The sequence below is a fragment of the Xanthomonas rydalmerensis genome, assembly GCF_033170385.1.
GTDB classification, from domain to species: domain Bacteria; phylum Pseudomonadota; class Gammaproteobacteria; order Xanthomonadales; family Xanthomonadaceae; genus Xanthomonas_A; species Xanthomonas_A rydalmerensis.
In genome coordinates, this window is sequence record NZ_CP126170.1 from 3,163,519 (window position 1) to 3,221,189 (window position 57,671).

A 57,671-nucleotide genomic window follows, 5' to 3' on the forward strand; every position below is an offset into this window, starting at 1 on the left:
GCGGGTCTTCCTGGGTGAACTCCGGGTAGCCACCGAGCTTGTGTCCGCCCCGGCTCAGCGCATCGAACAGCGCATCGTCCACCGCATCCTGCGCCACCGCGTGGCGGCTGGCGTACGCAGCGGCAATCTCCTCCAGCGGCGTTCCCAGCACCTGCTCGAACCGCACATCGCTGCTGCCGATGGTTTCCTCACCCGCGTCGAACTGCATCGCCCGCGGCCGCGCCGGATCGAACGGCAGCGTGTCGGCGGCCGGCAACGGCACCTGCACCTGCCGCGCCGAGGCTTCCAACCGCGGCCAGTACACCACGCGGAAATTGCGTTGCACGCTCAGCGCGTCCAGGTCGCTGCGCGCGTCGCCGAAGTTGGCGCCATAGAAATCGTCGCCGCCGATGAAGAACTGCAGCATGCCCTGGCGTGGGTAGCCGGGCAGCGGCGGCACGCGCGCCAGATCGATCTGCGCCAGCAGCGCCAGCGGCTGGCCATCGGCCGCGTGCGGATAGGGCTTGTCGCCGGTCCAGTAGGGGCGCCCGCCGACCTTGCTGACCAGGCGATCGTCCTGCGCCATCGGCTGCAAATGCAGCTGCAGCATCGGCCGACGCGTGGCCTGCAGGCGCGCCTGGTACGGGGCCAACGCCTGTGCCGCCAGCTGCTCCGCATCGGCAGGGGAGGCAGAGGCGGCGGTGGCGGTCGTCGGCGTGTGGCTGCGCTGCGCGCGCAGCGCCCACCAGCCGCCACCCAGCAGCAGCAACACCAGCAGCACAGCCAGTCCCAGCCCGATCGCCGCCGACACGGCGACGGCATGCGAAGTCTTCATCGTCGTGCATTCCCTTGGACGAAGCGCCACTGTAGCAAGGCCACCGCAACCGCACACGCGCAGGACGCTGCGTTCACGGGCGCGGGTGTCGGCTAATGCGAGAATCCAGGCTTCGTCGAGGATCATACGGCCATGGCTACCCGCAACCGCATGCCTCCGTGGCATGAAACCTTCACCCTGCCCAGTGGGCGCGAATTGTTGATCCGGCCGATCCGGCCGGAAGACAGCGCGCCGCTGCAGGGCGCCTTCGGCCTGCTCGGGCCAACCGAGATCCGCGAGCGCTTCCTGCATTCGATGCAGGAGTTGACCGAGGAAATGGCGCAACGGCTCACCCACCCCAATCCGAAATCGGAACTGATCCTGGTCGCGGCCGAGCCGTTGCCGCCGGGCGAGGCCGTGGTCGGCGCGGTGGCGCGCGCGGCGATCAACCCCGGCACCCGCGAGGCGCAGTACGCGATCCTGGTCAGCAGCTTCGTCTCCGGCCAGGGCCTGGGCCGGCAGTTGATGCGCAAGCTGGTCAAGTGGGCGCGCCGCAAGTACCTGGACCGGCTCTACGGCGACGTGCTCGAACGCAACGTGCCGATGCTGCAACTGGCCGAGTCGCTGGGCTTCCAGCGCATGCCGCATCCGGACAATCCGGATCTGGTGCGGGTGGTGCTGGAACTGGGCAGCTGAAAGCTCGGGACCCGGGACCCGGGACCCGGAAAAGCCAGAGCTCCGCAGGCAGCTTTAGTTCCTGCTCTTCCGGGTCCCGGGTCCCGACCTTGCTAAACTAGTTCGTCCATGCCGCCCCTCTCCTTCCCCGTTCCGCCGCTGCCCAGATCCGGCCAGCTCCGCGCGCACTGGCGCGCTCCCGCGTCCTCCACCGCATTGGCCTGGCACATCGCCTGCGCCGCGGCCGCGCATCGCGGTCCGTTGCTGGTGGTCGCCCGCGACAACCAGAGCGCGCATCAGCTCGAAGCCGACCTGCACAGCCTGATCGGCGACGATCCCGGCCTGCCGGTGGTGCCGTTCCCGGATTGGGAAACCCTGCCCTACGACCAGTTCAGTCCGCACCCGGACATCGTCAGCCAGCGCCTGGCGGCGCTGCACCGGCTGCCGACATTGACCCAGGGCATCGTGGTGGTGCCGGTGCAGACGCTGATGCAGCGGGTGGCGCCACTGCGCTACATCGTCGGCGGCAGTTTCGACCTGCGCGTGGGCCAGCGCCTGGACCTGGATGCGGAGAAGCGGCGACTGGAAAGTGCCGGCTACCGCAACGTGCCGCAGGTGATGGACCCGGGCGATTTCGCCGTGCGCGGCGGCCTGCTCGACGTGTACCCGATGGGCACCGAGGCGCCGCTGCGGATCGAGCTGCTGGACGAGGACATCGACTCGATCCGCGCCTTCGATCCCGAATCGCAGCGCTCGCTGGACCATGTGCAGGCGGTGCACATGCTGCCCGGACGCGAGGTGCCGATGGACGACGTCAGCGTGGAGCGGGTGTTGACCGCGCTGCGCGAGCGCTTCGACGTCGACACCCGGCGCAGTGCGCTGTACCAGGACCTGAAGGCCGGCCTGGCGCCGTCGGGCATCGAGTACTACCTGCCGCTGTTCTTCCAGGACAGCCGCGGCAGCAGCGCGCGCGAGACCACCGCTACCTTGTTCGATTATCTGGGCGAGCACGTGTTGCCGCTGATCGCGCCGGGCGTGGGCGCCGCCGCCGATGCGTTCTGGGCGCAGACCCAGGCCCGCTACGAGCAGCGCCGCCACGACGTGGAGCGCCCGCTGCTGGCCCCGGAAGAGCTGTACCAGGCACCCGACGTGTTGCGCGAACGCCTCAACGGGTTGCCGCGTATCGACGTGTGGGCCGCCGACCATCCGCGCATCGACGAGGCGCAGGCGCTGGGCGACCAGCCGCTGCCGCCGCTGCCGGTGGCGGCCAAGGACGCTGCGCCGGGTGCGGCGCTGAAGAGTTTTCTCGACCACTATCCGGGCCGGGTGCTGATCGCCGCCGATTCGCCCGGCCGGCGCGAGGCGCTGCTGGAAGTGTTGGCCGCCGCGGAGTTGAAGCCCGAGGTGCTGCCGAACTTCTCGGCATTCCTCCCTTCTCCCACCGGGAGAAGGTGGCGCGAAGCGCCGGATGAGGGTACGGCGCGCGCGCGGTCGGGAACGAAGAAGGCGGGTTCTTCGGCAACGTCCACGGCTGCGCAGACGAACTCCACTAGCGGTCGTACCCTCACCCCAACCCCTCTCCCGGAGGGAGAGGGGCTTTCTGCTGCACGTTTCGCCATTGCCGTTGCGCCGCTGGACGACGGCTTTGCGCTGGAGGCGCCGCGCATTGCGGTGCTGACCGAGCGCCAGTTGTTCCCCGAGCGCGCCAGCCAGCCGCGGCGCAGCCGCCGGGTCGGGCGCGAGCCCGAAGCGATCATCCGCGACCTGGGCGAGCTGTCCGAGGGCGCGCCGATCGTGCACGAAGATCATGGCGTCGGCCGCTACCGCGGGCTGATCGTGCTCGATGCCGGCGGCATGCCCGGCGAGTTCCTGGAAATCGAATACGCCAAGGGCGACCGCCTGTACGTGCCGGTCGCGCAGTTGCACCTGATCAGCCGCTACTCCGGCGCCTCGGCCGAAACCGCGCCGCTGCATTCGCTAGGTGGCGAGCAATGGACCAAGGCCAAGCGCAAGGCCGCCGAGAAGGTGCGCGACGTCGCAGCCGAACTTCTGGAGATCCAGGCGCGCCGCCAGGCCCGTGCCGGGCTGGCGCTGCAGGTGGACCGCGCGATGTACGAGCCGTTCGCCGCCGGCTTCCCGTTCGAGGAAACCCCCGACCAGTTGGCCGCGATCGACGCCACCCTGCGCGACCTGGCCAGCAGCCAGCCGATGGACCGCGTGGTCTGCGGCGACGTCGGCTTCGGCAAGACCGAGGTCGCGGTGCGCGCGGCCTTCGCCGCGGCCAGCGCCGGCAAGCAGGTGGCGGTGCTGGTGCCGACCACGCTGCTGGCCGAACAGCACTACCGCAACTTCCGCGACCGCTTCGCCGACTATCCGCTCAGGGTCGAGGTGCTGTCGCGCTTCAAGAGCAGCAAGGAGATCAAGGCCGAACTGGAGAAGGTCGCCAGCGGCGGCATCGACGTGATCGTCGGCACCCATCGCCTGCTGCAGCCGGACGTGAAGTTCAAGGACCTGGGCCTGGTCATCGTCGACGAGGAGCAGCGCTTCGGCGTGCGCCAGAAGGAAGCGCTGAAGGCGCTGCGCGCCAACGTGCATCTGCTGACCCTGACCGCCACGCCGATCCCGCGCACCTTGAACATGGCCATGGCCGGCCTGCGCGACCTGTCGATCATCGCCACCCCGCCGCCGAACCGGCTGGCGGTGCAGACCTTCGTCACCCAGTGGGACAACGCGCTGCTGCGCGAAGCCTTCCAGCGCGAACTGGCGCGCGGCGGCCAGCTGTACTTCCTGCACAACGACGTGGAGAGCATCGGCCGCATGCAGCGTGAACTGAGCGAGCTGGTGCCGGAGGCGCGCATCGGCATCGCCCACGGGCAGATGCCCGAGCGCGAGCTGGAAAAGGTGATGCTGGATTTCCAGAAGCAGCGCTTCAACGTGCTGCTGTCGACCACGATCATCGAATCGGGCATCGACATCCCCAACGCAAACACCATCGTCATCAACCGCGCCGACCGCTTCGGGCTGGCGCAGTTGCACCAGTTGCGCGGCCGCGTCGGCCGCTCGCACCACCGCGCCTATGCCTATCTGCTGGTGCCGGACCGGCGCAGCATCACCCCCGATGCGCAGAAGCGCCTGGACGCCATCGCCTCGATGGACGAACTGGGTGCCGGCTTCACCCTGGCCACGCACGACCTGGAGATCCGCGGTGCCGGCGAACTGCTCGGCGAGGACCAGAGCGGGCAGATGGCCGAGGTCGGCTTCAGCCTGTACACCGAACTGCTGGAACGCGCGGTGCGCAGCATCCGCCAGGGCAAGCTGCCGGACCTGGACGCCGGCGAGGAAGCGCGCGGTGCCGAGGTGGAACTGCATGTGCCTGCGCTGATCCCCGACGATTACCTGCCCGACGTGCACACGCGCCTGACCCTGTACAAGCGCATTTCCAGCGCCCGCGACAGCGACGGTTTGCGCGAACTGCAGGTGGAGATGATCGACCGCTTCGGCCTGCTGCCGGATCCGGTGAAGCACCTGTTCGCGATCGCCGAGCTGAAGCTGCAGGCCAACGCGCTGGGCATCCGCAAGCTGGAACTGGGCGAACACGGCGGGCGCCTGGTGTTCGAGGCCAAGCCCAACGTGGATCCGATGACCATCATCCAGATGATCCAGAAGCAGCCCAAGCTGTACGCGATGGATGGCCCGGACAAGCTGAAGCTCAAGCTGCCGCTGCCGGAAGCGGCCGATCGCTTCAACGCCGCGCGCGGCCTGCTGACCGCGCTGTCGCCACGCTGAGCGACGCGGGCAATCCTGCCCGCGTCTGCGCGCACGCCACCGTGGGCTTATGTCCACGGTCGCCCACTCGTCCCGTCCTGACAAGCCGCCGCCACACGCGGTGGCGTAAGGCGCGCGCCTACCCTCGCTGACCACCCCACGCAACCGGGTCTTCATGTGAAGACGGCCGTTGCGCCTGCGTGTCGCGCAGCTTTTTGACGCCTTCACACGCTGCCGCGATTGGCACGGCACGTGCAACGACTTGGGAACCTGCCCCAATCGGCACGGTTATGGGATGCGCGTCCTGGCATGGATCTGAACCACTCAGGCCCGTGTCCGGCATGCGAGACAAATGCGTCACTCAACCTAAATATTTCCTGACCGCGCCGATATCGCTGGTACCGAAGCCTACACATGCCCTTCACGGCGTGCCGCCGGCTTTCCATTTGCCCTACTGCCGGAGACCCGCCATGCGTTCGACGCCCCCCGATGAACAGGATTCGCCGCTGCAGTTGAGCGTGGACGGCGACATGACCATCCGCCGCGCGGCCGAACTGAAGCCGCTGCTGCTGCCCGCGCTGGAGCATCCCGGCGGCCTACGCCTGCAGTTGCAGGCGGTGGCCGACATCGACGCCACCGGCGTGCAGTTGCTGCTGGCCACCCAGGCCGCGCTGCGCGCCCTGGGGCGACCCTTGCAGCTGGAGGGCTGCAGCAAGGCGGTCGGCGACGCGCTGGACCTGCTCGGCCTGGGCGACGCGTTCGAGCGCGTCGGCGACGACACTCTTCACTAATCGGCAGCACGACATGAACATGGATCAATTGCTGCAGACCTTCATCGCCGAGAGCCGCGACCTGCTCGAGGACATGGAACGCAATCTGCTGGAAGCCGAGCGCGGCGAAGCCGGTCCCGACGCGGTCAACGCGATCTTCCGGGGCGCCCACACCATCAAGGGCTCCGGCGGCCTGTTCGACCTGGCGCAGCTGGTCGGCTTCACCCACGTGGTGGAGAGCGTGCTGGACCTGGTGCGCGAGCACGCCGTCGCGCTGGATTCGGACTTGATCCAATTGATGCTGGCCTGCTGCGACCACATCCGCGCGCTGGTGGAAGCCGCCGCCGGCGCCGAGGCCGACGAAGCCACGCTGGCCGCCGAGGGCGCGCCGCTGCTGGAACGGCTGCAGACCTACCTGCAACCTGCCGCTGCGCCGGCCGCCACGACGGGCGCCGCCACGGCAACGCCGGCAGTGCCGGCCGCGCCCGCGCATACCGGCTACTGGCGGATCTCGCTGCAGCTGTTCGCCGATGCGCTGCGCTTCGGCAATTCGCCGCTGCACCTGATCCGCTGCCTGCGCAGCCTGGGCACGCTGGAAGCGGTGCGCACCCACCACGAGCGCGTGCCGGCGCTGCCGGAGCTGGATCCGGAGGCCTGCTACCTGGGCTTCGACATCCTGTTGCGCAGCGACGCGCAGCAGGCCGCGATCGAGGACATCTTCGAATTCGTGCGCGACGACTGCGACCTGCAGGTGCTGGCGGTGGAGCCGAACGGCGATGCCGCCAACCTGGATCTGCCGCTGCTGGTGGCCGAAGCCGGCAGCCAGGCCAGCGCCGACGATTTCGCCGGATTCGAGAGCGCCAGCGCCCCGGTGGAGGCGCCAGTTGCGGCCGCAGCGGCCATGGCCGGCGCGCCGGCCGCGGCAGCGCCCACCGCTGCCAGCGCCGGCACGGCCAAGGCCGCGGGCGCACGCGGCGAAGGCGGCTCGATCCGCGTCGACGCCGACAAGCTCGACCGCATGATCGACCTGGTCGGCGAATTGATCATCGCCGTCGCCAGCACCGGCGCCAACGCGCAGCGCACCGGCGATGCGCAGTTGCTGGAATCCACCTCGATCCTCGCCGGGCTGGTCGAGGAAGTGCGCGAAAGCGCGCTGCAACTGCGCATGGTCAAGATCGGCGGCACCTTCAGCCGCTTCCACCGCGTGGTCCACGACGTCGCCCGCGAACTGGGCAAGGACATCGTGCTGGTGGTCAACGGCGAGGACACCGAGCTGGACAAGTCGGTGGTGGAGAAGATCGCCGATCCGCTGACCCACCTGGTGCGCAACGCCATGGACCACGGCATCGAACCGGCCGAGGTGCGCCAGGCGCGCGGCAAGCCGGTGCGCGGCACGGTGCGGCTCAACGCCTTCCACGATTCCGGCAGCATCGTCATCCAGATCAGCGACGACGGCGGCGGCCTCAACCGCGACCGCATCCTGGCCAAGGCGCTGGAACGCGGCCTGATCGAACCCGGCCGTCTGCTCTCCGACCGCGAAGTGTTCGCGCTGATCTTCGAGCCGGGCTTCTCCACCGCCGAAAAGGTCACCAACCTGTCCGGCCGCGGCGTCGGCATGGACGTGGTCAAGCGCAACATCGCCGCGCTGCGCGGCAGCGTGGACATCAGCAGCCAGCAGGACGTCGGCACCACCATCTCGGTGCGGCTGCCGCTGACCCTGGCAATCATCAACGGCTTCCAGGTCGGGGTCGGCAAGTCGGTGTTCGTGGTGCCGCTGGACGTGGTCGAGGAATGCGTGGAGTTCGCGCCGAACTACCAGAGCGAGTACATCGACCTGCGCGGCAACGTACTGCCCTACGTGCGCCTGCGTTCGCTGTTCGCCATCGCCGGCGCGCCGCCGGCGCGCGAGAGCATCGTGGTGATCCGCCAGGGCGCGCAGCGTTTCGGCCTGGTGGTCGACACCCTGCTCGGCGAGTGGCAGACCGTGATCAAGCCGCTCTCCAAGGTCTTCGCCCAGGTCAAGGGCATCAGCGGCTCCAGCATCCTCGGCAGCGGCGGAGTCGCGCTGATCCTGGACGTGCCGTCGCTGCTCGGTCAGTTGCAACCCGGCACCGAATCGCTGGCGGCCTGAGCCGCCGCCATGCCCGCCATCATCCCTCTGCCGTACCCTCTTTCAGGAATCGCAGTCATGTCCCAGAACCGGACGCGCCTTATCACACTACCGACGGCCGCCATCGCCGCCGTCGTCCTGCCCGCCGCCGCGGCCGTCGCAGCGGTGGCGCTGCCGCTGAGCGGCGCCCTTGCATGGACCCTGATCGCCGTGGCCACGCTGGTCGCCGCCGCGCTGCTTGGCCGCGGCGTACGCGCGGCACAGCACGCAGCCGCCGCCGCGCAGCGCGAACTGGAGCTGGCCCGCACCGGCCTGCAGGCGCTGGCGCAGGGCGAACTGGACCGCGTGGACGCGGTGGCCGGCGGCAGCGAGATCGGCCAGGCCCTGCTCGCCGCGCGACAGCCGCTGCGGCAACTGCAGGCCGACATCGCCCACATGACCAGCGCGCACGCCGCCGGCGACTGCGACGTGATGCTGGATGCGGCGCAGGCCAGCGGCGCCTACCGGACCGTGGCCGGCGACCTCAACCAACTGGTCGGCGCCCACATCGGCGTGTGCAAGCAGGCGATCGACTGCGTGGGCGAATTCGGCCGCGGCAACTTCGCCGCGCCGCTGGCCGCGTTCCCGGGCAAGAAGGCCTACATCAACGACACCATCGAGCAGGTGCGGCGCAACATGCTCGGCCTGATCGCCGAGATGCGCCGCGTCTCCGAGCAGCACGAAGCCGGCGAGATCGACGCCAGCATCGACAGCGCGCACTTCCAGGGCGACTTCCGCAGCATGGCCGACGGCATCAACGGCATGGTCGGCAGCCACATCGCGGTGAAGAAACAGGCGTTGGGCGTGGTCGCCGAGTTCGGCCGCGGCAATTTCGACGCGGGCATGCCGCAGCTGCCCGGCAAGAAGGCCTTCATCAACGAGACCCTCGAGCAGGTGCGCGGCAACTTCAAGCGCCTGATCGGCGAGATCGCGCGCATGTCCGAGGAGCACGACCGGGGCGAGATCGACGTGCAGATCGACTGCGCGCACCTGGACGGACAGTTCTGCGCCATCGGCAAGGCCATCAACCGCATGGTCGCCGCGCACATCGCGGTCAAGAAGCAGGCGCTGGGCGTGGTCGCCGAGTTCGGCCGCGGCAACTTCGACGCGCCGATGCCGCAACTGCCCGGCAAGAAGGCGTTCATCAACGAGATCATCGAGCAGACCCGCGGCAATCTGCGCAGCGTCGGCGACGTGATCAAGGTGATGGGCGCGATGGCCGAGGGCGATCTCAGCCGCCAGGTGCAGGGGCACTACGAGGGCGCCTTCGCCGACATGCAGCGCTATGTCAACGCCACCATCGACAAGCTCACCGGCATCGTCAACGAGGTCAACGGCAACGCCGTCACCCTGGCCAGCGCCGCCGAGGAACTGTCGGCGACCGCGCAGTCGCTGAGTCAGGCGGCCAGCGAACAGGCCGCCGGCGTGGAGGAGACCAGCGCCTCGCTGGAGCAGATGACCGGCTCGATCGCGCAGAACGCGGAAAACGCCAAGATCACCGACGGCATGGCCAGCAAGGCCTCGCGCGAGGCCGCCGAGAGCGGCGAGGCGGTGCGTGCCACCGTCTCCGCGATGAAGGAGATCGCACGCAAGATCAGCATCATCGACGACATCGCCTACCAGACCAACCTGCTGGCGCTGAACGCGGCGATCGAAGCGGCGCGTGCCGGCGAACACGGCAAGGGTTTCGCCGTGGTCGCCGCGGAAGTGCGCAAGCTGGCCGAACGCAGCCAAGTGGCGGCGCAGGAGATCGGCCAGGTCGCCGGCACCAGCGTGAACCTGGCCGAGACCACCGGGCGCCTGCTCGGCGAGATGGAGCCGTCGATCCGTCGCACCTCCGACCTGGTGCAGGAAATCACCGCCGCCTCCGAGGAACAGAGCACCGGCGTGGGCCAGATCAACGCCGCGGTGGTTCAGCTCAGCCAGACAACACAGCAATCTGCTGCCAACGCTGAAGAATTGGCCGCCACGGCCGAAGAAATGAGTAGCCAGGCCGAACAGTTGCAAACGCTCATGAGTTTCTTCACCACCGGCACCACCACCACTGCGGCGCAGGCCTCGCAACCGCGACGTCTGCCGACGCCGATGCAGCGCGCGCCCCGCTCGCGCAGCTTCGGCGGCCCCGCTGCCACGGCCCAGGCCGCACGTTTGGAAGAAGCCGCGTTCGTCTCGTTCTGACCCTCTCCGCACCGGCCGGCAGGCCGATGCATCTCTACTCCGCACAAGGTACTTCGGCATGTCCAACTCCCTTTCGCTGTCCTCCAAGCTGTGGACCGGTTCGGCCATCGCCGTCGCGCTGCCCTTGGCCGCCGCCGCGTGCGGGTTCGCCCTCGGCCTGCCCGCCGGCCAGACCCTGGCGCTGAGCATCGGCGCCACGGTGCTCGCCGCTGCGGTGCTGGCCTATATCGTCCATGCCATTACCCGCTCGCTGCGCATCGCCACCACTACCCTGGCGCGTTTTGCCAACGGCAATTTCGAGGTGGTGATGCCGACCGTACGCAACGATCAGGCCTGCGAGATCTTGCTGGCGCTGCGCCAGGTGCAGACCGGCGTGCGCCAGATCAACGACGAGATCGTGCGCATGTCGCGCGAGCACGACGCCGGCGACATCGACGTGGTGATCGAGAGCCACCGCTTCGACGGCGAGTTCAGGATCATCGCCGAGGGCATCAACCGCATGGTCGGCGACCACATCGCTACCAAGAAGAAGGCGCTGGGCTGCGTGGCCGAGTTCGGCCGCGGCAACTTCGATGCGCCGCTGGAGACGTTCCCGGGCAAGAAGATCTTCATCAACGAGATCGTCGAGCAGGTGCGTCGCAACATGCAGGGGCTGATCGCGCAGATGAAGCACATGTCCGCGCAGCACGATGCCGGCGACATCGACGTGGTGATCGAGAGCCACCGCTTCGAAGGCGACTTCCGCAGCATGGCCGACGGCATCAACCGCATGGTCGGCGACCACATCGCCACCAAGAAGAAGGCGATGACCTGCATCGCCGAATTCGGTCGCGGCAATTTCGACGCGCCGCTGGAAACCTTCCCGGGCAAGAAGGTGTTCATCAGCGACACCGTCGAACAGGTGCGTGCCAACCTGCGCGCGCTGATCCGCGACACCAGCCTGCTCGTCGACGCGGCCGCGGCCGGACGCCTGGACGTGCGTGCCGATGGTAGCCTGCACCAAGGCGACTTCCGTCGCATCGTCGACGGCGTCAACCTGACCCTGGACACCGTGATCGGTCCGCTGAACGAGGCCGGCGCCGTGCTCAAGGCGATCGAAGCCGGCGACCTGACCCGCGTGGCGGACGTGCAGGGCCAGGGCCAGTTGAAGGAACTGTGCGACAGCGTCAATGCCACCGTCGCGCGCCTGGCGCAGGTGGTCAGCGAGGTCAACATCAACGCCGACGCCCTGGCCAGCGCCTCCGAGCAGGTGAGCGCCACCGCGCAGTCGCTGAGCCAGGCGGCCAGCGAGCAGGCCGCTGGCGTGGAAGAGACCAGCGCCTCGCTGGAGCAGATGACCGCCTCCATCGCGCAGAACACCGAGAACGCCAAGGTCACCGACAGCATGGCCGCCAAGGCCGCCCGCGAAGCCAACGAAGGCGGCGACGCGGTGCGCTCGACCGTGACCGCGATGAAGCAGATCGCGCAGAAGATCGGCATCATCGACGACATCGCCTACCAGACCAACCTGCTGGCGCTGAACGCGGCGATCGAGGCCGCGCGTGCCGGCGAGCACGGCAAGGGTTTCGCCGTGGTCGCCGCGGAAGTGCGCAAGCTGGCCGAACGCAGCCAGGTGGCGGCGCAGGAGATCGGCCAGGTCGCCGAGTCCAGCGTGGAGCTGGCCGAGAATGCCGGCAAGTTGCTGGACCAGATGGTGCCCTCGATCCGCCGCACCTCCGACCTGGTGCAGGAGATCACCGCCGCCTCCGAGGAACAGACCTCCGGCGTCGGCCAGATCAACGCCGCGGTCGGCCAGCTCAACCAGACCACCCAGCAGGCCGCGGCCAACTCCGAGGAACTGGCGGCCACCGCCGAGGAAATGAGCGGCCAGGCCGAGCAGTTGCAGCAGTTGATGAGTTTCTTCCGCACCAAGGAGGTCGTGGCGCCGCGGCGCCCGACCGCCGTTTCCGGCAATCCGTCGCGCCGGGCGCCGGCGCGCAAGCGTGGGTTCGGTGACGTCGGCCTGGCGCTGGTGCCGGCGCCGGACGAAGCCCACTTCGACACGTTCTGATCTCCAACTTCCACAACATCACATCCAGGGGAACACGATGTTCACGCACATGAAAATCGGCACGCGCATCGGCATCGGCTTCGGCCTGGTGTTGCTGCTGTTGCTGGGGACCGGCATTTTCGCCACGCTGCAGATGGCCCGGATCAATAGCTCTTCCACCGAGCTGGCCACCAACTGGATGCCCAGCGTGCGCAACGTCGAGGAGATGAGCGCGAACTTCAACAAGCTGCGCCTGCTTGAGCTGCAGCGGGTCGTCGCCACCAGCCCGGCCGAGATGCAGGACTACGACACGCGCATGATCAAGACCCTCGAGGCGTTCGAGAGCAACAGGAAGACCTACATCCCGCTGATCTCCTCGCCCGAAGAGCAGGCGCTGTACACGGATTTCGCCAAGAACTTCGACCGCTACAGCGAACTGCACAAGCAGGTGCTGGCGCTCAGCGCGCAGGGCAAGTCCCAGGAAGCGATGACGGTGCTGAACGGTGAGCAGCGGCAGATCTTCCGCAGCACCGCCGAGGCGATCGACAAGCTGGTGGACCTGAACGTCAAGGGCGGCCAGGATGCCAGCGACCGCGGCGACGAACTGTACGCGTCGGCCCGCTCGCTGATCATCGCCACTATCGTGGTGGCGTTGCTGCTGGGCGCGGTGGTCGCGGTGGTCATCGTGCGCCTGCTCACCCGCCTGCTGGGCGGCGAGCCGGCCTACGTGGCCGAGATCGCCAACAAGGTGGCGCAGGGTGACCTCAACCTGGAGGTGGCAGTGCGCGCCAACGACACCGGCAGCGCGCTGTATGCGATGCGCACCATGGTCGACCGCCTGAAGCTGGTGATCGACGGCCAGCGCCGCGTGGTCGCGGCGGCCAACCGCGGCGACTTCTCCGAGCGCATCGCGCTGGACGGCCTGGCCGGGTTCCAGCGTGAGATGGGCCAGGGCCTGAACGAGCTGGCGGCCACCACCGGCGGCAGCATCCAGGACGTGGTGCGGGTGATGGGCGGCCTGGCCGACGGCGACCTGACCCAGAGCATCGACAAGCACTACGACGGTGCCTACGCCGAAATGAAGAACTACATCAACGACACCATCGCGCGCCTGTCGCAGGTGGTTAGCGAGGTCAACGGCAATGCCGAATCGCTGGCCAGCGCGTCGGAAGAGGTCAGCGCCACCGCGCAGTCGCTGAGCCAGGCGGCCAGCGAACAGGCCGCCGGCGTGGAAGAGACCAGCGCCTCGCTGGAGCAGATGACCGCGTCGATCTCGCAGAACACCGAAAACGCCAAGATCACCGACGGCATGGCCAGCAAGGCCTCCAGCCAGGCGCTGGACGGCGGCGAATCGGTGCGCGCGACCGTGCAGGCGATGAAGCAGATCGCACAGAAGATCGGCATCATCGACGACATCGCCTACCAGACCAACCTGCTGGCGCTGAACGCGGCGATCGAAGCCGCCCGCGCCGGCGAGCATGGCAAGGGCTTCGCCGTGGTGGCCGCGGAAGTGCGCAAGCTGGCCGAACGCAGCCAGATCGCGGCGCAGGAGATCGGCGACGTCGCCAGCTCCAGCGTGGAACTGGCCGAGAACGCCGGCAAGCTGCTGGACGAGATGGTGCCGTCGATCAAGCGTACCTCCGACTTGGTGCAGGAGATCACCGCCGCCTCCGAGGAACAGACCTCCGGCGTCGGCCAGATCAATGCCGCGGTCGGCCAGCTCAACCAGACCACGCAGCAGGCCGCGTCCAACTCCGAGGAATTGGCCGCCACGGCCGAGGAAATGAGCGCGCAGGCCGAGCAACTGCAGCAGCTGATGAGCTTCTTCAAGGTGCACGGCACTCCGCCGGTCAGGACCGCGGCGCGCCGTCCTGGCGCCGGCCGCGGCCGCAGCGCGCACACCGGTGCCAAGCCGATCGCCCGCGTCGCCAACGGCCAGCTGGTCCTGGCCGACTCGCTCGACGAAGCCCACTTCGAAACCTTCTGAGACATGGCCATGAACGCTTCCGCTTCGCTCTCCTCCTCCGACGCCAGCGACCTGGCGACGGACCAGTTCCTGACCTTCCTGCTCGGCAAGGAAATGTTCGGCGTCGGCATCCTCGGCATCAAGGAGATCATCGAGTACCGCACGCCGACCGACGTGCCGATGATGCCGCCCGCACTGCGCGGGGTGATCAACCTGCGCGGCGCGGTGGTGCCGGTGGTGGACCTGCAGCAACGCTTCGGCCGCGCGCCCAGCGAGATCAGCAAGCGCACCTGCATCGTCATCATCGAGGTGGCCGCCGGCGAAGAGCGCCAGGTGCTCGGCCTGCTGGTGGACGCGGTCAGCGAGGTGCTGGAGATCGCCACCGCCGACATCGCGCCGCCGCCGGCGTTCGGCACCGGCATCCGCCGCGATTTCATCCACGGCATGGGCAAGGTCGGCGAGCGCTTCGTGATCCTGCTCGCCGCCGACGCAGTGCTGGCGCCCCAGGAGTTCGCCAGCATGGCCACCCTCGACGCCCACCTGGAAGAAGGCATCGCCGCCTGATCGGCCTTCGCCGTACAGCGCCCTGCCCTTCCCCCTCCCCGGACTCCGCATGCCTACGGCCGCCGACATCGCCGCCCTGCACCACTTCGGCACGGTCCTGGTGGTCGACGACAGCCAGGTCCAGCGCGAACACGCGCTGGCGCTGTGCATGCGGATGGGGGCGGCCACGGTGGAAGGCGCGGCAGACGGCCATGCCGCGCTGGCGCGGATCACCCAGGGAACGCCGCTGGGCCTGTTGATCGTGGACCTGGAAATGCCCGGCATGGACGGCGTGCAATTGCTCGAGGCGCTGTCCCGCTGCGGCATGCGCGTGCCGATCGTGGTCGCCTCGCAGCGCGGCGCGGCGTTGATCGATTCGGTGCTGCAGGTCGGCCGCAGCAACGGGCTGCAGGTGCTGGCGGGGCTGGAAAAGCCGTTGCGCGCCGAGCAGTTGGCCGCGGCGGTGCGCGCGCACGCGCCACTGGCACCGGCAGCACCGCGGCACGAGGCCGAGGCGCCCGGCGAGGCGACCATGGCGGAGATGCTGCGCGAGGCGCTGCAGCGCGGCGAGATCGAGGTGGCCTACCAGCCCAAAGTGGACATGCGCAGCGGCCGCGTCGGCGGAGTGGAAGCGCTGGCGCGCTGGCGCCATCCCAGTATCGGGCCGATCCCGCCGGATCGCTTCATCGCCGTGGCCGAACGCGAGGGCCTGATCCATGACCTCACCGCCTGCGTCGCCGATCAGGCGATGGCGCGGCTGGCCGCCTGGAAACAGGACGGCTTTCAACTGACGCTGGCGCTGAACCTGTCGCCGAGCATGCTGCAGGACCCGAACCTGCTCGACGAACTGCTCGGGCTGTTGCGCAAGCACAGCCTGGCACCCTCCGACCTTGTGCTGGAAATCACCGAAAGCTCGCTGGTCTGCGGCAGCGCGCTGGGCATGCTGGCGCGGCTGCGGCTGCAAGGCTTCGGTCTGTCGCTGGACGACTACGGCACCGGCTTCTCCTCGCTGCAGCAACTCACCCGCATTCCCTTCACCGAATTGAAGATCGACCGCATCTTCGTCCACGACGCGCACCGCAGCCGCAACCTGCGCACGGTCCTCGAATCGGCGCTGGGCATGGCCCAACGGCTGGGGCTGCATACCGTCGCCGAGGGCATCGAAACGGTGGAGGACTGGAACCTGCTGCAGGAGCTGGGCTGCGACTTCGGCCAGGGCTATCTGCTGGCGCGCCCGCTGGGGGGCGGCGCGCTGCATGCCTGGCTGCTGGAGCACCAGCGCCTGCTGCAGGAACCCGGCCCCATCGGCAACACCAACGCCCCCGCTTCCGCCTCCACCCACTGACCGGCAAGACCATGACCAGCCACGACACCATCACCGAGCAGGAATTCGGCCGGTTCCAGCGTTTCATCTTCGACGCCGCCGGCATCACCATCTCGCCGGCCAAGAAGGCCATGCTGTGCGGACGCCTGGGCAAGCGCCTGAAGGCGCATTCGCTGCAGACCTACACCCAGTACCTCAAGCTGCTGGAAAGCCGCGAGGGCAGCGGCGAGGTGCAGACCGCGATCGACCTGCTGACCACCAACGAAACCTATTTCTTCCGCGAGCCCAAGCACTTCGATCTGCTGCGCAGCGTCGCCGCCGCGCACACCGGCAGCATGCCGTTCCGTTGCTGGAGCGCGGCCAGCTCCACCGGCGAGGAGGCCTACAGCATGGCCATGGTGCTGGACGACACCCTGCAGGGCCGCCCCTACGAGGTGGTCGGCACCGACATCAGCACCCGCGTGCTGGACAAGGCGCGCACCGGCCACTACCCGCTGCTGCGCATCGAGCACATGCCGCCGGCCATGCTCAAGCGCTACTGCCTGAAGGGCCGCGGCGAATACGAAGGCAGCCTGCTGATCGACCGCAAGATCCGCGACCGCGTGCGCTTCCTGCACGCCAACCTCAATGCCTCACTCCCCAACCTGGGCCAGTTCGACGTGGTATTCCTGCGCAACGTGATGATCTACTTCAACGGCCAGACCAAGCGCGAGGTGGTGACGCGGGTGCTCGGTGCGCTCAAGCGCGGCGGCATCTTCTGCATCGGCCACTCCGAGAGCCTCAACGACGTCAACAGCGACGTGGTGCAGATCGCGCCGTCGGTGTACCGCAAACCATGAACCACGACGTCCCAGGAGGGAACCGCGCATGACCACCACGATCAAGGCCATGGTGATCGACGATTCGGCGGTGGTCCGCCAGGTGCTGGTCGCCGTGCTCAACGACGCGCCCGGCATCGAGGTCATCGCCTCCGCGGCCGACCCGCTGCTGGCGATGGACAAGATGCGCCATCAGTGGCCGGACGTGATCGTGCTGGACGTGGAGATGCCGAAGATGGACGGCATCACCTTCCTGCGCAAGATCATGAGCGAGCGGCCCACCCCGGTGGTGATCTGCTCCACGCTCACCGAGAAGGGCGCGCGGGTGACCATGGACGCGCTGGGGGCCGGTGCGGTGGCGGTGGTGACCAAGCCCAAGCTCGGCCTCAAGCAGTTCCTCACCGACTCGGCCGAGGAGATGATCGCCACGGTGAAGAGCGCCGCGCGCGCCAACGTCAAGCGCCTTGCGGTGCGTCAGGCACAGCCGCCGGCGGAGCCAGAGATCAAGCACACCGCCGATGTCATCCTGCCGGCGCAGGGCGGCCGCGCGCTGTCGCAGACCACCGAACGGGTGGTGGCGATCGGCACCTCCACCGGTGGCACCCAGGCGCTGGAGGAAGTGCTGACCGCGCTGCCGCGGGTCAGCCCCGGCATCGTCATCGTCCAGCACATGCCGGAGAAGTTCACCGCCGCCTTCGCCGCGCGCCTGGACACGCTGTGCCAGATCTCGGTGAAGGAAGCGGCCAACAACGACCGCGTGGTGCCGGGACGCGCGCTGATCGCGCCGGGCGGCAAGCACATGCTGCTGCGTCGCAGCGGCGCGCAGTACTTCGTCGAAGTGCTGGACGGGCCGCCGGTGAACCGGCACCGGCCGTCGGTGGACGTGCTGTTCCGCTCCGCCGCGCGCGCCGCCGGCGGCAACGCACTGGGCATCATCATGACCGGCATGGGCGACGACGGCGCGGTCGGCCTGCTGGAGATGCGCCAGGCCGGCGCACGCACCGTGGCCCAGGACGAACAGAGCAGCGTGGTATTCGGCATGCCCAAGGAAGCGATCAAGCGCGGCGGCGCGGAGAAGATCCTGCCGCTGAACGCGATGGCGCGCGAGATCGGCCAGCAGCTGAGCTAGCGCGGCCAGCCGCCGCACCGCCCTACCGTAGGAGCGGCTTCAGCCGCGACGGCGCGTTCCCATGAGAGCCCTGAGCTAGCAACCAAAAGCCTCGTCTACTGTAGGAGCGGCTTCAGCCGCGACGGAGCCTTCCCATGGAAAGCCCGTCGCGGCTGAAGCCGCTCCTACGACGCAGGCAGGCTGCGCATCGCCACGGCAGCCAACCGACGCGCGCGCACCTGCAAAGCGGTGCGCGACATGCGGAACGCACACCGCACCCGCAAGAACCTCAACCCGAATTGATGTGCTCCTTGCAATACAGCCGCCGATACGCGCTGGGCGTCATGCCCAGGCGTTGGCGGAACACGCGGCGGAAGTAACCGCTGTCGCTGAAGCCGGCGCGCTGCGCCACGTCGTCCACCGCGCAGGTGTTGACCAGCAACAGCTTCTCGGCGAAGGCGATGCGTTGGCGGTGGATCGCCTCGGTCAGCGTGGTGCCGAAGCTGCGCCGGTAGATGCGGCCCAGGTAATCCGGATTGCAGTGCAGTTGCGCGGCCAGCGACGAGGCGGTGAGCGCGGTGTGGAACTGCGTGCCGATCAGCTGCCTGGCGCGGTACGCCAGCGCCACCCCGGCGCGCTCGGACGCGTGCGGATCCGGCCAGGCGCCGGCCACGCATTGCAGCATCGACAGCACGATCGGCTCCAGCATCGGCAGCGTGCGCCGCTCCTCCTGCTCGGCCAGGAACCAGCGAAACAGCCCGACGAAGCGCTCCGGATCGCGGATCGCGGTGCGCTGCGGCATCGACAGCGCCACCGCGTTGTCCGCTTGCGGCAGGCTCGGTTCCAGTTCGAAATGCACCCAGTAGAAGCGCAGGTCGTCCGGGAACTGGTCCAGGCCGGCATGCGCGCGGCCCGGCCACAGCAGCAGCGTCTCGCCGGGGCCGACATGGAAGTCGTTGTCCTGCTCGCGAATCGAAAGGATGCCGCGCTCGACGAAGATCAACTCATAGGACTGGATCACCCGCGCCGGATGCGCGCCCACGCCACGAGAAATGAACAGGCCTCCGTTCTGGACCCGGATCGGATAGGCGACGGCGAACTCGAGCATGTCGGAAACGTCTCCCCTCGCCTGCGCGACGCTGCACTGCAGCAATTAAATGGCTGACACTGCTCATTGGCAGCCCGGCGGCCATGGTCGGAATCGTACCGATTTTATACCGCATAGACTCTTGTCGCGGTTGCGCCGCCATGCCACTTTGCGCTGGCGCCGGACCGGGCGCGCCAGGAGCCGCCCCGTTGACCGCGACCGCCATCGGCCCCGCTGCCGCAGACGCCGCACCGGCCACGACCGCACCGCGCCTGTCGCGCCTGGAGAAGTTCGGCTACGGCCTCGGCGATGCGGGGGGCACCGTCGTCACCTGCCTGATCGCCAACTTCCTCACCTTCTTCTACACCGACGTGTTCGGCCTGACCCCGGCGCTGGTCGGCACCCTGTTCACCGTGCTGCGCGTGGCCGACGCGGTGTCCGATCCGGTGATGGGCCTGATCGCCGACCGCACCCGCAGCCGCTGGGGCCGCTTCCGCGCCTGGCAACTGTGGATCGCGGTACCGATCGGCGTCGCCTGCGTGCTGACCTTCAGCGCGCCGCAACTGAGCGCCGGCGCCAAGATCGCCTACGCCTTCGCCAGCTACTTCCTGCTGTCGCTGTGCTACACCGCGATCAACGTGCCCTACTGCGCGCTGATCAACAGCATGACCGGCGACCACCGCGACGTGGTCTCGGCGCAATCGTGGCGCTTCGTGCTGTGCGGCATCGCCGGCTTCCTGGTGTCGGTGGGATTGCCGTGGCTGGTGCGCGAGCTGGGCAACGGCGACGCCGCGCGCGGCTACCAGCTCGGCGTCGGCCTGCTGGCGGCGCTGGCGGTGGCGATGTTCCTGGGCTGCTTCTTCGCCGTGCGCGAGCGCGTGCCGGTCAGCCTGCTCGGCGGTGCCGGCATCGGCGCGCACCTGCGCGGCCTGCTGCGCAACGACCAGCTGCGGCTGGTGCTGCTGATGTCGTTCCTGCTGATCAACGTGTACAACATCCGCGGCGGCGCCTATCTGTACTTCATCACCTACGTGCTCGGCGGCAGCAGCGGCTACGCCTCGCTGTTCTTCGCGATGGTGGCGCTGGCCACGGTGCTCGGCGCGATCGTGGTCAACGCGCTGTGCCGTCGCTTCGACCCGTTGGCGCTGTACCTGCACACCAACCTGGCGCTGGCCGCGTTCGGCGTCGCGCAATGGTGGCTGCCCACCGGGCCGGCGCAGCAGACGCTGTGGCTGGGAGTGATCTTCGTGCACTGTCTGGTGCTGGGCTTCGCGCTGCCGCTGCATTTCTCGCTGATGGCCTTCGCCGACGACTACGGCGCCTGGAAGAACCGGGTGCGCTCGTCCGGCATCAACTTCGCGTTCAACCTGTTCTGCATCAAGCTGGCCTGGGCCTCGAGCGCGGTGGTGATCAGCGCGCTGTTCGTCTACGCCGGCTACCGCGCCGGCGCGGCACAGCAGAGCCCGGCCTCGCTGCAGGCCATCACCCTGCTGGAAACCCTGATCCCCGCCGGCCTGCACCTGTTGCTGGCCGCGGTGATCCTGCGCTGCCGGCTGCGCCGGCCGCTGCTGGCAAACATCGCCGCCGATCTGGCCGCGCGCCCGGTGCACTGACCTTCCCCACTCTTCAGGATCTCCGCTCCATGCCGCATTCGCCCGTGCCGTCCCCGGAACTGCCGCTCGCCCACCTGCGCATCGCCGACCCGTTCTGGCAGCGCTATCAGCGCCTGGTGCAAGAGGTGGTGCTGCCCTACCAATGGGACGCGCTCAACGACAACGTCGCCGATGCCGAACCCAGCCATGCCATCGAGAACTTCCGCATCGCCGCCGGCCGCAGCGACGGCGCGTTCTACGGCATGGTGTTCCAGGACAGCGACGTGGCCAAATGGCTGGAAGCGGTGGCCTACCTGCTGGCGCAGCATCCCGACCCGGCGCTGGAGCGCGATGCCGACGCCACCATCGAACTGATCGGTGCCGCGCAGCAGGCCGACGGCTACCTCAATACCTACTTCACCGTGAAGGCGCCGCAGGAACGCTGGAGCAATCTGGCCGAGTGCCACGAGCTGTACTGCGCCGGGCACATGATCGAGGCCGGTGTGGCCTACTACCAGGCCACCGGCAAGCGCGCCCTGCTCGACATCGTGTGCCGGCTCGCCGATCACATCGACGCCACGTTCGGACCCGGCCCGACGCAGCTGCACGGCTATCCCGGGCATCCGGAGATCGAACTGGCGCTGATGCGCCTGTACGAAGCGACAAGCGAAGCCCGCTACCTGGCGCTGGCGCGCTATTTCGTCGAACAGCGCGGCACCACGCCGCACTACTACGATGAAGAATACGCCAAGCGCGGCCAGACCTTCTTCTGGGGCGGGCACGGCCCGGCCTGGATGATCCAGGACAAGGCCTACAGCCAGGCGCACCTGCCGGTGGCGCTGCAGGACACCGCGGTCGGCCATGCGGTGCGCTTCGTGTACCTGTACGCGGGCGTGGCGCACCTGGCCCGGCACAGCGGCGACGCAACCCTGCGCGCGGCCTGCGAGCGGCTGTGGGACAACGCCACGCAGCGGCAGATGTACCTGACCGGCGCGATCGGCGCGCAGAGCTACGGCGAAGCCTTCAGCGTCGACTACGACCTGCCCAACGACACCGCCTACAACGAGAGCTGCGCCTCGATCGGGCTGATGATGTTCGCCAACCGCATGCTGCAGCTGGCGCCGGACGGCCGCTACGCCGACGTGATGGAGCGGGCGCTGTACAACACGGTGCTGGGTGGCATGGCGCTGGACGGACGCCACTTCTTCTACGTCAATCCGCTGGAAGTGCACCCGCCCACGGTGCACGGCAACCACACCTTCGACCACGTCAAGCCGGTGCGCCAGCGCTGGTTCGGCTGCGCCTGCTGCCCGCCCAACATCGCCCGCGTGCTGACCTCGCTCGGCCACTACCTGTACACCCGCCGCGACGACACGCTGTACGTGAACCTCTACGTCGGCAGCGATGCGCTGTTCGAGGTCGGTGGGCAGACCCTGACCCTGCGTCAGCGCGGCGAGTACCCGTGGCAGGACACGATCGCCTTCGACGTGGACTGCAGCGCACCGGTGGACGCGGCGCTGGCCCTGCGCCTGCCCGACTGGTGCCAGGCGCCGCACCTGCAGCTCAACGGCGAACCGGTGGCGATCGACGTGCATCGCCAGCATGGCTACTGCGTGCTGCGCCGGCGCTGGCAATCCGGCGACACCTTGCAACTGCGCCTGCCGATGCCGCCGATGCGGGTCAGCGGGCACCCGCGCGTGCGGCACCTGGCCGGCAAGGTCGCGGTGCAACGCGGGCCGCTGGTGTACTGCCTGGAGCAGGCCGACAACGGCGCCGACCTGCATCAGTTGCGCCTGCCGTCCAGCGCCACGCTGCAGACGGTGCCGGGCACCGGCGCACTGGCCGGCCAGGTGCTGCTGCAAGCCAGTGGCGAACGCCTGCACGGCGACGTCGACGCCGCAGCCGCGCCGCTGTACCGCTACGATGCGCCGCCACCGACGCGGCAGCCGCAGACCCTGACCTTCGTGCCCTACTTCGCCTGGGCCAATCGCGGCGAGGGCGAGATGCGGGTGTGGGTGGACGTCGGCGACGGTTGAAGGCAACGCTGCGGGACCTATCCTGTAGATACCGTCTTACCCCCTAGCAGGCAAGGCCCCTTTTCGGGTCGAACGCGGTGCCCGATTTGAGGACGCCATAGGCGAGGTGCAGGAGCTTGCGCATGGCGGCGCACACGATCTGCTTGCCGGCTTTGCCGCGTTCGCTTAGCCGCTGTTTCAGCGCCCGGATGACCGGATTGTGGGTCATGGCCACCAGGGCCGGCATGAACAGGCCAGCGCGCAGGCGGGGCGAGCCGGTGCGCGAGATGCAGACATGGCCTTTGCGGTCGCCCGACTCCTGCAGGCACGGATTCAGGCCGGCGAAGGCGGTCACCGCCGAGGCATCGGCAAAGCGCCTCACATCGCCAAGCTCAGCCAGCATCAAGGCCGCACTGGTGTCGGCGATGCCCTGGATGCTCACCAGTAACTCGCGCTGCCCCCGCAAGGTCGGATCCTGGTCGATATGGTCATCGATGGCCTGCTCGATCTGGGCGATGTGATGTTGCAGATCGGCCAGATGGACCTGGATCGAGTCCTTCACCTGGGCCGGAGCGACGTCCAGCCGGTTGCGCTCCATCTGCAGCATCTGTTGCAAGTCCTGGCGCCGGCGCACCAGTGCCTTGAGTTGCTTGAGCGCCGGCGGATCAGGGTGCCAACGGCGTAACTGCTCGCGGTGACGCAGGGCATAGCTGGCGATCAGCTTGGCATCGCTGCGATCGGTCTTGACCCGGCTGAGCTGGCTGCGTGCATACGCGGCCGTCTGCGCCGGGTTGAGCACGCACACCCGATAGCCTCGTGCGTGGAGGAACTCGGCCAGTGCCTGGTGGTAGGTGCCAGTGGCCTCCATGGCGATCCAGCTATCGGGCTGCGCATGGGTCTGCAGCCATGCCTGCAGGGCCTGGAAGCCCTTGGCATCGTTGGACAACTTGGCCTTGGTACGGTGCTTGCCATTGGTCAGCTCGCTGGCCACATCGAAACTGCGCTTGGCGACGTCGATGCCGATGACGGGAGACATACGCGATTCCTCCATCGTGTCAGGGTCATGATCGGCGCTGTGCCCGGTCCTGCCTTGTCGATGCGAGTTCACGCCGGGGGCGGACTCTGGATACCGTTCGGACACCCAAGGGCCAGCATGTGGAGAGGGGAGCCGATCTACGATGCAAGCTCGAAGCTTCAGGAGCGACTGGACTTCCCACACCTCCTCCGATGATCAGTCGGAAGACATGACGCCTGTTTAAGGGCGCCAGGTCCAGATACAAGGAGCGGCTTCAGCCGCGACGGGGCGTTTCCCGGTAACGCCCGCCGCGGCTGAAGCCGCTCCTACCGGGCAAGCTGCATCTAGTTCAATCGTGGCGGAAGCAGGTCACCGACGCGACGCCTGCCTGCCGCGCCCCGTGGGCCGCTTCGCACGCGCCGCAACGGCCAGCGCACGCTCTAAGCTAGGGCCATGGATGCCCTGGCCCCCGTCGCACCGCCGTTCGCCCGCCTTGCCCTCGGCGCGCATCGCATCGCCGTGCCGGATGCCTGGCTGCTGGCGTTCGAGGTCGATGCCTTCGACAGCGCGGATTTCCAGCGCCACGGCCTGCAGCAGCCGGCGTCGATCGCACGCAGCGTGCGCAAGCGCCAGGCCGAGTACCTGGCCGGACGGCGCGCGGCGCTCGCCGCGCTGCGGGCCGCCGGCAGCACGGCAACCGATCTGCCGATCGGTGTCGACCGCGCACCGGTCTGGCCCACCGACTTTCTCGGCAGCCTCTCGCATACCGACGGCCTGGCGGTCGCCATCGCCATGCCGGTATCCGTCGGGGCACAGGGCATCGGCCTGGACGTCGAACGCGTGGTGGCCGCGGACCAGCTTGAAGCGATCCGCAGCCTGGCCCTGGATGCCAGCGACTGCGCCGCGCTGGCCGGCCTCGCCCGTGTCCGCGGCTGGCCGTATGCGCTGACCCTGGGCTTCTCGGCGAAGGAAAGTTTCTACAAGGCCGCCGCGGCGACCGTCGGCCGCTTGTTCGACTTCGACGCCTTGCGCATCGAAGGCTGCGATCCGGCCAGCGGCAGCCTGGACACGCGGATCGCCACACCGCTGGCGCCGGCCTTGCCGGCCGGACAACGGCATCGCCTGCACTGGGTGGAGGTACAGCCCGACCTGCTGCTCACCAGTTGCGTCTGGTAGCACGTCCCGGCGTCACCACGTGGTCACGCGGATGCAGCAACGCACGCCGCATGCGACACGCCGCGCGTTGCGAGCACGCGCACTGCGCCGTGCCTGGTCAGACCACGAAGACGCGCCGCCTGCCGCGGCGCCATGCACTCACAACGCGGCCAGGATCTGCTCGCGCCGGCGTGCGTACTCCGCCGCGTCGATCAGGCCCTGCGCCTTCAACTGCTCCAGCGCACGCAGGCGCTGTTCGACCGAAGCGGCGGGCGGCAACGGCGGCGGCGCCGCGGCCGCCGGCCGGCGCCGCTGGGCACGGATCGCCAGCCACACCACCACGCCGATCAGCAGTGGGACACCGAGCATCACCAACAGCACGAGCCAGTGCCAGATGCTGAATCCACCCATCGCTTGCTCCTTCCGGCCGCGTGCCGATCGTGGCGCTTACTTCGCCTTGCCCTGGTTGGCCACCGCTTCGGCCGCCTTCTTCGCCGCTTCCGGATCGCCCAGGTAGCGGTAGGACTGCACCTGCAGACTGTCGTCCAGTTCGAACAGCAGCGGGATGCCGGTGGGGATGTTGAGCTCGAGGATCTCCTCGCGCGACACGTCGTTCAAGTACTTGTACAGCGCGCGCAGCGAGTTGCCGTGGGCGGTGACCAGCACGGTCTGCCCGGCCTTGAGCTGCGGCGCGATGGCGTCGTGCCAGTACGGCAGCACGCGCTCGAGCGTGGTCGCCAGCGACTCGGTGGCCGGCAGCGCATTGCGGTCCAGGGTGGCGTAGCGACGGTCGTGCAGCGGATGGCCCGGATCCTCGGCGTCCATCGGCGGCGGCGGGATGTCGTAGGAGCGGCGCCAGATCTTGACCTGCTCCTCGCCGTGCTTGGCCGCGGTCTCGGCCTTGTCCAGGCCCTGCAGGCCGCCGTAGTGGCGCTCGTTGAGGCGCCAGCTCTTGTGCACCGGCAGCCAGTCCTGGTCCAGCTCCTTCAGCGCGCCCTGCAAGGTGTGGATGGCGCGCTTGAGCACCGAGGTGTGGGCGACGTCGAACTGCAGCCCCTCTTCGCGCATCAGCCGGCCGGCGGCGGCCGCTTCCTGGCGGCCCTGCTCGGTCAGGTCCACATCGACCCAGCCGGTGAAGCGGTTATCCAGGTTCCACTGGCTTTGGCCATGGCGCAACAGTACGAGTTTGCGGGTCACTGCGACGGTCTCCGTTGGGGGATGCGTGGGTCGTGCGGCCCTGGATTGTAGCCGGTGGCGGGGATTGGGGATTGGGGATTGGGGAATCGCCAGAGCCGGTTCCCGTCGGTCGCTGGCGACCAGGCCACGCCGGGCCGCACGACGTGCCGGAGCCCATGCTGTTACGAATCCCCAACCCCCAATCCCCAATCCCCGCCTCTCCACACCCCAGCCACGAACGCGGCGCGATCATCGGCGCATGGACACCTCTTCGCACTCCGTGTTCGGCGATTGGGACGGCAGCATCGTGCAGGCGCGCGCGCTGCAGGCGACGCTGGCGCGTCAGGTCAGCCTGCAGGACGACGTGCCCGATCCGCCGCGGTGGCTGGCCGGCTTCGACGTCGGCTTCGAGGACGACGGCCAGGTCACCCGTGCGGCCGCGGTGCTGCTCGATGCGCAGACCCTGCAGCCGCACCAGGCCGAGATCGCCCGCGTGCCCACCTCGATGGCCTACGTGCCCGGCCTGCTCAGCTTCCGCGAGCTGCCGGCGCTGCTGGCTGCGTTGGCGTTGCTGCGGCAGCGGCCGGACCTGGTATTCGTCGATGGCCAGGGCATCGCCCATCCACGTCGACTCGGCATTGCCGCGCACTTCGGCGTGGTCACCGGGCTGCCCAGCATCGGCGTGGCCAAGACGCTGCTGGCCGGCCGCTTCGAGGAACCCGGCACGCAGGCCGGCGACCACAGCCCCATCGTGCATCGCGGCGAAGTGGTCGGTTGGGCGCTGCGCAGCAAGCTGCGCTGCAATCCGCTGATCGTCTCGCCCGGCCACCGCGTGGCGGTGGACAGCGCGCTGCAATGGACCCAGCGCTATCTGCGCGGCTACCGCCTGCCGGAACCGACCCGACTGGCCGACCGGCTGGCCTCGCGCCGCGGCGAGGTGGTGGTGGTGCCGGCCGCCGACACGCCGTCGCTGTTCTGAATCGGGCGCCGTGGCCGGCGGCCACATCGATCATCGATTGCTGATGACGATGCCGTTGTCGACGATCTGGATGTACATGCCTGCCGGGCGCGGGCGCGCGAGGAACTGCAGATTGACGCTGGCGATGCCGCTACCGACGGCGCAATCGGCGGTCGCCATGCCGATCGCCGTGTAGCGGATATTGGTCCGCAGGGTCGGGCCGGCGACGCGATGGCCGTTGGCGACCGGATAGCAGCCGGCACCTTGTCCACCGGTGACCAGCAAGGCCTTCGCGCCCCACAGATCGTTGATGATCTCGGTGGGCACGTTCATGTTCGGCACGCCTTGCGCCTGCGCCGCGAACGCCGCGCCTGCGAGCAGGACCAGGCCAAGGCGCGACCAGGCGGCGCGGCGACAGCGGATGTGCGATGCGACATGCTTCATGTGGGTGCTCCTTCGGGGGAAGAGGGATCGATGCAGCGCCAGGTGCCGTGCGCTCGCTCGTACGAACGGCCACGACGCGCGCCGATTATTCACAGGCCCACCGTTGCGTCGCAGACAAGAAGTGCGCGCAATTCGCACTATGCGATTCCGGGACGCCGGCATAACCGCGCGACATAGCGCGCGCACGTCGGGGATCGGCGCCGCGCATGAGCGCATCCGGGACAGTCCGTCTTGCCGTGGCGCCGCACCGCGAGCGTCCGCGCATGCGAAGCTTCGCTTCCATTTTTGCGACCGCGAGCATCCGCATGCCCACCCTCATCGCCCCCCGCGTCCACGATATCGGCGGCTTCGAAGTGCGTCGTGCCGTCCCCAGCGTGCAGGCGCGTAGCGTCGGCCCCTTCGTGTTCATCGACCACATGGGGCCGGCGGTGTTCGAGCCGGGCCATGGCGTGGACGTGCGCCCGCACCCGCACATCGGCCTGGCCACGGTCACCTTCCTGTGGTCCGGCGAGATCGGCCACCGCGATTCGCTCGGCTCCGATCAGGTGATCCGCGCCGGCGACGTCAACTGGATGACCGCCGGCCGCGGCATCTCCCATTCCGAACGCACGCCGACCACGCTACGCGAGCACGCGCATCCGCTGCACGGCATGCAGACCTGGGTGGCGCTGCCGAAATCGGCGGAAGAGACCGCACCGGCGTTCTACCACCACCCGGCCGCCAGCCTGCCGCAGCAGCGCCGCGACGGCGCGTGGCTGCGGGTGATCGCCGGCCGCGCCTACGGCGAGGAGTCGCCGGTGACGGTGTTTGCCGACACCCTCAACGTGGCCCTGGATCTGGACGCAGACGCGGAAATCGACCTGGATAACCGGCATGCCGAGCGCTCGCTGTACATCCTGGAGGGCGAGGCGCAACTGGACGGCGTGGACATCCCGGCGCGCCACCTGGTCCTGCCCGAGCCCGGCGCGCGCGGGCGGCTGCGCGCCAAGACCCCGCTCAAGGCGATGCTGATGGGCGGCGAACCGCTGGATGGCCCGCGCCACCTGTGGTGGAACTTCGTGTCCAGTTCGGTGGAACGCATCGAGCAGGCCAAGCAGGACTGGCGCGAGGGCCGCTTCGGCACGATTCCCGGCGACGACCAGGAATTCATTCCGCTGCCCGAACCCGGCCGCTGAGCCGCAGCAGGCGCGCATCCGGGCTTTGGCGCCGCCCGCGAGTGCGCCAACTGCCCTCGTCAGCCCCTGCCATTCGCGCCGGAACCGCCCGGTCGGCGCAGCCGGGCAGGTGCCGCCACGCCGTACCGCGCGTGCGGATATTCCGGAATTCCCATCCCAATTGTCAGCGGCGCGGCGCTGGGCTATGGTGCAACCGCGGCCGCGTGCGCGTGGCCGCACACGGGACACGCACTGCGTCGGGGGATGCACTGCCGGGATCCCGCACAGGATGGGGCGCTCCCGCAGACGACGCCACAGGCGTGCGTATGGATCGAACGCGTCGCATCGCGGCGTATGGGGAACATCGCGAATGAAGACACTCTTGCGCAAGGCACTGCTGACCGCTGCGGCGGCGCTGCCCGCCGCTGCCGCCACCGCGCAGCAGGCACAGAACTGCCCACCGCTGCCGCCGCAGAGCAAGCTGCAGTGGAGCGAGCGCAGCGACAAGGGATTCATCGTCTGCCGCGCCAGCGACGCCGAGGGACGTCAGGTGCTGGGCATGATGCTCACCGCACGCGACCCAAACATTCCGCTGCAGCGCACGCTGCGCGAGGAAAAGGGCGCCATCGCCGGCGAGCAGGTGTACTGGTACCGGCCGGACCTCGGCGGCGCGGAGCTGCCGGGCCTGGCCTCGCGCCGGATCGCGGTCGCGGAGCTGAAGAAGGGCCAGTTCGCCCAGGTCTGGATCGACGCCGCCGACACCCAGGAACTGCAGACCCTGCAGTCGCTGGTGCAGGGCCTGGACATGCGTCAGTCGAGCCTGGCGCTGGAGCGCTGAGTTAGGCGCGTCGCGCGATGGACTGCGACATGGCGTAGGAGCGGCTTCAGCCGCGACAGGGCCTTGCCGGCAGTGCCCTGTCGCGGCTGAAGCCGCTCCTACGAGGAAACAAACCTCGCACCAGAAACGGTGCGAACCGCGCCCTCAGAAGCGCCCTTCCTGGAAATCCACGAAGGCCTGCATCAGCTCCTGGCGCGTGTTCATCACGAACGGCCCATGCCGCGCGACCGGCTCGCGCAACGGCCGGCCGGCGACGAGGATCAGCCGCGCGCCCTGCGCGCCGGCCTGCAGCCGCAGCAGGTCGCCGCCGCCGAGCACGGCCAGCGTCTGCGCCGGCAGCACGCGCGCCGCTTCGCCCTCGCCCAGCGCCGCCTCGCCCTCGAACATGTAGGCGAAGGCGTTGTGCCCGGACGGCAGTTCGAACGCCCAGGACGCGCCTGCGTGCAGCGCGATGTCCAGATACAGCGGATCGGTGGCCGGCTGCGCGATCGGGCCGTGCACCTCGCCGACCTGGCCGGCGATCACCTTGACCGTCACCCCCGGCGCCGGCTGCGCCACCGGAATGCGTTCGGGCGCGAACTCCTGATAGCGCGGCGCGCTCATCTTGTCGCGCGCCGGCAGGTTCACCCATAGCTGGAAGCCGCGCATGCGCCCTTCCTCTTGCTCCGGCATCTCCGAATGCACCAGGCCGCGGCCGGCAGTCATCCACTGCACGCTGCCCGGGGTCAGCAGACCCTCGTTGCCGTGGTTGTCCTTGTGCCGCATGCGCCCGTCGAGCATGTAGGTGACAGTCTCGAAGCCGCGGTGCGGATGGCTGGGGAAGCCGCCGATGTAGTCCTCGGCCCGGTCGGTGCCGAACTCGTCGAGCAGCAGGAACGGATCCAGCTCGGGCAACGCACTGCCGCCGATGACGCGGGTCAGCTTGACCCCATCGCCGTCGGCGGTGGCGTGGCCGCGGATGGCGCGGACGATGCGCGCGGGGGCGACGGTGGTGGACGCGGTCATGGTGAGCGATCTCCTGATGAGATCCCCACCATGGGTGCCGCCGCCACCGCGCCCAACCGCGACCGGCGCAACCCATCGTTCCATCCGCTGTGGTGGGGCCGCTCCCTTGTCCTGTCGAGACCATGAACTCCCTTCTCCCTCCGGGAGAAGGTGCCCCGCAGGGGAGGATGCGGGTCCGGGCGCAACCTCGCACACCGCCCCATGGTGCAGACCGAGTTCGCGCGGGCTTCGCCCCTACCCTCACCCCAACCCCTCTCCCGAGGGGAGAGGGGCGCAAGCGGCCGCGCCCCTTGTGCCGTCGCGGCCATGAATCCCTTCTCCCGCCGGGAGAAGGCGCCCCGCAGGGGCGGATGAGGGTGCGGGTGCAGCCTCGTGCAGCGCCAGCAGCGCAAGCTGGTTTCGCGAGGGCTTCGCCTCCGTACCCTCACCCCAACCCCTCTCCCGATGGGAGAGGGGCTTCTGTCTACGACCAAAGTACTAGGCCCCTGACCGCCCCCGCCATTGACCCCCCAGGCCATCGGGGCGACCCTTGCGGCAATCTCTGGGGGAGCGTTCTGCATGAAAGGGTTTTCCAAGCTGGCCTGGGCCGCACTCGCCATCCTGGCGGCGTTCTGCCTGGGCACCATCGCCCTGCGCCGCGGCGAACACATCAATGCGTTGTGGATCGTGGTGGCCGCGGTCTCGATCTACCTGATCGCCTACCGCTTCTACAGCCTGTTCATCGCCAACAAGGTGATGCAGCTCGACCCCACCCGGGCCACGCCCGCGGTACTCAACAACGACGGCCTGGACTACGTGCCGACCAACAAGCACGTCTTGTTCGGCCACCACTTCGCCGCCATCGCCGGCGCCGGGCCGCTGGTCGGGCCGGTACTCGCCGCGCAGATGGGCTACCTGCCCGGGCTGCTGTGGCTGGTGGTCGGCGTGGTGTTCGCCGGCGCGGTGCAGGACTTCGTGGTGCTGTTCCTCTCCAGCCGCCGCAATGGGCGTTCGCTCGGCGACCTGGTGCGCGAGGAGATGGGCCAGGTCCCCGGCACCATCGCCCTGTTCGGCGCCTTCCTGATCATGATCATCATCCTGGCGGTGCTGGCGATGGTGGTGGTCAAGGCGCTGGCGGAAAGCCCATGGGGCATGTTCACGGTGATCGCGACCATGCCCATCGCGATCCTGATGGGCGTGTACATGCGCTACATCCGCCCCGGCAAGATCGGCGAGATCTCGATCGTCGGCCTGATCCTGCTGCTGGCGGCGATCTGGTTCGGCGGCAAGGTCGCCGCCGATCCCACCTGGGGCCCGGCCTTCACCTTCACCGACGTGCAGATCACCTGGATGCTGATCGGCTACGGCTTCGTCGCCTCGGTGCTGCCGGTGTGGCTGCTGCTGGCGCCGCGCGACTACCTGTCCACCTTCCTCAAGATCGGCACCATCATCGCCCTGGCCATCGGCATCCTGGTGGTCATGCCCGACCTGAAGATGCCGGCGCTGACGCAATACGCGCACAACGGCATGGGCCCGGTGTGGACCGGCGGCATCTTCCCGTTCCTGTTCATCACCATCGCCTGCGGCGCGGTGTCCGGCTTCCACGCACTGATCTCCTCCGGCACCACGCCCAAGCTGCTCGCCAACGAAGGCCATATGCGCTACATCGGCTACGGCGGCATGCTGATGGAATCGTTCGTCGCGGTGATGGCGCTGGTCGCCGCCTCGATCATCGAGCCGGGCGTGTACTTCGCGATGAATGCGCCGGCGTCGATGGTCGGCAACGACGTCGTCGCGGTCGCGGCCAAGGTCAGCGAATGGGGATTTGCGATCACCCCCGAGGTGCTCGAAGCCACCGCCCGCGACATCGGCGAGACCACCATCCTGGCCCGCGCCGGCGGCGCCCCGACCCTGGCGGTCGGTATCGCGCAGATCTTGCACCAACTGCTGCCGGGCGAGGACATGATGGCGTTCTGGTACCACTTCGCGATCCTGTTCGAGGCGCTGTTCATCCTCACCGCGGTCGATGCCGGCACCCGCGCCGGGCGCTTCATGCTGCAGGACCTGCTGGGCAATTTCGTGCCGGCGCTGAAGCGGACCGAATCGTGGGCCGCCAACATCGTCGCCACCGGCGGCTGTGTGGCGCTGTGGGGCTATCTGCTCTACACCGGGGTCAAGGATCCGTACGGCGGCATCCGCACGCTCTGGCCGCTGTTCGGCATCTCCAACCAGATGCTCGCCGGCATCGCGCTGATGCTTGGCACCGTGGTGCTGTTCAAGCTGAAGCGTGACCGCTACGCCTGGGTCACCATCGTGCCGGCGCTGTGGCTGCTGATCTGCACCACCTACGCGGGGCTGATCAAGATCTTCGACCCGAACCCAGCGCAGGGCTTCCTGGCGCAGGCGCACAAGTTCCAGGACGCGATCGCCAGCGGCACGATCACCGCGCCGGCCAAGACGGTGGCGCAGATGCAGCAGATCGTGACCAACGCCTACGTCAACACCGGGCTGACCGCCCTGTTCCTGTTCGTGGTGTTCTCCGTGCTGATCTACGCGGTGAAGACCATCCTCGCCGCCCGCCGCACCCCGCAGCGCAGCGACAGGGAAACCCCGTACGTGGCCTTGCAGCCGCACCAGATGGCGGACCTGTAATGAGCGGCGCACTGGTTCCGGTCGGCCAGTACCAGGCGCACCGCCGGCTGTGGCGGCGCCTGGTGCAGACCGCGCGGCTGTGCTGCGGCATCCCCGACTACGACAACTACGTGCGGCACATGCTCGAGAAGCACCCGGACCGCGAGCCGATGGACTACAAGACCTTCTTCCGCGAGCGCCAGGAGGCAAGGTATGGCGGCAAGAGCGGATTCCGCTGTTGTTGAGGGGCTGGGATTAGGGAGTCGGGATTGGGGATTGGTGGGACGCCTGACGGCGTTTGGCGATTCGACCGGATCACACGGCGGCTCTCGTTCTGACGCGGCAATGCCTGGCGACAGGCATCGCCGCGGCGCTGTTGTAGGAGCGGCTTCAGCCGCGAGGCCTTACCGATAGCGCGTCGCGGCTGAAGCCGCTCCTACGAACAGAGCGACATTCCGCGATGCCAGGCACTCGCGGAAACCTCCCATTCCCGAATCCCCATTCCCGAATCCCGGCTCTTCAGGCCGCCGCGGCCCGCACCAGTTCCGCATAGGTCTGCGGCAGCTCGCGCATGTGTTCCATCACCGCGGCCACGCCGAGTTGGCGAAGGGTCGCCGCATGCCCGGCAGGAATATGCGCGGCGCCGGTGAAGCCGATCACGGTCATGCCCGCGGCCAGCGCGGCACTGGCGCCGGTGGCGCTGTCCTCGATCACCAGGCAGCGCTCCGGCGCCACGTTCAATGTGCGCGCCGCCAGCTGATACACGTCCGGCGCGGGCTTGGGCCGCGCCACCATGTCGGCGCTGAAGATGCGCTCGCCGACGCGCTCGTGCAGGCCGGCACGCGCCACCGAGGCGACCACGCTCTCGCGCATGCTGTTGGAGGCGACGGCCAGCGGCAGCGGCAACGCCAGCAAGGCCTCGCGCACGCCGTCGATCGGCTGCACTTCGGCCGCGATCAGCGCTTCGGAGCGCGCGCGGATCTCCTGATAAAGGCCCGGCGGCAACGTCAGCGCGTACTGCCGTTGCACGCGCTGCACGATCTCCTGCGCGGTGAGGCCGAAGCTGCCGGCGAGAAAGCGTTCCAGTTCGGCCCGCGGCACATAGGCGCCCAGCGCGTCGAGCATCACTCGGTCGGCCAGCACTTCGCTGTCGACGAGCACGCCGTCGCAATCGCTGATCAACAGGTCGAAGGGGGTCGCCGTCATCGCGCGCTCCTTTGGGAAAACGTCATTATGCCGCTGCGCACATGTCCCTCGCCTGTGCGGCATCTGCAGCCGCGGCAGCGCGTGCATGCAGGAGGCGCACGCGGCGCTGCCTGTATGCCCTGCCTGTTCGCCGCCTCACCACATCGCGGCGCATCCCGACTGACGGACGTTTGTTTCCGGTTAAACCACCATCCAGCTGGTGGGACGCCACCCGAGATCCGCAGACAGCGTCACAAAACTGGCGCAACACCGCCGCGATCGGCTGCTAGCATCGGGAGCGGCGCCAGGATCTGCGCCGTCATCCAGGACCGCGAACAGGAAAGGAGCCTTGCATGCGTACGCCCGTCCCCGCCCTGATCGCACTCGCGACCTCGCTGTTCTTCTCGGTCAGTTGCGCCGCACAGTCCGGCGCCAAGGAGCATTCCGCCATGTCAGCCTCGCTGCAGGATCAGTCGGTCGCCTTTCGCGACCCCGCACTCGCCGACATCGCCGCCGCCATCGCGCGCGGCGATGTCGCCCGCATCGCCGCCCTGGCGCCCAGCACGGATCTGTCCGCGCACGGCGACCAGAACGTCACCCTGCTCGAATGGGCCATCTGGAACGAACAGCCGCGCGCACTGGCGGCTCTGCTCGACGCCGGTGCCGACCCGTCGCTGCCGGGCATGGACCAGGAAACCGTGGTGCACATGGCGGCCATGGCCAAGGACCCGCAGTACCTGCAAGTGCTGCTGCAGCACGGCGCCCCGGTCGACCCGGTGAGCGCGCGCGCGCACTGGACGCCGCTGTTCCGCGCCGTGCAGAGCAAGCGCGACGCGCAGATCGAGATGCTGCTCAAGGCCGGCGCCGATCCGAAGCGGGTCGACGCCACCGGCAACTCGTTGCTGCACCTGGCCGCGCAGAGCAGCGCCGGCAACCCGTGGGTGCCCAAGCTGCTGCAGGCCGGTGTCGATCCGACCCTGCGCAACGCGCAAGGCAAGACCTTCCAGGCCTACTTCTTCAACACGCCCGAGCGCCTGCTCAACGCCAACGCGCAGCAGACCCGCAACGACGTGCGCGCCTGGCTGAACGCCCACGCCATCCCCTTGGAAGCGACCCGCTGATGCGGTCGGTCACCCTCTTCGCACGGAGCCGCGCATGAACCAGAGCGATCTTTCCCCGTCCGATCCGTCCACCTCGTTCTCCGAGGCCGTCCGCGGCCAACAGCCACAGGCCGTGGACCGGCAACTGCCGCCGCTGCTGCAGGACCTCTATCACACCGCGGCCGAGCGCCGTGCCGGCGGCGCCGAGACCTTCGCCGCGCTGCCCGATGGCTGGTCGCGCATGGACGACGCCGCACTGCAGCGCGCCGGCATCGACCCGAGCCTGCAGCACGACGCCAAGAGCGGCTTCGATGCCGCGTTCTACCGCAACCCGCAGGGCAACGTGGTGCTGGGGTTCTGCGGCACCGACGAGCTGAAGGACTGGAAACACAACCTCGGCCAGGGCCTGGGCTTCTCCGACGCGCAATACGCCTCGGCGATCCAGCTCGGCAGCCAGGCCAAGCAGGCCTTCGGCGAGAACCTGCTGATCTCCGGGCACTCGCTGGGCGGCGGCCTGGCCGCGGCCTCGTCGATGGTCAACGACGTGCCGGCGGTGACCTTCAACGCCGCCGGCGTCAACAACAAGACCCTAGAACGCGAGGGGCTGGACGCCGAGGCCGCCAAGGCCTACGCCGCCGACGGGCTGATCCGCGGCTACCACGTCAAGAACGAACTGCTGACCTACCTGCAGGAAGACAACCTGCTCACCCGTGGGCTGATGCCCGACGCCGCCGGCCGCCAGATCCAGCTGCCGGAACCGGACCCGCTGTCGTTCGGCCAGCGCCTGATCCCCGGCATGATGCTCAAGCACCGCCTGGACCTGCACGGCATCGATTCGGTGATGAAGGCCGAGGACCTGGCGCAGAACCAGAGCCAGCGTCAGGCGGAATCGGGCACGCTGTCGACCGGCAGCCGCCTGTTCAACGACGCGGTGGTGCAGTTGGACGGGCAGCGCGAGCGGCTCGGCCTGCACGACGACGCGGCCTTCCTCAACACCGCCGCCAGCGTCGCCGCGCGCGCCGGCCAGGACGGCCTGCAGCGCATCGACCAGGTCCTGCCCAGCCGCGACGGCGACCGCCTGTTCGCGGTCCAGGGGCAGCCGGAGAACCCGGCGCACCTGCGCAGCCAGGTGCAGACCGCGGCCGCGGCCCACGAGCCGTCGCAGGCCAACGTCGGCCAGTTGCAGCAGCAGAACCTGCAGGCGCCACCGCAACAGCAGGAAGAACGGCAGCGCAGCGTGGCGATGCAGTAGTCGCTAGCAATAGGCCGCATCGCGGCAGGCGTCCACGGAGACGCCTGCCGCGGCGGCCGACTAAGGGCCCCTTGCCTGCACGGTGCTGGCCCTGCCCCACTCGCCGGCATGAGCCGGATGACGCATGCGTCGCCGGATGCGGCCCCCCGCTGAAGGGAGCTTCTACTAACTACGGACGCTGCCTGTAGGAGCGGCTTCAGCCGCGACAGGCTTGACCAGGAATGCCTGTCGCGGCTGAAGCCGCTCCTACACGGGCAATGGCGCGTCCCGCTGAGCGACAGCAAAGCGCGTCATTCGAGGTGCACCGAAGACGCGCCATCCCCGCGAGGCGATTGCGCAAGGTCGGCGGCGTGCGTGTCATGCGCCGCGGCGTGTCCGCCCATCATCGTCCGGACTCTCCTCGTCCAGGCCACGCAGATCGCGCTCGATCTCGGCCAGGCGCCGATGCTGCGCAGAGCGCTCGAACCAGGCCGGCCAGCGCAGCGATGCCACCACCAGGGCAACCGAGATCGCCAGCCCTGCCAGCAGGTTCGCCAGCACCACCGCCGGGCGCAGCACCCACAGATCCACGCCCGCGGTGTGCAGCAGCAAGCCCAGTGCCGGCACCCACATGACGCCGCCGCACGCGAACAGGATGCGATCGCTGCGCAGCCGCGCGCGGCGCAAGCGCACGATCGCCTGCTGGCTGTCGGCGATCGGGCCAGCGTAGTCGATCGCGCCGATGCGCCGCAGCTGCACGGCCGCGGTCAACAGCAGCGCCAGGCCGTAGCCGTGCAAGGCGAGGCCGTAGGCGACCAGATGCCAACTCCCCCAATGGTCGGTCCAGGCCGCCCCGCCCCACAGACTGAACAACAGGCCGATCGCCAACTGCAGCCACTGCGCGCCGGCGAGCAACCGCACGCGCCGGCCGATGCCGTGCAGCCCGCGCACGCGCTGCAGCGCATCGCTCCGCGCCGTCTGCCGTTCCAGTTGCCGGCCATAGTCGATCCAGGCCGCCTTGAGTTCATCGAGTTCCATTGCCGTCTCCTCGGTTGCCGCCGGTGGTGCGGCGCAGTTGATCCTTGATGCGGCCCAGGCGGGTCGCCACGTTGCCCTCGCTCGTGCCCAGCACCTCGGCGCATTCGCGCTGGCTGCATCCGTCCAACTGCAGCAACAGCAGCGCGCGATTGACGGGGGACAACAGGCGGATCGCCTGCTGCAGCAGCGCCACGCGCTGGCGCGCTTCGATATCGACGTCCTGCGCCCCCATCGCGTCCGGTGCGTACTCGGCTGCCACTTCACGATCGCGATGGCGGCTGCGCCGCTGGTGCGAGATCGCCACGTTCAGCGCGACGCGGTACATCCAGGTGGAAAACGGCCGCGCCGGATCGTAGGACGGCCACGCGCGCCACAGCGCGGCAGCGATCTCCTGGGCCAGATCCTCGCGGTCGTGGTAGCCCAGGCCATAGCTGGCGGCAATCTTGTAGACGATGCCGCGGTGCGCGCGCAGCAGGTCGGTGAAGTCGGAGGCGGCGCGGGGCGACATGACGGTGCCGATGGGAAGGTTGTCCAGGTGATACGCACCAGCGGCCGAAACCTCACACCGGCCGCAGTCGCCGCCGCAGCAAGCCGCGGCTGACCGTCACGCCGCCCCGGCTCAGCCGGCGCCGGCCATCGCGCGCAGCACGATGCCCACCACATAGGCCAGATAGGTACCGGTGGCATAGCCCATCGTGCCCAGCAGCACGCCGACCGGCGCCAGCGCCGGATGGAACGCGGCAGCCACCACCGGCGCCGAGGCCGGGCCGCCGACGTTGCTCTGCGAGCCGATCGCAAAGTAGAAGAACGGCACCCGCAGCAGCTTGCCCAGCGCCAGCAGCAGCAGGACGTGCACGATCAGCCAGATCAGGCCCAGCGCGAAGATCCAGGGCCGGTCGAACAGCGCCAACAAGTCCATCTGCATGCCGATGCAGGCGATCAGGAAGTACAGCAGCAGCGTGCCGATGCGCGAGGCGCCGGCGCCCTCGAGGGTGCGCGCGCGGGTGAAGCTGAGCAGCAGGCCGAAGGTGGTCGCCAGCACCACCACCCACACGAACGGGGAGCCGAGGCTGAACTGTTTGGCCCAGCTGACGTTGGCGTCGAACCAGGCCGCCGCCGGCGTGGCGATCGCATGCGCCAGGCCGACCGCGCCGAACGCCACGCCGACGATCAGCATCAGGTCGGTGAGGCTGGCCACGCGTTCGTGCTGGGCCTGGAAGTGCGCGATGCGTTGCTTGAGGTCGTCGATACCGCGGGTGTCGGCGCCGCTGCGCGCGTCGATGGCCGGCGCACGCTGTGCAAGAAAGATCAGCAGCGCCATCCACACGTAGCCGACGCCGACGTCGACCACGGCGAACTGGCCGAAGGTGGTGGCGTCGACCTGGAACACTTCGCGCATCGCCAGCATGTTGGCGCCACCGCCGATCCAGCTGCCGGCCAACGCCGCCATGCCGGCCCAGGTGTCGCCGGCCACGGTGACCGGGTGCAGCCACTTCATGATCTGGAACGCCACCACCGCGCCGAGCATGATGCTGAAGGACGCGCCCAGGTACATCGCCACCAGCTTCGGCCCCAGCCGCAGGATGCCCTTGAGATCGACGGTGAGGGTGAGCAGCACCAGTGCCGCCGGCAGCAGCACGTCGCGCGCCACCGGGTTGTAGAGCGAGTTGTGCTGTCCGTCGATCAGCCCGACGGTGTTGTAGATGCCCGGAATCAGGTAGCACAGCAGCAGTGCCGGCACGATGCCGTAGAAGCGCTTCCAGAATCCCGACGGCCGCGCCGCGGTCCAGAACACCGCGCCCAGCGTGGCGGCGATCAGGCCGAAGATGACGATGTCGTTGGTGATCAGGGGCGTCGAGGGCATCGGGCGATGGGGCCGGGATTGGGGATTGGGGATTGGGGATTGGGGATTCGCGATTGGAGGTTGGAGGTTGGAGGTTGGAGATGAAAACAGGGATCGAAAGAAAGCAGCAGGTTGAGTTCGCAGCATGGGAGCGCCGCAAGCAACCTGCTTTTTGTGGGAGGGGCTTCAGCCCCGACGCTTTACCAATGAAGCGTCGGGGCTGAAGCCCCTCCCACAACGGCTAACGGATCGCTGCGATCACGGGAAAGTCCCGAATCCCAAATCCCGAATCCCCAATCCCCAATTCCCAATCCCGGGACCTGGGCCATGACCCAGGACGGGGGCCCGGAAACCCGAGCCCCAGGTCCCCTCACTGCCCGATATGCTGCTTCAGCCAGCCGTTGACCGTGTCGTGCCACAACAGGCTGTTCTGCGGCTTCAGCACCCAGTGGTTCTCGTCCGGGAAGTACAGGAACTTGGACTCGATGCCCTTGCGCTGCAGCGCGCCGAACGCGGCCAGGCCCTGCTCCATCGGGATGCGGAAATCCTGCTGGCCATGGATCACCAGCATCGGCACCTTCCACTTGTCCACGTGCAGGATCGGGTTGAACTTCTCGTAGCCGGCCGGGTTCTGCCACGGCGTGCCGCCGTTCTCCCACTCGCTGAACCACAGTTCCTCGGTGGCGTAACCCATCATGCGGTTGTCGAACACGCCGTCGTGGTCGACCAGGCACTTCCACGGCTTGTTCCAGTTGCCGGCCATCCAGTAGACCATGTAGCCGCCGTAGCTGGCGCCCAGCGCGCAGGCCTTGTCGCCGTTGAGGAAGCCGTACTGCTTCTGCGCCGCGTCCCAGCCCTTCTGAAGGTCTTCCAGCGGGCGGTCGCCCCAGTGCTGGCTGATCGCATCGGTGAAGGCCTGGCCGTAGCCGGTGGAACCGTGGAAGTCGATCATCACCACCGCGTAGCCCTGCCCCGCGTAGGTCTGCGGGTTCCAGCGATAGCTCCAGCCGTTGCCGAAACTGCCTTGCGGGCCGCCGTGGATCAGGAACGCGACCGGATAGGTCTTGCCTTCCTGGTAGTTGTACGGCTTGACCACGTAGCCGTGCACGGTGTCGTTGTTCCAGCCCTTGAACGAGAACTGCTCGTAGTCGCCGAACTTCACGTCCGGCAGCATCTCGCCGGCGCTGGGGGTGATGGCGCGCGGCTGCTGGCCGTTGGCGTCGGCGACCATGATCTGGTCGCCGCTCTTGAGGCTGTTGCGGGTGAAGGCCAGCGTATTGCCGGCCAGCACCGGCGCGCCGACGCTGCCGTCGGCGGCCACGGTGCGCACCTTGCCGCTGGCCACGTCGACCGCGAACAGCGGGTGCTGGCCCATGTCATCGGCGGTGGTGTACACGGTGGTGCCGTCGGCCGACAGCACGATGTCGCCGGCGGAACGGTCCCACTGCGGGGCGATCTCGCGGGTCTTGCCGCTGGCCACGTCCATCGCCATCAGGCCGAAGCGGTCGGCTTCGAAACCGGGACGCTTCATGGCGCGGTAGTACAGGGTCTTGCCGTCGGCGGAGAACACCGGGCCGGCGTCCCAGGCCGGGTTGGCCGCGGTCAGGTTGACCGGCGCAGCCTTGCCGGCGGCATCTAGCCGGTACAGGTCGAAGTTGGTCGACCACGGCTCTTCGCGGCCGGCCACGCGCACGCTGGCGACCAGCGACTGCCCGTCCGGCGCCCAGGTGTAGTCCTCGCTGCCGCCGAACGGCTTGGAAGGGATGTCGCCGGCCAGGGTCACGCTGACCGCCGAGGCACCGGCCACCGGCTTGGCCTTGGCGCCGGCCGGCAACGGCGCGACGAACAGGCTGTTGCGGCGGCCGTCGTTCCACGTGTCCCAGTGGCGCACGAACAACTGGTCGAACACCACGCCGGTGGCCTTGGACTGCTTCTTGGCATCCAGGCGCTTCTGCGTGCAGGCCAGGTCCGAACCGCAGTCCTGGAACACGCCGGCGCTGAAGGCCACGCGGTCGCCCTGCGGGGCGATGTGGTAGCTGTCCACGTCCAGCGCGAAATCGGTGAGCTGGCGCGGCGCGCCGCCGGCCAGCGGCAGCGCGTACAGCTGCTGGCGGCCGGACTTGGCGCTGAGGAAGTACACGGTCTTGCCGTCGGCCGACAGCTCCGGCGAATTGACATTCCAGCCTTCCGGGGTCAGCCGCTTCGGCGGCGCCGCATCGCGGGTGCGCAGATCGCGCAGCCACAGACTGGTGCTGGACTTCTCCAGCGCCTTGTCCATCTGCCGCTTGGCGAAGATCACCGTACCGCCATCGGGCGTCAGCAGCGGCGAGGACACCCGGTCCAGCGCGACCATGTCGCGGACATCGAAACCGCGGGTGGCGGCCAGCGCAGGCAGCGCGGTCAGCAGGGCCAGGGGCAGCAAGGCGTAGCGCAGGGTCATCGGGCGTCTCCGGAACACGGCAAAACGTCGATGGTAGGGGCCGTGGTGGGCGCGGCGCAAAGGACTGAAGTCATGGAAGAGCCGGGATTGGGGAATCGGGAGTGGGGATTGGCAAGTGCGGCACTGGCTCGGTTTGAAATACGAAGACCAGTGCGAGCCTTCGGATCGCAGGCGGACAGCGGTGGGCGCGCGGCTGGATCGAGAGGGGGCCTCGGGAACGGCAAGCGCGATGCGCTGGCTCGGCGAGGCGTGCGAAGGTCGATGCCGGGCTGGCCTGGTGGGTGAGGCGGACAGCGACAGGCGCGCGCGGCTGAGGCGCGATTCGGTCTTTGCAATGCACGCGGCGCCGCGCCGCCGGCGAGAAACAGATGGGATCGGCACGTGCGGCACGCACGCTGGCTCGGCCGCAAAGGCGAAGCCCGGCGCGGGGCCGGGCTTCGGATGTTGCGTTGCGGGAGGCCGTTGCGCCGTTATGCGCGCGGCGCAGCCGCGGCCTCGCCCTTGCGGCCGGTGCGGTACAGCAGCCAGCCGACGAAGGCCAGCAGCACCAGGCCGTACCACTGGTTGAGGTGGAACGCTTCCGGCAGCGCCAGCACGTCGGCGTGGCCCGAGGCCACGATCGGCACCGCGATGGCGATGCCCATCAGCGCCTCGCCGGTGATCAGGCCCGCGGCGAACAGCGTGCCCGGACGGTGCACGCGGTCGCGCCCCTCTTCGTCGTCGGCACGGATCTTGTGGAAGCGCTCGACCAGGTGGGTCAGCAGGCCGCCGAGGAAGATCGGCACCATCAGTTCCAGCGGCAGGTAGATGCCGATCGCCGCGGCCAGCACCGGCACGCGGAAGCGCTTGCCGGTCTTCTTCAGCCACTCGTCCAGGGCGATGATCGCCGCGCCGACGCCGGCGCCGATGCCGATCATGGTCCACGGCAGCTCGCCACCGAACAGGCCCTTGGCCACCGACGCCATCAGCGTGGCCTGCGGCGCCGCCAGCGCGTTGGGATGCTGCGGCGTGGCCGCGCCGATGCCGTAGGCCTGGGCCAGCAGGTTCAGCACCGGCGCCATGATCAGCGCACAGGAGAACGCGCCGATCGCCAGCATCAACTGCTGCTTCCACGGCGTGGCGCCGACCAGGTAGCCAGCCTTCAGATCCTGCAGATTGTCGCCGCCCACTGCGGCGGCGCAGCACACCACCGCGCCGATCATGATCGCGGCGACCGCGCCGATCGGCGAATCGCGCCCGAGCAGCAGCACCAGCACCGCCGAGGCGAACAGGATGGTGGAGATGGTGATGCCGGAGACCGGGTTGTTCGACGAGCCGATCAGCCCGGCCAGGTAGCCGGACACCGAGACGAACAGGAAGCCGGCGACGATCATGATGATGGTCATCGGCACGCTGACGTGCCACTGGCCGACGATGGCCTGGTACAGACCCAGCAGCGGAAGCGTGCACAACAGCAGCGCCACCAGCATCCACTTCATCGGCAGGTCGCGATCGGTCTCGGCCACCGCGGCGCCACCGGTGCTCTTGCGCGCCGCAGCGAAGCCGCTCTTGACGCCCGACAGCAACGACTTGCGCAGCGAGAACAGCGTCCACACGCCACCGATCAGCATCGCGCCCACGCCCAGGTAGCGCACCTTGGCCGCCCAGATCCCGAACGCGGCCTCGGCCGCCGGCGCATTGGCCAGGCTCTGCGCCAGCGCCGGATCAGAGTTCATGAAGAACTGCTGGTACAGCGGGATGGCCAGATGCCAGGACAGGATCGAACCGGACAGCACCACGATGCCGACGTTGAGCCCGACGATGTAGCCCACGCCCAGCAGCGCCGGCGACAGGTTGGTGCCGACGTAGCCGACCATCTTGCTGCTGCCGATGTACGCGGCCTGCGCCCAGGTATCCGGGATCACCTTCAGGCCGCTGGCCGCGCCGAGCTTGACCAGCCCGCCGATGGCCGCCGACAGGCCCAGGATCTTCAGCCCCGGCCCGGGGTTCTCGCCGGCCTTGAGCACTTCCGCGGCGGCCTTGCCTTCCGGGAACGGCAGCGGATCCTCGACGATCATCGAACGCCGCAGCGGCACCGAGAACAGCACCCCGAGCAGTCCGCCCATGCCGGCGATGCCGAGCACCCACCAGTACTTGAAGTCCGGCCAGTAGCCCATGATCACCAGCGCCGGAATGGTGAAGATCACCCCGGCCGCGATCGAGGAACCGGCCGAGGCGCCGGTCTGCACGATGTTGTTCTCGAGGATGGAGCCGCCGCCGAGCAGGCGCAGCACCCCCATCGACACCACTGCCGCCGGAATCGCGGTGGCGATGGTCAGGCCAGCGAACAGACCGAGATAGGCATTGGCGGCGGACAGCACCACGGCCAGCACGATCGCCAGCACCACGGCACGGAACGTGAGCTGGCGCGGCGCGGCAGCGTTGTTCATGGTTACCCCTGAAACGACAAAAACGCTTTGCACGCTAGCGTCTGGGGCGGGGCAAGTCCAGCTTCCTGGTGCCCAGCTTGTGGCACATGCCTGGGAGGCTGGGATTGGGGATTGGGGATTGGGGATTCGTAGAAGCAGCAGTACTCAGCGGCAGATGGTTGCCCCTCTCCCACCGGGAGAGGGGTTGGGGTGAGGGTACGGCGACACGCAGCGCATCCAATCCTTGCCTGCCCTGCCCAACCTCATCCGCCCCTGCGGGGCACCTTCTCCCGGCGGGAGAAGGAAACGCAGCAAGCCCCTCTCCCACCGGGAGAGGGGTTGGGGTGAGGGTACGGCGACACGCAGGGCACCCAATCCTTGCCTGCCCTGCCCGACCCTCATCCGCCCCTGCGGGGCACCTTCTCCCGGCGGGAGAAGGAACCGCAGCAGCCCCTCTCCCACCGGGAGAGGGCTTGGGGTGAGGGTCCGGCAGCACGCAGGACATCCACCATTGCGTGCCTGCCCAACCCTCATCCGCCCATACGGGGCACCTTCTCCCGACGGGAGAAGGAACCGCAGCAGCCCCTCTCCCAGCGGGAGAGGGGTTGGGGTGAGGGTCCGACCTCGTGCGACACCTCACGTGCCGCGGACCGCCATTCGAGCGAACGCCGGCCACCCTATACTCCGCCGCCTGCCTCCTGCGCCGAGAGTCGCCGTGTCCGTGTCCTCCCTGCCGTTGCGCGACGCGCGCGACGATTTCCTCGGCCATCCCAAGGGCGTCTACGTCTGCTTCTTCACCGAGATGTGGGAGCGCTTCTCCTTCTACGGCATGAAGGCGCTGCTGTTGCTGTACCTGACCAAGTACCACCTGTTCGGCGACGACGCGGGACTCGACCTGCTCGGCGCCTACGGCGGCCTGGTGTACTGCGTGCCTGTGCTCGGCGGGCTGCTCGCCGATCGCTGGCTGGGCATGCGCAAGGCGGTGGTGTTCGGCGGCCTGCTGCTGGTGCTCGGCCACATCGGCATGGCCTTCGAGGGTCACGCCGCCACCCGAATCAACGGCGAGGTGGTGCGCGACACCGCATCCCTGGGCGTGACCTACCTGTCGCTGGCGCTGATCATCATGGGCGTCGGCTTCCTCAAGCCCAACATCTCCACCATCGTCGGCAAGCTGTATCCGGCCGACGACCCGCGCCGCGACGCCGGCTTCTCGCTGTTCTACGCCGGCATCAACCTCGGCGCCCTGTTCGCCTCCCTGGTCTGCGGCTTCCTCGGCGAAGCCTACGGCTGGCGCTACGGCTTCGGGGCGGCCGGCATCGGCATGCTGCTCGGCCTGGGCATGTTCCTGTGGGGCCAGAAGTACCTGCATGGTCACGCCGAACCGGCGCAGCCGGCACTGCTGCGCGAGCGCGTGCTCGGCGTGCCGCGCGAATGGGCGATCTACCTGTGCGCCGTGCTGGGCGTGCTGCCGGTGGCCGCCTTGATGTGGGCCGCGGCCAACGGCGCCTTCAGCCTTGGCGGGGAAATCTCCCTGGCCCTGTTGCTGATGCTGCTGGTGCTCGGCGCGGTGCTGCTGTGGTTCGCCTGGTTCACCGGCACCCAATGCACCCCGGTGCAGCGCCAGCAGATGATCGCGCTGATGGTGCTGATCGCGATGGCGCTGGTGTACTTCACCCTGTACGAGCAGACCTACGGCTCGTGGGTTACCTTCACCGACCGGCTGATGACCAAGGACATCGTGCCATCGCTGGTGATCCGCGGCGGCACGCCCCTGCCCTGGTCGATCGCCTCGCTGCTGCTGGCGCCGCTGGGCTTCGTGCTGGCGGCCTCGCTGTCCGACCGCCGCCCCAGCTCGTCCGCGCCGCGGCGGCTGTTCGTCGCGGTCAGCGCGTTGATGCTGCTGTTCCTGATCCGCGACTGCCTGGTGCTGCCGCAGACCGCCGGCTCGCTGACCTACCTGGGCGCGCTGTTCCTGGTGCTGCTGGCGCCGCTGTTCGCCGCGTTGTGGGCGTGGCTGGCGCGGCGCGGACGCGAGCCGTCCAAGCCCGCCAAGTCGGCAATGGGACTGTTGCTGGCCGGCCTGTCCTTCGTGCCGCTGGCGCTGGCCGCGCAACAGGTCGGCGCGACCGGACAGATGGCGAGCGTGTGGTGGCTGGTGCTCGCCTATTTCGTGCTGGAGGCCGGCGAAATGTGCCTGTCGCCGGTCGGCCTGTCGGCGGTGACCCAGCTCGCAGTGCCGCGCGTGGTCAGCCTGATGATGGGCACCTGGTTCCTGGCAACCGCCTTCTCCGAAGCGCTGGCAGCGCTGTTCGGCAAGCTCGCCGCGATCGAGGTGCCGGACGGCCAGACCCTCAACGTCACCCTCAACGTCGCCGACGCCGCGGCCAAGTACGCGCATCTGTTCTGGCTGCTGCTGTGGATCGGCGTGGGCTGCGCGGTGCTCGCCTTCCTGGCCGCGCCGCTGCTGCGGCGGATGATGCACGGAGTGCGCTGAGCGGCTGCGTCGCCTGAGCGGCGACGCAGCCGGCTCAGATCTCGACGCGCGCGCATCTGACGTGGTCAGTGCCGACCACGACGATAAGACCGCGAGTCGCACTGAACCCAAAATCCAACCGGGCCCGCTCACTGCCAGGCCCCAACCGTTCGCACAAATAAGTCTGGCCGGTACCGCGTTACTGGCGTCGCCTTTTCACATCGATCAGCGGCACATGATACAAACAGACATAAATTGCCACATCGCGAGACAGTAACGGGTCTTGGCTGCCCATTAACGATACATGGGCGATACATTAAGAATATAAAGGCAGTTTTCTTTATTAAAACACCTGATTTAACAAGTTTCATGTGAAACCATGAAATTCGGCAAACTTGTTTTGCCGTAGGCGCAGTGATAGGTTCTGTTCGTCGCCGCATGACGACGACATCTAAAAAAAGGAGTTTTGTGATGAAAATCCAAGATGGCAAGCTTGAGAAACAAGAGTCCCTCTCCAATCCTTTCGCTGTCCAGCTCGACGAACCCATGCAAAATATCGCGGCGCCCGGCGTCTGCGAGATGAAGCCCTATCTCGGCGACGATTCTCGCTGGTACTCCACGCAGCCGGGCGGCTAAAACGACGGCGATTCGATCGATACGTCGCGATGAAGAACGCCGCCATCAGGCGGCGTTCTTTTGTTCGAAAACGCGGTCACCACACGACACCGCTCTCAGGCAGCCGATCTCCATGATCAAGGCCAACATTGCCTTTTCCGACCTCGAGCAATCGCCGCTGTGGCAGAACGACACCCTGTGCCTCGGGAAAAGCCAGATCGTCCCCTACCGTCACTCCGCTGTGGAAACCGTTGTGGTCCGCACGCAGGGACAGTGGTTCGCCACGGTGCGCGAACGTTGCACGGAGATCGAATGGACAAAAGACGATACAGGCATGCTGGTCGATGCCGATCGATTCAACCAGCTCTACAAAGAGGCTTTGCTATGGCCGCTCGATTATCTCATGATCGAAGTGGCCCAGGCCGGATGCCGATTGAAGCTGCGCGCGGGCCTGCTCGGATCGGCGCCAGTCTACTGCCGGGTCTCCGATGACGCAGTAGAAATCTCCTACGATCTGGCCGACTTTTTTTCCCGGTCCACCACCATTGATTTGGAGATGGCCAGCCGGCGCCTCGCACTCGGCGCGGATTATTCCGCCAGGCAGTTGTTTTCGGGCGTTCTGATGCTGACGGAACGCGCCACGCTTTACGCGGAGCCGGGCAAGGTCCGTTACGTCTACCCCTCGCCTGCAGAAACCGTAGCGCCTTACGATGACGCATTGAGCGACTACGGCATGGAGCGATTCGGCCAACTATTGCATCGCGCGGTTTCGATTCGACCCGCGTCGAAACAGGTGGCCGTCGAGTTGAGCGGGGGCATGGACTCGGCGACTGTTGCATGCGCGCTGACGCGATCGCAGCACAACATCGTAAGCCTGGGAATCTTGCTCGATGCGGGATCCAGCCAAGCCCAGGTCGAACGTCGCCGCCTGCTTGTCGAAACGCTCGGTCTTCGCGACACGGCCGTGAACATTGACGCGTTCCCGCCAACGCTCGATCTGCAACCGAGTGCGAGCCGACCGGACTATCCCCTTGCCGAGTTCTACCTCGAAGCGTTCGAAAGCGTGTGGGACAGTGCTCAAGCGCAGGGGAGCGATCGACTTTTCACCGGCATTGGCGGAGACCAGTTGTTCCCGACGTATCGGAATGAGGAACACTCCACCGGCAGCCGCAATGGCATTGTGGCCGCAGAAGCCAAGCGGCGCGCGGACCTATTGTTGACGCCCCGAGCGCTCAATGCATCGCGTTCGCTCAATGGATTCGATGCGCCCGCCGGGCCTTTATCTGCCTCGGTGTTGGCCTCGAGCATGTGCCAGGCTCCGCATCTGCTTCGGCGAGGCCTTTGGCCGGTCAATCCGCTAAGCGATCCACATCTGGTTGCTTTTTGTCGGCGCCTGCCGCTCGAGAGCCGGAAAGATCGAGAAACGATGTGGCGATATTTGCAGGCCAACGTAGGCGACATATTTCCACGGGATTATTGCAAGGAAACGTTCGCCCATGTCCTGCCTGAGCTGATCGCACATCACGCCAAGACGATCGCCATGCAGCTGAGCGAATGCGCCCTTGCCGACTTGGGCCTGGTCAACCGCGACGCCGTACTGCAACTTCTGGACGAATTGGTGGCGACGCGCGCACGTCCGCTGACGGCGCCGTTGATCTCGTTCCTTTGGCTGGAGCGCTTCGTCCGGCAGTTTGCCTGACAATCCCATGCGGCAGGCGCGGACGTCGCTTTCTCAGCCTACGATCGAGGCGCCGTACGGCCAGAGCGGCAAGATCGACCAGCCATGGAAGCAGGTGACCAATTCGGCAAGACCCCGAAGTGCCAGTTGGTCACGCTGAACTATGGAGCCCAACCGTCATCAGTGCGGTCCGGAAGCACCGGACCGCACTGATGCCGCGCAGCTGTGGCGCATGCGCCTCACACGTATCGCCGGGCGAAAACCACTTACGGTTTCGTCGCCGCCGGCGCCGCCTGCGCACCGCCCAGCGACTTGCTCAGAAACGCCAGCAGCCGGGTGTAGAACTCGCGACGGTGTTCCTCGGTATAGAAGCCATGTCCCTCCGTCGGGACATACAGCGTTTCCACCGGCACCCCGGCCTTCTTCAGCGCGACTTCCATCTTCTTGGAATGCAGGATCGGGGCGCGCTCGTCCTCGCCGCCAGCGGCCAGGAATACCGGCACCTTGATCCTGTCGGCCAGGTTGACCGGCGAGACCGCAGCCAGTTCGCTGCTCGGCCCCAACCACTCCCGCAAATAGGTCTGGCCCGCGTCGCGTTGCTGGATATCGCCCTTCGCGTACATCAGCGGCAGGTCGTAGACACCGACATAGCCAGCCGCACAGCGGTACAGCGACGGCTCCTTGGCGACCCCCATCAACGACGCGTAGGCACCATAGCTGGCGCCGAACATGCAGATGCGCTGCGGATCAGCGATGCCCTGGGCGATCGCCCAGCGCGTGGCATCGGTGACGTCGTCCTGCATCTTGCCACCCCACTGGCCGGCGCCCGCCTGCTTGAACGAGCGGCCGTAGTTGCCGGAACCGCGATAATTGACCTGCAACACCGCATAGCCGGCACTGGCCAGGAGCTGGGCATCCTCGTCGAACAGGCCGTTGTCGAAGATCCCGAAGGGGCCACCATGCGGCATCACCACCATCGGCACCTTGCCCGTGGCGGCCGACGTGGGCAGCGTCACGAAGCCGTGCAAGGTCAGGCCATCGCGTGCCTGCAGCGCGATCGGCCGCACCTCGCCCAGCTTGGGCGGCTGCAAGGCAGCGCGACGCGCAAAGACGAACTCTGCCTTCTTGGCCACCGTATCGAACAGATAGAACTCGCCCGGATTGCGCCCGGACTGCACCTGCACCAGGTTGAGCCGGCCATCGCGGGTGCTCGAGGTGACGTAGACCGCCTGCCCCGGGAAGGCCGCTTCCAGCGAGCGCTGGGTCTTGGCTTCCGGCGAGTTCGCGTCGAAGAACAGGCTGCGCGGCTTGTCGCCCAGCACCTCGACCCCGACCGGGACACGGGTGCCGTGGCGGTACATGATCCGGTAGGGATCGGCCAGCGCATCGTGCGCCACGACCTTGCGCTCGCCGCTGTCCGCATTCCATGACTCGATCGCGTCGCTGCCCTTGGCCTGCTGAACCTGCAGATAGGCGATCCGCCCATCCTCGGAGAATCCGAGCGGCGTCTCTACGTGCTGACTGACGTTCTCGTCGTTGATCAACTTCCAGTCGCTGCCCTGCGGATCGCGGTAGAACAGCTTCCTGGCATTGTCGGCGTCGGCGCCCGAGGCGAAGCGCACCTTGCCTTGCTCGTCGCTATAAAACTCGGCGCCACGCACCTTCGGCGAACCGGCCAGCGTGCGGCGGCGACCCGTGTACACATCCATGATCTCGGCGCGGCTGTAAGGGTCCTTGCTGACGCTGAACGGGCGGACCTGGATGATGACGTTGCGGTCATCGCCAGGCAGCGGACCGACCATGTCGGCGATGACGTCCTCGACCTTCTTGGTCTGGATCAAGGTGCCGGGACCGTTGCCGGTCACCCGCTGACCCACCAGCAATTCGGCGGCACTGCCGTCGGCATTGATCGCAAACAGCTCTCCCGTCCCCCTCGGCGCGTCCAGCGACCCTATCTTTTCGGCCATGCTGAACACCACGCGGGTGTCGTTGACCCACTCGAATTCGTTGACGTGGCTGTTCTTGTCCATCGAAAAACTGCCGACGATCTTGCTGTCGGAGCGGCGCATCACCGCCAGCGCAGTGCGGTCGGCCAGCGGCACGGTCGCGGCGTAATACTCACCGGTGGGCGACAGCTTCAACTCGCCAACCTGTTCCTTCTTCAGATAAGGCGCCAGATCCACCTGCGCCCATGCATTCCCCGCTCCCAGCAGACACAACAACGCGACTGCGCGCAGTCCCCTCTTCATTCCCTGTTCCCCTGTTCCTGTTGGCGTGACGTTCGCGTGAAGTTTAATCCAGGCGCTTGTCCGATGGCGTACCGGAATCTGGGCGCCGACCTCCGGCAACCTCGGGGCTGGAAACCCAAAAGGGCATGCAGCCTGAAGCCGCATGCCCTCATCTGCCACGGAAATGGCGGCGCGCAGCGATCAAGCGCATCGCCCCACCTCCCTGCCGTCACTTACCCCCTCGGCGCGCCGGTCGACCCGCGCACCATCAAGCTGAAATCCAGCGTCTGCTGCAACGGCACGTCCACCTTTTCGATGATGGCGAGCAGCAGGTTGACCGCGCGGACGCCAATTTCGCGCATGGGCTGCCGGATGGTCGTCAATGGCGGCGTGAGGTAACTGGACGAGGCCAGGTCGTCGAAGCCGACGATGGACAGGTCGTCCGGCACGCGGATACCCAGGTCGCGGCAGGCCGCCAGGGCACCCAGTGCCATCTGATCACTGAAGCAGAAGATCGCGGTCGGCGCGGGTGTACGGCCCAATAGCACCATCGCCGCCGCATGGCCGGATTCGACGGAGAAGTCGCCCGGCACGACGGTCAGGCTGCGCAGGCGGCGGTGCGCCTTGCCGGAGGCCTGAACCCCTTCCAGTCGTTGCTGATGCAGGGGGTTGTCGGGCGGGCCGCCCACCACGGCGATCCGCGCGTGCCCCAGTCCATACAGGTGTTCCATCACCGCGCGCGCGGCGGCTGCGTTGTCGATATGGACGCTGGGAATCCCCAGCGCCGGGTCAAACTCGCAGCCGTTGACCACCGGCGCGGCGCCGCCCTGCTGCTTGACGATCTCACGCGCTGTCGGCGGCAGGCGATGCCCCAGCACGATCAGGCCGTCCGCCTCGTTGCGTGGGAGCATCTGCGCATAGCGCTCCTCGCGGTCGGGCTGGTGCTGGGTATCGCCCAGCAGCACGGCGTAGCCGACCGCCTGCGCGGCGTCCTCCGCGCCCTGCAGGATCTGGGCGAAGAAGGGATTGGCGATGTCCGGGACGGTGACCAGCAGCTTGCCGCTGCGCTGGGTCTTCAGCGTCCGGGCCACCGTGTTGGGGACATAGCCCAGCGCGGCGGCGGCCTGCTCGATGCGCGCGCGCGTGGCGGGCAGGACTTTTTCCGGCCGGGAGAGCGCCCGCGACACCGTGCCCGCGGTGACGCCGACGTGCTTTGCGATGTCGTAGATGGTGGTCGCCATGAACTGAGCTCTTGTTGCTGCTGTGCAGTGCACAACGGGTCTTGCGGGAGGCCCATGCTAGGATGATTCAATCGATTGCATGAGGGCGAATCACGTTGAAGACGCTCAAGGGTCCAGCGCTGTTCCTGGCACAGTTCATCGCCGACACACCTCCCTTCAATCGCTTGGACACGCTGGCCGAATGGGCCGCGGGCCTGGGCTATTCTGGCCTACAAGTCCCCACCAGCGCGCCCCACCTGTTCGATCTGGCCCAGGCCGCGCACAGCCAGGCGTACTGCGACGACCTCGCCGGCATGCTGGCCGGGCACGGCCTGCAGATCACCGAGCTGTCCACCCACCTGCAGGGACAGCTGGTCGCCGTCCACCCCGCCTACGACAGCCTGTTCGACGGCTTCGCACCGCCGGACAAGCGCGGCAACCCCGCCGCCCGCCAGGCCTGGGCGGTGGAGCAGCTGCGGCTGGCCGCCAAGGCCAGCCAGCGCCTGGGGCTGACCGCGCATGCCACGTTCTCCGGCGCGCTGGCCTGGCCTTACTTCTATCCCTGGCCGCAACGCCCGCCCGGGCTGGTGGAAGAAGCCTTCGCCGAACTCGGTCGGCGCTGGCGCCCCCTCCTGGAGGCCTTCGACGCCTGTGGCGTGGACCTGTGCTTCGAGATCCACCCGGGCGAGGACCTGCACGACGGCGCGACCTTCGAGCGCTTCCTCGACATGGTCGACCACCACCCCCGCGCCAAGATCCTGTACGACCCCAGCCACCTGCTGCTGCAGCAGATGGACTACCTGGGGTTCATCGATCGCTACCACGCGCGCATCGGCATCTTCCACGTCAAGGACGCGGAGTATCGCGCCAGCGCGCGCAGCGGCGTGTACGGCGGTTACCAGGACTGGATCGATCGTCCGGGGCGGTTCCGTTCGCTCGGGGATGGCCAGATCGATTTCAAGGCGATCTTCTCCAAGTTCGCGCAATACGATTTCCCGGGCTGGGCGGTGCTGGAGTGGGAGTGCTGCCTGAAGCACCCGGAAGATGGAGCACGCGAGGGTGCCGCGTTCATTCGCGAGCACATCATCCGCGTGACCGAACGCGCCTTCGACGACTTCGCCGGCAGCGGCGCCGATCCGGAATCGCTGCGGCGCATGCTGGGAACCTGAGCCATTGCCGCCCTGGGAGGGGACGCCATGACGCACACCATGTCGCGCTTGGGCGCGATGATGTTTCTGCAGTTCTTCATCTGGGGGGCATGGTTCGTGACCCTGGGCACGTACCTGGTGCAAGGCCCCCTGCAGGCCAGCGCGAGCCAGGTGGCGACGGCGTTCCTCAGCCAGTCCATCGGCGCCATCGTCGCCCCGTTCCTGGTCGGCCTGATCGCCGATCGCTACTTCGCGGCGCAGCGCATCCTCGCACTGCTGCACCTCGCCGGTGCGGTGCTCATGTGGCTGGCGTCCACGGCGACGACCTTCAGCGTGTTCTTCGCCTGCGTCATGGGCTACATGCTGCTGTTCATGCCGACGCTGGCACTGGCCAACAGCGTGGCGATGCGGCACATGCAATCGCCTGAAAAGCAGTTTCCGCCAGTACGCGTGGCCGGCAGCGTCGGCTGGATCGTGGCCGGCGTGCTGATCGGCTGGCTGGGCTGGGAACAGGCGCATCGGCTCGAACTGACATTCCGGATGGCGGCGATGGCGTCGCTGGCCTTGGGCCTGTATGCCTTCACCCTGCCGCACACGCCGCCACTGGCGCAACAGCGCGATGCAGGGCTGGGACAGATCCTGGGGCTGGACGCGCTGCGGCTGCTGAAGTCGCGTTCCTATCTGGTGTTCTTCCTGGCGTCCATCGCCATCTGCATTCCGCTGGCGTTCTACTACAACTTCACCAACCCCTACCTCAACGATCTGGGCGTGCGCGGTGCGGCCGGCCTGCAATCACTGGGCCAGGTGTCCGAAGTCCTGCTGATGCTGGCCATGCCGTTCCTGTTCGTGCGGCTGGGGGTCAAGACGATGCTCGCGGTGGGCATGGCGGCGTGGGTGGTGCGCTACGCGATGTTCGCCTTCGGCGATGCGGGCGGCGGCTTTTCCCTGCTGGTGATCGGCATCGTGCTGCACGGCATCTGCTACGACTTCTTCTTCGTCACCGGCCAGATCTACACCGATGCGCATGCCGGCCCCGCCGCGCGCAGCAGTGCGCAGGGCTTCATCACCCTGGCCACCTACGGGGTGGGCATGCTGATCGGTACGTTCCTGTCCGGCGCGGTGGTGGAGCACTACACCACCGCGGCGGGCCCGGACTGGCAGCGGATCTGGCTGTTCCCGGCCGGTGTCGCGCTGCTCGTGCTGATCGCCTTCCTGCTGCTGTTCCGCGACCGGCCCGCCGTCGCGGCCGCACCTTCCGCGCCTTGAGGAACCCCCCGATGCCCAAGCTTGGAATCGCCATCGTCGGCACCGGCATGATCGGCGCCGTGCACCGTCGCGCGGCCCTGCTGGCCGGTGCCGCGGTCCGCGGCGTCGCCGCCTCGTCCCCGCAGCGCGCGCGCGACGTGGCGCAGTCGTGGGACGTCCCGCGCGCCTATCGCGATCTCGAGGAGGTGGTCGCCGATCCGCAGGTGCAGGTCGTGCACGTCTGCACGCCCAACCATCTGCACCGTGCCATGACACAGGCGGCGCTGGACGCCGGCAAGCACGTGATCTGCGAGAAGCCGCTGGCCACGACGCTGGACGACGCCCGGGCGTTGGCGGCCTTGGCCCGCTCGACCGGACTGGTCGCCACGGTGCCCTTCGTCTACCGCTACCACCCGGTGATCCGCGAGGCGCGCGCCCGCATCGCCCAGGGCGAACTGGGGCCGCTGCGCCTGATCCACGGCAGCTACCTGCAGGACTGGCTGCTGGACCCGGCCAGCAACAACTGGCGCGTGGACCCGACGCTGGGCGGCGCGTCACGCGTGTTCGCCGACATCGGCTCGCACTGGTGCGACCTGGTGGAATGGGTCAGCGGCGAGCGCTTCGCCGAGGTCAGCGCAGCGTTCGCGACCGTGATCGCCGAGCGCGGCACCAACACCGGGCAGAGCTTCACCACGCCGGCGGCGGGCGGCGCGATGCAGGCGGTCTCTAGCGAAGACGTGGCCATGGCGATGCTCCGAACCGGCGCGGGCACGCTGGCCTCGTTGACGGTCAGCCAGGTCTCGGCGGGGCGCCGCAATCGCCTCTGGTTCGAGATCGATGGTGCCCAAGCCAGCGTAGCGTTCGACCAGGAGGACGCCGAACGCCTGTGGATCGGCCGGCCGGACCAGCGCGAGGAAGTGTTCGTGCGCGGGCCGGGCGCCGGCAGCGCCGAACAACGCCGGCTGGCGACGCTGCCCGCGGGGCACGCGCAGGGCTACGGCGATTGCTTCGAGGCGTTCGTCGCCGACACCTACCGCGCCATCGACGGCGAGCGGCCGGAAGGCCTGCCCACCTTCGACGACGGGCTGCGCTCGGCGCTGATCGTCGATCGCGTCATCACATCGGCCAGGACACGCGGCTGGACATCCATCGATTGACTCCCGGGAGGACTTCCTGATGAACACACCGACACGCAGAACCGCAACGCTCGCACTGCTGCTCCTGGCTGCCCTGCCCGCCTTCGCACACGACGCCGCCGGCCCGCAGCCACCCATCGCGGTGCAGATGTACACGCTGCGCAACGCCGGCTCGCTCGACCAACAGTTGAAGATCGTCCATGACGCGGGCGTGGGCGCGGTGGAAACGGTCGGTACGCAGAACGTCGGCGCGGTGGAACTCAAGCAGTTGCTGGACAAGTATTCGATCAAGGCGATCTCCTCGCACGTGCAACTGGCCGATCTGCGCAAGGATCTGGACGGCGCGGTGGCCTTCAACCGGTCGATCGGCAACACGACACTGGTGGTGCCTTACCTGGACCAGAAGGAGCGGCCCACCGATGCCGCAGGCTGGACCGCCTTGGGCAAGGAGCTGGGCCAGCTCGCGAAACGGGCGCGCGCCAAGGGCATGCGCTTGGCCTATCACAACCACGACTTCGAACTGGTCGACTTCGATGGCAAGACCGGCCTGGAACTGCTGTTCGCCGCGGCCGGCCCCGATCTGCAGACCGAGCTGGACCTGGCCTGGGTCGCGCGCGCGGGCTACGACCCGGCGACGATGCTTGGCAAGTTCAAGGGCCGCATGTTCGCGGTCCACGCCAAGGACAATGCACCGAAAGGCCAGGCCGAAGACGAAGGGGGCTTCGCCGCCGTCGGCCAGGGCGTGCTGGACTGGAGCGCGATCCTGCATGCCGCGGCGGCGAGCGGCGTGCAGTGGTACATCATCGAGCACGACCAACCGCGCGATCCGGCCACCGTCGTCAAGACCGGGGCGGCGTACCTGCGCGAACACCTGCCCGCCGCCACGCCGCGCTAGTCCACAAAGGAGGCCCGCTTGAAAACGATCCTGACGATGGCCGTGGTGCTGCTGGGGGCGACGTCTGCGCCCGCGGCATGGGCCAAGGACGACCCGATGGCCGGCGCGCAGCTCTACGCGACCCACTGCACGGCATGCCACGGCGCCAATCGCGCAGGCGTCCCGCCCACGTTCCCCGCACTGACCGACGTGGGCAAGCGCCTGCAGCCTGCGCAGATCAAGGAGAAGATCCGCAACGGCGGCGGCTTGATGCCCCCCTTTTCGCAGCTGTCCCAACAGGAAGTCGACGACCTCGCCAGCTTCCTGGCGCAATAGGCGACCGGCGCCGACGGCGCTACAGCTCGCGCACCCAGATGTTGCGGTAGCTGACCTTGGAGTCGTGCTCTTGCAGGAGGAGCGGCGCGCATGCATGCGGCGCGTACGACGGCGCGCCGATGTACTCGGTCTTGCCCGACAGCACGGTGTCGTCCTGCACTAGGACGCCGTTGTGCAGGACGGTGATGCGGGCGGGCGACGTGAGTCCGCCGCCCTGCGAGAAGCGAGGCGCTTTCCAGATGATGTCGTACACCTGCCACTGGCCCGGCGCACGCGAGGCATTCACCAGCGGAATGGCCTGCTTGT

The 57,671-nt window shown here is 68.1% G+C and carries 44 protein-coding genes and 2 pseudogenes (2 of these 46 only partly in view); 30 read left to right on the top strand and 16 right to left on the bottom strand.

The annotated features are described in order from the left end of the window. Positions 1-814, bottom strand: partial view of a YwqG family protein gene (locus QN245_RS13285; protein ID WP_317843399.1) — the 5' portion only. 155 nt of this gene lie to the left of the window's left edge; the window shows 814 of its 969 coding nt (coding positions 1-814); its start codon is at positions 812-814; its stop codon lies beyond the left edge, outside the window. Positions 815-946: 132 nt separating this feature from the next. Between QN245_RS13285 and QN245_RS13290 the strand changes: the two genes are divergently transcribed. The 12 genes and pseudogenes from QN245_RS13290 (at position 947) to QN245_RS13345 (ending at position 18,139) form a co-directional block, all read left to right on the top strand. Continuing rightward, entirely contained in the window at positions 947-1,489 is a 543-nt protein-coding gene (locus QN245_RS13290) for a GNAT family N-acetyltransferase (protein ID WP_184643510.1), read from the top strand. A gap of 468 nt (positions 1,490-1,957) precedes the next feature. Further along, positions 1,958-5,254 (top strand): transcription-repair coupling factor, encoded by a 3,297-nt coding sequence (gene mfd, locus QN245_RS13300; protein ID WP_486684768.1) that lies wholly within the window; start codon positions 1,958-1,960, stop codon positions 5,252-5,254. 449 nt (positions 5,255-5,703) lie between these two features. Then, a complete protein-coding gene (locus QN245_RS13305) occupies positions 5,704-6,024 on the top strand; it encodes an STAS domain-containing protein (RefSeq protein WP_184448663.1) in 321 nt (106 codons plus the stop codon). A 13-nt stretch (positions 6,025-6,037) separates the two neighbouring features. Next, a complete protein-coding gene (locus tag QN245_RS13310) occupies positions 6,038-8,134 on the top strand; it encodes a chemotaxis protein CheA (RefSeq protein ID WP_317843400.1) in 2,097 nt (698 codons plus the stop codon). 57 nt (positions 8,135-8,191) lie between these two features. Beyond that, positions 8,192-10,330: a methyl-accepting chemotaxis protein gene (locus QN245_RS13315; protein WP_184448665.1), complete on the top strand. Its 2,139-nt coding sequence runs from the start codon at positions 8,192-8,194 to the stop codon at positions 10,328-10,330. A 58-nt stretch (positions 10,331-10,388) separates the two neighbouring features. Next, positions 10,389-12,380: a methyl-accepting chemotaxis protein gene (locus QN245_RS13320; protein WP_317843401.1), complete on the top strand. Its 1,992-nt coding sequence runs from the start codon at positions 10,389-10,391 to the stop codon at positions 12,378-12,380. Between the two features lie 49 nt (positions 12,381-12,429). After that, positions 12,430-12,909: pseudogene (locus QN245_RS21515) on the top strand (MCP four helix bundle domain-containing protein); the annotation flags it as partial. A gap of 435 nt (positions 12,910-13,344) precedes the next feature. Continuing rightward, a pseudogene (locus QN245_RS21520) lies at positions 13,345-14,346 on the top strand (methyl-accepting chemotaxis protein); the annotation flags it as partial. A 9-nt stretch (positions 14,347-14,355) separates the two neighbouring features. Continuing rightward, positions 14,356-14,889 carry a chemotaxis protein CheW gene (locus tag QN245_RS13330; protein ID WP_184448668.1) on the top strand — a complete coding sequence of 178 codons (534 nt, stop codon included), beginning with the start codon at positions 14,356-14,358 and terminating at the stop codon, positions 14,887-14,889. Between the two features lie 49 nt (positions 14,890-14,938). Next, positions 14,939-16,213 carry an EAL domain-containing response regulator gene (locus QN245_RS13335; protein ID WP_167087576.1) on the top strand — a complete coding sequence of 425 codons (1,275 nt, stop codon included), beginning with the start codon at positions 14,939-14,941 and terminating at the stop codon, positions 16,211-16,213. Between the two features lie 11 nt (positions 16,214-16,224). Next, positions 16,225-17,031 carry a CheR family methyltransferase gene (locus QN245_RS13340; protein WP_160970115.1) on the top strand — a complete coding sequence of 269 codons (807 nt, stop codon included), beginning with the start codon at positions 16,225-16,227 and terminating at the stop codon, positions 17,029-17,031. 28 nt (positions 17,032-17,059) lie between these two features. Beyond that, positions 17,060-18,139, top strand: coding sequence for a protein-glutamate methylesterase/protein-glutamine glutaminase (locus tag QN245_RS13345; RefSeq protein ID WP_160970117.1), 1,080 nt, complete (start codon positions 17,060-17,062; stop codon positions 18,137-18,139). A gap of 268 nt (positions 18,140-18,407) precedes the next feature. Here the strand turns inward: QN245_RS13345 and QN245_RS13350 are convergent, their stop codons facing one another. Next, positions 18,408-19,226, bottom strand: coding sequence for a helix-turn-helix transcriptional regulator (locus tag QN245_RS13350; protein WP_317843403.1), 819 nt, complete (start codon positions 19,224-19,226; stop codon positions 18,408-18,410). 188 nt (positions 19,227-19,414) lie between these two features. On the opposite strand from QN245_RS13350, the gene QN245_RS13355 reads away from it, so the two are divergent. Then, a complete protein-coding gene (locus QN245_RS13355; RefSeq protein WP_317843404.1) occupies positions 19,415-20,818 on the top strand; it encodes an MFS transporter in 1,404 nt (467 codons plus the stop codon). A gap of 29 nt (positions 20,819-20,847) precedes the next feature. Next, positions 20,848-22,833 carry a glycoside hydrolase family 127 protein gene (locus tag QN245_RS13360; protein WP_317843405.1) on the top strand — a complete coding sequence of 662 codons (1,986 nt, stop codon included), beginning with the start codon at positions 20,848-20,850 and terminating at the stop codon, positions 22,831-22,833. Between the two features lie 43 nt (positions 22,834-22,876). Here QN245_RS13360 and QN245_RS13365 read toward each other — a convergent pair whose 3' ends face one another. After that, a complete protein-coding gene (locus tag QN245_RS13365) occupies positions 22,877-23,848 on the bottom strand; it encodes an IS110 family RNA-guided transposase (RefSeq protein WP_317843406.1) in 972 nt (323 codons plus the stop codon). A gap of 432 nt (positions 23,849-24,280) precedes the next feature. On the opposite strand from QN245_RS13365, the gene QN245_RS13370 reads away from it, so the two are divergent. Next, a complete protein-coding gene (locus tag QN245_RS13370; protein WP_317843407.1) occupies positions 24,281-25,003 on the top strand; it encodes a 4'-phosphopantetheinyl transferase family protein in 723 nt (240 codons plus the stop codon). Positions 25,004-25,141: 138 nt separating this feature from the next. Here the strand turns inward: QN245_RS13370 and QN245_RS13375 are convergent, their stop codons facing one another. Together QN245_RS13375 and gpmA are read right to left on the bottom strand one after the other, a co-directional pair. Beyond that, positions 25,142-25,393, bottom strand: a complete 252-nt coding sequence (locus QN245_RS13375; protein WP_184643533.1) for an SHOCT domain-containing protein — start codon at positions 25,391-25,393, stop codon at positions 25,142-25,144. A gap of 36 nt (positions 25,394-25,429) precedes the next feature. Continuing rightward, a complete protein-coding gene (gene gpmA, locus QN245_RS13380; protein ID WP_184643535.1) occupies positions 25,430-26,179 on the bottom strand; it encodes a 2,3-diphosphoglycerate-dependent phosphoglycerate mutase in 750 nt (249 codons plus the stop codon). Positions 26,180-26,417: 238 nt separating this feature from the next. Here gpmA and nfi point away from each other — a divergent pair, with 238 nt between their 5' ends. Continuing rightward, positions 26,418-27,137 carry a deoxyribonuclease V gene (gene nfi, locus QN245_RS13385; RefSeq protein WP_317843408.1) on the top strand — a complete coding sequence of 240 codons (720 nt, stop codon included), beginning with the start codon at positions 26,418-26,420 and terminating at the stop codon, positions 27,135-27,137. A gap of 30 nt (positions 27,138-27,167) precedes the next feature. Here the strand turns inward: nfi and QN245_RS13390 are convergent, their stop codons facing one another. After that, complete coding sequence (locus QN245_RS13390) at positions 27,168-27,560, bottom strand: hypothetical protein (protein ID WP_184448674.1); 393 nt, start codon at positions 27,558-27,560, stop codon at positions 27,168-27,170. Between the two features lie 305 nt (positions 27,561-27,865). On the opposite strand from QN245_RS13390, the gene QN245_RS13395 reads away from it, so the two are divergent. Continuing rightward, positions 27,866-28,735, top strand: coding sequence for a pirin family protein (locus QN245_RS13395; protein ID WP_184448675.1), 870 nt, complete (start codon positions 27,866-27,868; stop codon positions 28,733-28,735). 349 nt (positions 28,736-29,084) lie between these two features. Beyond that, positions 29,085-29,552 (top strand): hypothetical protein, encoded by a 468-nt coding sequence (locus QN245_RS13400; protein WP_317843409.1) that lies wholly within the window; start codon positions 29,085-29,087, stop codon positions 29,550-29,552. Between the two features lie 144 nt (positions 29,553-29,696). Here the strand turns inward: QN245_RS13400 and QN245_RS13405 are convergent, their stop codons facing one another. Beyond that, positions 29,697-30,557 carry a pirin family protein gene (locus QN245_RS13405; protein WP_317843410.1) on the bottom strand — a complete coding sequence of 287 codons (861 nt, stop codon included), beginning with the start codon at positions 30,555-30,557 and terminating at the stop codon, positions 29,697-29,699. Between the two features lie 558 nt (positions 30,558-31,115). On the opposite strand from QN245_RS13405, the gene QN245_RS13410 reads away from it, so the two are divergent. Both QN245_RS13410 and QN245_RS13415 read left to right on the top strand, forming a co-directional pair. After that, positions 31,116-33,188 (top strand): carbon starvation CstA family protein, encoded by a 2,073-nt coding sequence (locus QN245_RS13410; RefSeq protein ID WP_167087574.1) that lies wholly within the window; start codon positions 31,116-31,118, stop codon positions 33,186-33,188. After that, entirely contained in the window at positions 33,188-33,412 is a 225-nt protein-coding gene (locus QN245_RS13415) for a YbdD/YjiX family protein (protein WP_160970142.1), read from the top strand. Before QN245_RS13410 ends, QN245_RS13415 begins: the two co-directional genes overlap by 1 nt. Positions 33,413-33,686: 274 nt before the next feature. On the opposite strand, the gene QN245_RS13420 is transcribed toward QN245_RS13415, so the two are convergent. After that, positions 33,687-34,373, bottom strand: coding sequence for an HAD-IA family hydrolase (locus tag QN245_RS13420; protein ID WP_160970144.1), 687 nt, complete (start codon positions 34,371-34,373; stop codon positions 33,687-33,689). A 332-nt stretch (positions 34,374-34,705) separates the two neighbouring features. Here QN245_RS13420 and QN245_RS13425 point away from each other — a divergent pair, with 332 nt between their 5' ends. Further along, the gene (locus QN245_RS13425) at positions 34,706-35,473 is read left to right on the top strand and encodes an ankyrin repeat domain-containing protein (RefSeq protein WP_317843411.1); all 768 of its coding nucleotides are present in this window, start codon (positions 34,706-34,708) and stop codon (positions 35,471-35,473) included. 34 nt (positions 35,474-35,507) lie between these two features. Then, entirely contained in the window at positions 35,508-36,704 is a 1,197-nt protein-coding gene (locus QN245_RS13430; protein ID WP_184643546.1) for a Tle-like phospholipase domain-containing protein, read from the top strand. Between the two features lie 357 nt (positions 36,705-37,061). On the opposite strand, the gene QN245_RS13435 is transcribed toward QN245_RS13430, so the two are convergent. From QN245_RS13435 to QN245_RS13455, 5 genes are all read right to left on the bottom strand, one after another. Continuing rightward, positions 37,062-37,721: a hypothetical protein gene (locus QN245_RS13435; protein ID WP_317843412.1), complete on the bottom strand. Its 660-nt coding sequence runs from the start codon at positions 37,719-37,721 to the stop codon at positions 37,062-37,064. Next, positions 37,708-38,229: an RNA polymerase sigma factor gene (locus QN245_RS13440; RefSeq protein ID WP_160970152.1), complete on the bottom strand. Its 522-nt coding sequence runs from the start codon at positions 38,227-38,229 to the stop codon at positions 37,708-37,710. Before QN245_RS13440 ends, QN245_RS13435 begins: the two co-directional genes overlap by 14 nt. A gap of 111 nt (positions 38,230-38,340) precedes the next feature. Next, entirely contained in the window at positions 38,341-39,585 is a 1,245-nt protein-coding gene (locus tag QN245_RS13445) for a DUF819 family protein (protein WP_160970154.1), read from the bottom strand. A gap of 349 nt (positions 39,586-39,934) precedes the next feature. Continuing rightward, entirely contained in the window at positions 39,935-42,004 is a 2,070-nt protein-coding gene (locus tag QN245_RS13450) for a S9 family peptidase (protein ID WP_317843413.1), read from the bottom strand. 470 nt (positions 42,005-42,474) lie between these two features. Next, the gene (locus QN245_RS13455; RefSeq protein WP_317843414.1) at positions 42,475-44,433 is read right to left on the bottom strand and encodes an OPT family oligopeptide transporter; all 1,959 of its coding nucleotides are present in this window, start codon (positions 44,431-44,433) and stop codon (positions 42,475-42,477) included. A gap of 694 nt (positions 44,434-45,127) precedes the next feature. Between QN245_RS13455 and QN245_RS13460 the strand changes: the two genes are divergently transcribed. From QN245_RS13460 to QN245_RS13470, 3 genes are all read left to right on the top strand, one after another. After that, positions 45,128-46,906: a peptide MFS transporter gene (locus QN245_RS13460; protein ID WP_425612867.1), complete on the top strand. Its 1,779-nt coding sequence runs from the start codon at positions 45,128-45,130 to the stop codon at positions 46,904-46,906. 450 nt (positions 46,907-47,356) lie between these two features. After that, positions 47,357-47,521, top strand: a complete 165-nt coding sequence (locus QN245_RS13465) for a hypothetical protein (RefSeq protein ID WP_160970075.1) — start codon at positions 47,357-47,359, stop codon at positions 47,519-47,521. Between the two features lie 112 nt (positions 47,522-47,633). Then, positions 47,634-49,199 (top strand): asparagine synthase-related protein, encoded by a 1,566-nt coding sequence (locus tag QN245_RS13470; RefSeq protein ID WP_317843415.1) that lies wholly within the window; start codon positions 47,634-47,636, stop codon positions 49,197-49,199. A gap of 245 nt (positions 49,200-49,444) precedes the next feature. Here the strand turns inward: QN245_RS13470 and QN245_RS13475 are convergent, their stop codons facing one another. Together QN245_RS13475 and QN245_RS13480 are read right to left on the bottom strand one after the other, a co-directional pair. Then, entirely contained in the window at positions 49,445-51,427 is a 1,983-nt protein-coding gene (locus tag QN245_RS13475) for an alpha/beta hydrolase family protein (RefSeq protein ID WP_317843416.1), read from the bottom strand. Positions 51,428-51,639: 212 nt separating this feature from the next. Then, positions 51,640-52,647 (bottom strand): LacI family DNA-binding transcriptional regulator, encoded by a 1,008-nt coding sequence (locus tag QN245_RS13480; RefSeq protein WP_317843417.1) that lies wholly within the window; start codon positions 52,645-52,647, stop codon positions 51,640-51,642. Positions 52,648-52,742: 95 nt separating this feature from the next. Between QN245_RS13480 and QN245_RS13485 the strand changes: the two genes are divergently transcribed. The 5 genes from QN245_RS13485 to QN245_RS13505 are packed head-to-tail and all read left to right on the top strand — an operon-like array spanning position 52,743 to position 57,365. Then, positions 52,743-53,795, top strand: a complete 1,053-nt coding sequence (locus QN245_RS13485; RefSeq protein ID WP_317843418.1) for a sugar phosphate isomerase/epimerase family protein — start codon at positions 52,743-52,745, stop codon at positions 53,793-53,795. 27 nt (positions 53,796-53,822) lie between these two features. Continuing rightward, positions 53,823-55,040 carry a nucleoside permease gene (locus QN245_RS13490; RefSeq protein WP_317843419.1) on the top strand — a complete coding sequence of 406 codons (1,218 nt, stop codon included), beginning with the start codon at positions 53,823-53,825 and terminating at the stop codon, positions 55,038-55,040. 11 nt (positions 55,041-55,051) lie between these two features. Next, on the top strand, positions 55,052-56,176 hold the full coding sequence (locus QN245_RS13495; RefSeq protein ID WP_317843420.1) for a Gfo/Idh/MocA family protein: 1,125 nt from the start codon (positions 55,052-55,054) through the stop codon (positions 56,174-56,176). A gap of 19 nt (positions 56,177-56,195) precedes the next feature. Continuing rightward, positions 56,196-57,050: a sugar phosphate isomerase/epimerase family protein gene (locus QN245_RS13500; protein WP_317843421.1), complete on the top strand. Its 855-nt coding sequence runs from the start codon at positions 56,196-56,198 to the stop codon at positions 57,048-57,050. A gap of 36 nt (positions 57,051-57,086) precedes the next feature. Next, positions 57,087-57,365: a c-type cytochrome gene (locus QN245_RS13505; RefSeq protein ID WP_317843422.1), complete on the top strand. Its 279-nt coding sequence runs from the start codon at positions 57,087-57,089 to the stop codon at positions 57,363-57,365. Between the two features lie 19 nt (positions 57,366-57,384). On the opposite strand, the gene QN245_RS13510 is transcribed toward QN245_RS13505, so the two are convergent. Beyond that, positions 57,385-57,671, bottom strand: the 3' portion of a protein-coding gene (locus tag QN245_RS13510) for a 3-keto-disaccharide hydrolase (RefSeq protein ID WP_317843423.1). The gene runs 457 nt beyond the window's last position; the window shows 287 of its 744 coding nt (coding positions 458-744); the start codon falls outside the window, past its right edge; its stop codon occupies positions 57,385-57,387.

Coding starts and splice junctions, on each gene's coding strand:
- QN245_RS13290 (WP_184643510.1), top strand. CDS start 947: ATGGCTACCCGCAACCGCATGCCTCCGTGGCATGAAACCTTCACCCTG.
- mfd (WP_486684768.1), top strand. CDS start 1,958: ATGCAGCGGGTGGCGCCACTGCGCTACATCGTCGGCGGCAGTTTCGAC.
- QN245_RS13305 (WP_184448663.1), top strand. CDS start 5,704: ATGCGTTCGACGCCCCCCGATGAACAGGATTCGCCGCTGCAGTTGAGC.
- QN245_RS13310 (WP_317843400.1), top strand. CDS start 6,038: ATGAACATGGATCAATTGCTGCAGACCTTCATCGCCGAGAGCCGCGAC.
- QN245_RS13315 (WP_184448665.1), top strand. CDS start 8,192: ATGTCCCAGAACCGGACGCGCCTTATCACACTACCGACGGCCGCCATC.
- QN245_RS13320 (WP_317843401.1), top strand. CDS start 10,389: ATGTCCAACTCCCTTTCGCTGTCCTCCAAGCTGTGGACCGGTTCGGCC.
- QN245_RS13330 (WP_184448668.1), top strand. CDS start 14,356: ATGAACGCTTCCGCTTCGCTCTCCTCCTCCGACGCCAGCGACCTGGCG.
- QN245_RS13335 (WP_167087576.1), top strand. CDS start 14,939: ATGCCTACGGCCGCCGACATCGCCGCCCTGCACCACTTCGGCACGGTC.
- QN245_RS13340 (WP_160970115.1), top strand. CDS start 16,225: ATGACCAGCCACGACACCATCACCGAGCAGGAATTCGGCCGGTTCCAG.
- QN245_RS13345 (WP_160970117.1), top strand. CDS start 17,060: ATGACCACCACGATCAAGGCCATGGTGATCGACGATTCGGCGGTGGTC.
- QN245_RS13350 (WP_317843403.1), bottom strand. CDS start 19,226: ATGCTCGAGTTCGCCGTCGCCTATCCGATCCGGGTCCAGAACGGAGGC.
- QN245_RS13360 (WP_317843405.1), top strand. CDS start 20,848: ATGCCGCATTCGCCCGTGCCGTCCCCGGAACTGCCGCTCGCCCACCTG.
- QN245_RS13365 (WP_317843406.1), bottom strand. CDS start 23,848: ATGTCTCCCGTCATCGGCATCGACGTCGCCAAGCGCAGTTTCGATGTG.
- QN245_RS13370 (WP_317843407.1), top strand. CDS start 24,281: ATGGATGCCCTGGCCCCCGTCGCACCGCCGTTCGCCCGCCTTGCCCTC.
- QN245_RS13375 (WP_184643533.1), bottom strand. CDS start 25,393: ATGGGTGGATTCAGCATCTGGCACTGGCTCGTGCTGTTGGTGATGCTC.
- nfi (WP_317843408.1), top strand. CDS start 26,418: ATGGACACCTCTTCGCACTCCGTGTTCGGCGATTGGGACGGCAGCATC.
- QN245_RS13390 (WP_184448674.1), bottom strand. CDS start 27,560: ATGAAGCATGTCGCATCGCACATCCGCTGTCGCCGCGCCGCCTGGTCG.
- QN245_RS13395 (WP_184448675.1), top strand. CDS start 27,866: ATGCCCACCCTCATCGCCCCCCGCGTCCACGATATCGGCGGCTTCGAA.
- QN245_RS13400 (WP_317843409.1), top strand. CDS start 29,085: ATGAAGACACTCTTGCGCAAGGCACTGCTGACCGCTGCGGCGGCGCTG.
- QN245_RS13405 (WP_317843410.1), bottom strand. CDS start 30,557: ATGACCGCGTCCACCACCGTCGCCCCCGCGCGCATCGTCCGCGCCATC.
- QN245_RS13410 (WP_167087574.1), top strand. CDS start 31,116: ATGAAAGGGTTTTCCAAGCTGGCCTGGGCCGCACTCGCCATCCTGGCG.
- QN245_RS13415 (WP_160970142.1), top strand. CDS start 33,188: ATGAGCGGCGCACTGGTTCCGGTCGGCCAGTACCAGGCGCACCGCCGG.
- QN245_RS13420 (WP_160970144.1), bottom strand. CDS start 34,373: ATGACGGCGACCCCCTTCGACCTGTTGATCAGCGATTGCGACGGCGTG.
- QN245_RS13425 (WP_317843411.1), top strand. CDS start 34,706: ATGCGTACGCCCGTCCCCGCCCTGATCGCACTCGCGACCTCGCTGTTC.
- QN245_RS13430 (WP_184643546.1), top strand. CDS start 35,508: ATGAACCAGAGCGATCTTTCCCCGTCCGATCCGTCCACCTCGTTCTCC.
- QN245_RS13435 (WP_317843412.1), bottom strand. CDS start 37,721: ATGGAACTCGATGAACTCAAGGCGGCCTGGATCGACTATGGCCGGCAA.
- QN245_RS13440 (WP_160970152.1), bottom strand. CDS start 38,229: ATGTCGCCCCGCGCCGCCTCCGACTTCACCGACCTGCTGCGCGCGCAC.
- QN245_RS13445 (WP_160970154.1), bottom strand. CDS start 39,585: ATGCCCTCGACGCCCCTGATCACCAACGACATCGTCATCTTCGGCCTG.
- QN245_RS13450 (WP_317843413.1), bottom strand. CDS start 42,004: ATGACCCTGCGCTACGCCTTGCTGCCCCTGGCCCTGCTGACCGCGCTG.
- QN245_RS13455 (WP_317843414.1), bottom strand. CDS start 44,433: ATGAACAACGCTGCCGCGCCGCGCCAGCTCACGTTCCGTGCCGTGGTG.
- QN245_RS13465 (WP_160970075.1), top strand. CDS start 47,357: ATGAAAATCCAAGATGGCAAGCTTGAGAAACAAGAGTCCCTCTCCAAT.
- QN245_RS13470 (WP_317843415.1), top strand. CDS start 47,634: ATGATCAAGGCCAACATTGCCTTTTCCGACCTCGAGCAATCGCCGCTG.
- QN245_RS13475 (WP_317843416.1), bottom strand. CDS start 51,427: ATGAAGAGGGGACTGCGCGCAGTCGCGTTGTTGTGTCTGCTGGGAGCG.
- QN245_RS13480 (WP_317843417.1), bottom strand. CDS start 52,647: ATGGCGACCACCATCTACGACATCGCAAAGCACGTCGGCGTCACCGCG.
- QN245_RS13490 (WP_317843419.1), top strand. CDS start 53,823: ATGACGCACACCATGTCGCGCTTGGGCGCGATGATGTTTCTGCAGTTC.
- QN245_RS13495 (WP_317843420.1), top strand. CDS start 55,052: ATGCCCAAGCTTGGAATCGCCATCGTCGGCACCGGCATGATCGGCGCC.
- QN245_RS13500 (WP_317843421.1), top strand. CDS start 56,196: ATGAACACACCGACACGCAGAACCGCAACGCTCGCACTGCTGCTCCTG.
- QN245_RS13505 (WP_317843422.1), top strand. CDS start 57,087: ATGGCCGTGGTGCTGCTGGGGGCGACGTCTGCGCCCGCGGCATGGGCC.